This window comes from Komagataeibacter oboediens, assembly GCF_003207815.1.
In the GTDB taxonomy this organism is placed as follows: domain Bacteria; phylum Pseudomonadota; class Alphaproteobacteria; order Acetobacterales; family Acetobacteraceae; genus Komagataeibacter; species Komagataeibacter oboediens.
This window is the reverse complement of record NZ_NKTX01000016.1, coordinates 1-57,671: the sequence shown is the minus strand read 5'-3', so window position 1 is coordinate 57,671 and position 57,671 is coordinate 1. Positions and strand designations below refer to the sequence as shown.

46 protein-coding genes (1 of these 46 running past the window's edge) are annotated in these 57,671 nt (G+C 62.1%); 16 read left to right on the top strand and 30 right to left on the bottom strand.

Annotation, left to right across the window (positions count from 1 at the left end; translation table 11 throughout):
• Positions 1-585 carry the 5' portion of a ribonucleotide-diphosphate reductase subunit beta gene (locus CFR80_RS08960; RefSeq protein WP_110507254.1) on the bottom strand. The gene continues 384 nt to the left of window position 1, outside the view, so 585 of the gene's 969 nt are visible here — the first part of the coding sequence; the start codon lies at positions 583-585; its stop codon lies beyond the left edge, outside the window.
• Between the two features lie 1,343 nt (positions 586-1,928).
• Between CFR80_RS08960 and CFR80_RS08955 the strand changes: the two genes are divergently transcribed.
• Positions 1,929-2,342, top strand: a complete 414-nt coding sequence (locus CFR80_RS08955; protein WP_050017594.1) for a hypothetical protein — start codon at positions 1,929-1,931, stop codon at positions 2,340-2,342.
• A 20-nt stretch (positions 2,343-2,362) separates the two neighbouring features.
• Here CFR80_RS08955 and CFR80_RS08950 read toward each other — a convergent pair whose 3' ends face one another.
• From CFR80_RS08950 to CFR80_RS08930, 5 genes are all read right to left on the bottom strand, one after another.
• Positions 2,363-2,629, bottom strand: coding sequence for a hypothetical protein (locus CFR80_RS08950; protein ID WP_010514866.1), 267 nt, complete (start codon positions 2,627-2,629; stop codon positions 2,363-2,365).
• 6 nt (positions 2,630-2,635) lie between these two features.
• The gene (locus CFR80_RS08945; RefSeq protein ID WP_110507253.1) at positions 2,636-4,096 is read right to left on the bottom strand and encodes a PepSY-associated TM helix domain-containing protein; all 1,461 of its coding nucleotides are present in this window, start codon (positions 4,094-4,096) and stop codon (positions 2,636-2,638) included.
• Positions 4,096-4,350, bottom strand: a complete 255-nt coding sequence (locus CFR80_RS08940) for a hypothetical protein (RefSeq protein ID WP_010514870.1) — start codon at positions 4,348-4,350, stop codon at positions 4,096-4,098. The genes CFR80_RS08945 and CFR80_RS08940 overlap by 1 nt, the downstream gene beginning before the upstream one ends.
• Positions 4,351-4,660: 310 nt before the next feature.
• Positions 4,661-5,341: an RBBP9/YdeN family alpha/beta hydrolase gene (locus CFR80_RS08935; RefSeq protein ID WP_258367755.1), complete on the bottom strand. Its 681-nt coding sequence runs from the start codon at positions 5,339-5,341 to the stop codon at positions 4,661-4,663.
• A gap of 102 nt (positions 5,342-5,443) precedes the next feature.
• Entirely contained in the window at positions 5,444-5,959 is a 516-nt protein-coding gene (locus CFR80_RS08930; RefSeq protein WP_010514873.1) for a peroxidase, read from the bottom strand.
• A 575-nt stretch (positions 5,960-6,534) separates the two neighbouring features.
• On the opposite strand from CFR80_RS08930, the gene CFR80_RS08925 reads away from it, so the two are divergent.
• On the top strand, positions 6,535-6,750 hold the full coding sequence (locus CFR80_RS08925; RefSeq protein WP_010514876.1) for a hypothetical protein: 216 nt from the start codon (positions 6,535-6,537) through the stop codon (positions 6,748-6,750).
• Positions 6,751-6,887: 137 nt separating this feature from the next.
• Here the strand turns inward: CFR80_RS08925 and CFR80_RS08920 are convergent, their stop codons facing one another.
• From CFR80_RS08920 to CFR80_RS08895, 7 genes are all read right to left on the bottom strand, one after another.
• A complete protein-coding gene (locus tag CFR80_RS08920) occupies positions 6,888-7,652 on the bottom strand; it encodes a hypothetical protein (protein WP_010514877.1) in 765 nt (254 codons plus the stop codon).
• Positions 7,653-7,667: 15 nt separating this feature from the next.
• Positions 7,668-8,348 carry a type 1 glutamine amidotransferase domain-containing protein gene (locus CFR80_RS08915; protein ID WP_110507251.1) on the bottom strand — a complete coding sequence of 227 codons (681 nt, stop codon included), beginning with the start codon at positions 8,346-8,348 and terminating at the stop codon, positions 7,668-7,670.
• Between the two features lie 108 nt (positions 8,349-8,456).
• Positions 8,457-8,603, bottom strand: a complete 147-nt coding sequence (locus CFR80_RS19265) for a hypothetical protein (RefSeq protein WP_010514879.1) — start codon at positions 8,601-8,603, stop codon at positions 8,457-8,459.
• A gap of 2 nt (positions 8,604-8,605) precedes the next feature.
• Positions 8,606-8,950 (bottom strand): hypothetical protein, encoded by a 345-nt coding sequence (locus CFR80_RS08910; protein ID WP_010514880.1) that lies wholly within the window; start codon positions 8,948-8,950, stop codon positions 8,606-8,608.
• An 84-nt stretch (positions 8,951-9,034) separates the two neighbouring features.
• Positions 9,035-9,388, bottom strand: coding sequence for a hypothetical protein (locus tag CFR80_RS08905; RefSeq protein WP_010514881.1), 354 nt, complete (start codon positions 9,386-9,388; stop codon positions 9,035-9,037).
• 238 nt (positions 9,389-9,626) lie between these two features.
• Positions 9,627-9,896, bottom strand: a complete 270-nt coding sequence (locus CFR80_RS08900) for a hypothetical protein (RefSeq protein ID WP_010514882.1) — start codon at positions 9,894-9,896, stop codon at positions 9,627-9,629.
• Between the two features lie 186 nt (positions 9,897-10,082).
• Positions 10,083-18,668 (bottom strand): GH36-type glycosyl hydrolase domain-containing protein, encoded by an 8,586-nt coding sequence (locus tag CFR80_RS08895; RefSeq protein WP_110507250.1) that lies wholly within the window; start codon positions 18,666-18,668, stop codon positions 10,083-10,085.
• A 753-nt stretch (positions 18,669-19,421) separates the two neighbouring features.
• Here CFR80_RS08895 and CFR80_RS08890 point away from each other — a divergent pair.
• Positions 19,422-21,011, top strand: coding sequence for a cation:proton antiporter (locus tag CFR80_RS08890; protein WP_010514886.1), 1,590 nt, complete (start codon positions 19,422-19,424; stop codon positions 21,009-21,011).
• Between the two features lie 7 nt (positions 21,012-21,018).
• Here the strand turns inward: CFR80_RS08890 and CFR80_RS08885 are convergent, their stop codons facing one another.
• Positions 21,019-21,918, bottom strand: a complete 900-nt coding sequence (locus tag CFR80_RS08885; RefSeq protein ID WP_110507249.1) for a LysR family transcriptional regulator — start codon at positions 21,916-21,918, stop codon at positions 21,019-21,021.
• A gap of 143 nt (positions 21,919-22,061) precedes the next feature.
• Between CFR80_RS08885 and CFR80_RS08880 the strand changes: the two genes are divergently transcribed.
• On the top strand, positions 22,062-22,835 hold the full coding sequence (locus CFR80_RS08880; protein ID WP_010514888.1) for an SDR family oxidoreductase: 774 nt from the start codon (positions 22,062-22,064) through the stop codon (positions 22,833-22,835).
• A gap of 213 nt (positions 22,836-23,048) precedes the next feature.
• Here the strand turns inward: CFR80_RS08880 and CFR80_RS08875 are convergent, their stop codons facing one another.
• The 3 genes from CFR80_RS08875 to trhO all read right to left on the bottom strand — a co-directional run bounded on the left by CFR80_RS08875 (position 23,049) and on the right by trhO (position 26,796).
• Positions 23,049-24,929 (bottom strand): ABC transporter ATP-binding protein, encoded by a 1,881-nt coding sequence (locus tag CFR80_RS08875; RefSeq protein WP_110507248.1) that lies wholly within the window; start codon positions 24,927-24,929, stop codon positions 23,049-23,051.
• Between the two features lie 73 nt (positions 24,930-25,002).
• Entirely contained in the window at positions 25,003-25,614 is a 612-nt protein-coding gene (locus tag CFR80_RS08870) for a PadR family transcriptional regulator (protein ID WP_258367754.1), read from the bottom strand.
• A gap of 156 nt (positions 25,615-25,770) precedes the next feature.
• Positions 25,771-26,796, bottom strand: coding sequence for an oxygen-dependent tRNA uridine(34) hydroxylase TrhO (gene trhO / locus CFR80_RS08865; RefSeq protein ID WP_010514893.1), 1,026 nt, complete (start codon positions 26,794-26,796; stop codon positions 25,771-25,773).
• A 202-nt stretch (positions 26,797-26,998) separates the two neighbouring features.
• Between trhO and arsC the strand changes: the two genes are divergently transcribed.
• Entirely contained in the window at positions 26,999-27,364 is a 366-nt protein-coding gene (gene arsC, locus CFR80_RS08860) for an arsenate reductase (glutaredoxin) (protein WP_042658889.1), read from the top strand.
• A gap of 106 nt (positions 27,365-27,470) precedes the next feature.
• On the opposite strand, the gene CFR80_RS08855 is transcribed toward arsC, so the two are convergent.
• Complete coding sequence (locus tag CFR80_RS08855) at positions 27,471-28,841, bottom strand: amino acid permease (protein ID WP_010514895.1); 1,371 nt, start codon at positions 28,839-28,841, stop codon at positions 27,471-27,473.
• 356 nt (positions 28,842-29,197) lie between these two features.
• Here CFR80_RS08855 and CFR80_RS08845 point away from each other — a divergent pair, with 356 nt between their 5' ends.
• Positions 29,198-30,088: a diacylglycerol/lipid kinase family protein gene (locus CFR80_RS08845; RefSeq protein WP_010514897.1), complete on the top strand. Its 891-nt coding sequence runs from the start codon at positions 29,198-29,200 to the stop codon at positions 30,086-30,088.
• A gap of 175 nt (positions 30,089-30,263) precedes the next feature.
• Here CFR80_RS08845 and CFR80_RS08840 read toward each other — a convergent pair whose 3' ends face one another.
• Together CFR80_RS08840 and CFR80_RS08835 are read right to left on the bottom strand one after the other, a co-directional pair.
• Entirely contained in the window at positions 30,264-31,640 is a 1,377-nt protein-coding gene (locus CFR80_RS08840; protein ID WP_010514898.1) for a sodium:solute symporter family protein, read from the bottom strand.
• A 3-nt stretch (positions 31,641-31,643) separates the two neighbouring features.
• Positions 31,644-31,901: a hypothetical protein gene (locus tag CFR80_RS08835; protein WP_010514899.1), complete on the bottom strand. Its 258-nt coding sequence runs from the start codon at positions 31,899-31,901 to the stop codon at positions 31,644-31,646.
• Positions 31,902-32,185: 284 nt separating this feature from the next.
• On the opposite strand from CFR80_RS08835, the gene CFR80_RS08830 reads away from it, so the two are divergent.
• From CFR80_RS08830 to CFR80_RS08810, 5 genes are all read left to right on the top strand, one after another.
• Positions 32,186-33,076 carry an NUDIX hydrolase gene (locus CFR80_RS08830; protein ID WP_048856516.1) on the top strand — a complete coding sequence of 297 codons (891 nt, stop codon included), beginning with the start codon at positions 32,186-32,188 and terminating at the stop codon, positions 33,074-33,076.
• Positions 33,077-33,217: 141 nt separating this feature from the next.
• Positions 33,218-34,198, top strand: a complete 981-nt coding sequence (nadA, locus tag CFR80_RS08825; protein WP_010514902.1) for a quinolinate synthase NadA — start codon at positions 33,218-33,220, stop codon at positions 34,196-34,198.
• Positions 34,195-35,763, top strand: coding sequence for an L-aspartate oxidase (locus CFR80_RS08820; RefSeq protein WP_110507246.1), 1,569 nt, complete (start codon positions 34,195-34,197; stop codon positions 35,761-35,763). The genes nadA and CFR80_RS08820 overlap by 4 nt, the downstream gene beginning before the upstream one ends.
• On the top strand, positions 35,760-36,614 hold the full coding sequence (nadC, locus tag CFR80_RS08815; protein WP_010514904.1) for a carboxylating nicotinate-nucleotide diphosphorylase: 855 nt from the start codon (positions 35,760-35,762) through the stop codon (positions 36,612-36,614). The genes CFR80_RS08820 and nadC overlap by 4 nt, the downstream gene beginning before the upstream one ends.
• Positions 36,615-36,654: 40 nt before the next feature.
• Positions 36,655-37,167: a hypothetical protein gene (locus CFR80_RS08810; RefSeq protein WP_083819098.1), complete on the top strand. Its 513-nt coding sequence runs from the start codon at positions 36,655-36,657 to the stop codon at positions 37,165-37,167.
• 162 nt (positions 37,168-37,329) lie between these two features.
• Here the strand turns inward: CFR80_RS08810 and CFR80_RS08805 are convergent, their stop codons facing one another.
• From CFR80_RS08805 to CFR80_RS08795, 3 genes are all read right to left on the bottom strand, one after another.
• On the bottom strand, positions 37,330-40,848 hold the full coding sequence (locus CFR80_RS08805) for a YhaN family protein (protein ID WP_258367753.1): 3,519 nt from the start codon (positions 40,846-40,848) through the stop codon (positions 37,330-37,332).
• Positions 40,829-42,088, bottom strand: coding sequence for a metallophosphoesterase family protein (locus CFR80_RS08800; protein WP_042658890.1), 1,260 nt, complete (start codon positions 42,086-42,088; stop codon positions 40,829-40,831). The genes CFR80_RS08805 and CFR80_RS08800 overlap by 20 nt, the downstream gene beginning before the upstream one ends.
• A gap of 68 nt (positions 42,089-42,156) precedes the next feature.
• On the bottom strand, positions 42,157-43,626 hold the full coding sequence (locus tag CFR80_RS08795; RefSeq protein WP_010514908.1) for an NAD-dependent succinate-semialdehyde dehydrogenase: 1,470 nt from the start codon (positions 43,624-43,626) through the stop codon (positions 42,157-42,159).
• 398 nt (positions 43,627-44,024) lie between these two features.
• On the opposite strand from CFR80_RS08795, the gene CFR80_RS08785 reads away from it, so the two are divergent.
• Complete coding sequence (locus CFR80_RS08785; RefSeq protein ID WP_010514910.1) at positions 44,025-44,927, top strand: LysR family transcriptional regulator; 903 nt, start codon at positions 44,025-44,027, stop codon at positions 44,925-44,927.
• Positions 44,928-44,993: 66 nt separating this feature from the next.
• On the opposite strand, the gene CFR80_RS08780 is transcribed toward CFR80_RS08785, so the two are convergent.
• The 5 genes from CFR80_RS08780 to CFR80_RS08760 all read right to left on the bottom strand — a co-directional run bounded on the left by CFR80_RS08780 (position 44,994) and on the right by CFR80_RS08760 (position 50,914).
• Positions 44,994-45,353, bottom strand: coding sequence for a hypothetical protein (locus CFR80_RS08780; RefSeq protein WP_010514911.1), 360 nt, complete (start codon positions 45,351-45,353; stop codon positions 44,994-44,996).
• A gap of 64 nt (positions 45,354-45,417) precedes the next feature.
• Complete coding sequence (locus CFR80_RS08775) at positions 45,418-45,624, bottom strand: cold-shock protein (protein WP_007398099.1); 207 nt, start codon at positions 45,622-45,624, stop codon at positions 45,418-45,420.
• Between the two features lie 226 nt (positions 45,625-45,850).
• Positions 45,851-46,540 (bottom strand): Fe2+-dependent dioxygenase, encoded by a 690-nt coding sequence (locus CFR80_RS08770; protein WP_010514912.1) that lies wholly within the window; start codon positions 46,538-46,540, stop codon positions 45,851-45,853.
• Between the two features lie 31 nt (positions 46,541-46,571).
• Positions 46,572-48,992 (bottom strand): TonB-dependent receptor, encoded by a 2,421-nt coding sequence (locus CFR80_RS08765; protein WP_010514913.1) that lies wholly within the window; start codon positions 48,990-48,992, stop codon positions 46,572-46,574.
• A gap of 194 nt (positions 48,993-49,186) precedes the next feature.
• Positions 49,187-50,914: a carbohydrate porin gene (locus CFR80_RS08760; RefSeq protein ID WP_010514914.1), complete on the bottom strand. Its 1,728-nt coding sequence runs from the start codon at positions 50,912-50,914 to the stop codon at positions 49,187-49,189.
• 317 nt (positions 50,915-51,231) lie between these two features.
• Here CFR80_RS08760 and CFR80_RS08755 point away from each other — a divergent pair, with 317 nt between their 5' ends.
• Both CFR80_RS08755 and CFR80_RS08750 read left to right on the top strand, forming a co-directional pair.
• Entirely contained in the window at positions 51,232-52,452 is a 1,221-nt protein-coding gene (locus CFR80_RS08755) for a sensor histidine kinase (RefSeq protein WP_110507243.1), read from the top strand.
• A gap of 235 nt (positions 52,453-52,687) precedes the next feature.
• Positions 52,688-53,701 carry an isopenicillin N synthase family dioxygenase gene (locus CFR80_RS08750; protein WP_010514917.1) on the top strand — a complete coding sequence of 338 codons (1,014 nt, stop codon included), beginning with the start codon at positions 52,688-52,690 and terminating at the stop codon, positions 53,699-53,701.
• Between the two features lie 154 nt (positions 53,702-53,855).
• Here the strand turns inward: CFR80_RS08750 and CFR80_RS08745 are convergent, their stop codons facing one another.
• Positions 53,856-54,761 (bottom strand): LysR family transcriptional regulator, encoded by a 906-nt coding sequence (locus tag CFR80_RS08745; protein WP_010514918.1) that lies wholly within the window; start codon positions 54,759-54,761, stop codon positions 53,856-53,858.
• Between the two features lie 117 nt (positions 54,762-54,878).
• Here CFR80_RS08745 and CFR80_RS08740 point away from each other — a divergent pair, with 117 nt between their 5' ends.
• Positions 54,879-56,600 (top strand): NAD-dependent malic enzyme, encoded by a 1,722-nt coding sequence (locus tag CFR80_RS08740; RefSeq protein ID WP_042658891.1) that lies wholly within the window; start codon positions 54,879-54,881, stop codon positions 56,598-56,600.
• Between the two features lie 84 nt (positions 56,601-56,684).
• Complete coding sequence (locus tag CFR80_RS08735) at positions 56,685-57,410, top strand: FUSC family protein (RefSeq protein ID WP_373636471.1); 726 nt, start codon at positions 56,685-56,687, stop codon at positions 57,408-57,410.
• Here CFR80_RS08735 and CFR80_RS08730 read toward each other — a convergent pair.
• Positions 57,370-57,671 (bottom strand): recombinase family protein (locus CFR80_RS08730; protein ID WP_146221622.1); only part of this gene is annotated, 302 nt, incomplete at its 5' end. The two genes, CFR80_RS08735 and CFR80_RS08730, sit on opposite strands and share 41 nt — an antisense overlap.

Below are 57,671 nucleotides of genomic sequence, written 5' to 3'. Positions count from 1 at the left end.
GCTCTCGTCCCGCACGGACCACGTCACGACCTGCCCCATGCCCTTCATCCGGTTATGCCGGGGGAAGTTGAGCAGCATGGCGAAGGATGCGAATAGCTGTAGCCCTTCGGTAAACCCGGCAAAAACGGCCATGGACAGGGCGGTATTGTGGTGATCGTCCATGTTGAACCGCTGCAAGAACTCGTGCTTAGCTGCCATTTCCTCATATTCAAGGAAGGCAGCATATTCGGTTTCCGGCATGCCGATGGTGTCCAGCAGGTGGCTGTAGGCAGCCTGATGGATGGATTCCATATTGGTGAACGCTGACAGCATCATTCGCACTTCGGTCGGCTTGAACCGGGGCATATACAGGTCGATATAGGCGTTCTCGACTTCCGTATCCTGCTGGGTGAATAGGCGGAAGATCTGGGTGACCAGATATTTTTCCGTATCGGACAGGTTATTGTTCCAGTCCTTCACGTCATCGCCCAAGGGGATTTCCTCGGGCAGCCAGTGCAAGGACTGCTGGGTTTTCCATGCCTCGAACGCCCACGGATAGCGGAAGGGCTTGTATACCGGGCTGGGTGTGAGAAGGGTCTGTGTCATCTTCGTTCCTTACAGACGAAAACGGCAGGAACCCGAAGGCCCTGCCGCTCTGTGCCAGATTACTGCGGGCCGGGCTTGATACCGGCTGTTATCGTTTGGGCTTAGCCTACATGCTCAGCAAAATGCCGCCTCGGCTTCACGTTCGTCTTCCCGCGTGTCCATCCACGCCGCCATAGAATCTGGAACCTAAAACTGGTGCGGGGCTTCCACCCGCCGCGACCCGAAAGCCTCTAGAAATGCGGTGCTGCGACGGCCATTGCGCCCGGATCACCAATTGAAGATGGGACCGCCGCAGCACGGGCATTATAGGCACGGATTGATGAATGGTACAAGTGCGGTTTCTTTCGCGATAGGCGAATTTTGCTGATACCAACAGAAAATACGGAAACTTATTCAATTAAAACAATGATGTAATTTCCTGACAGGCGAACTGCCGCTGCCGGGCGCGCCAGCCTGAATGCGTATGGCCGGGCTTTTATGGGAAAGCCCGGCTGTATCCTGCACCGCGTCGTGTCACCAGGCCACTCGGCTCTGTCTTTCATGAAGCGACATGTTTAATTGACCGGTTGATGAAACACGGGACGAATCAGCAGGCGGCCTTTTTCCAAGGTTTTCTGTAAAAGCTTCACCTGGAAATTTTTGGCGCCAGCGTGAGGAAGTGCCTTGCCCGGCATGCTCTGGCGATTGGTTTACCCCACCGAATAAAAATTCCGGATTGGTCTGCCTCCAGAAATACCCGATGCCGTTCGGGATGGTTTCGTGGCAATGATGGCATATTGATTACGTCGGATCGTGAAACCTGCCTGAACTTTATCCATGACAGTCAGTCCGGGCGATCATCACGACATGAACGCAATTCCGGCGCTTGAAAAGACTGCAGGGTACGATCTTGTCCATAACGTTCGGACCATCCCTCCCCTGTAATCAAATGGCCTATCGTATCGCGGTCGATGCGCATGGAAAGCTGTTTGAAAATGAATCATTAATAAAAATAAATAAAAGTTTTTGAATGTCGCCTTTTTTAAGACGAGGTTTTCCTCAGCTTTTTGAAAAAAGTTTTACCAAAAAATTTCAGTAGATTTACAGGACGCTTCGTAAGCCGTTTTTTGGGTGCTGTCGGGCATATGGATGCGGCAGCATGGTATTCATGTCACAGGTAAATCTGCCCTCTACCGGTCCTTCTCGGTATTGGCGAGGTCTATATTTTTCTGTCGACTGCGACAGGTCATGCAGGGGAATCAGGCCTGTATCCCGAAATGGATGTGGTATTGATACACTAATGTGACAATTCGCCATTGTTTTGTCGTGGGCTGATATCAGTTTAGGCGGAGAGGAGTACGGTAATGAAGTATATGAAATCCCTGATGACGGCTTTTACCGTCATGGCGCTGGCCGCCGCACCGGTTTTTCCGCTGTCGTGCGCCCATGCGCAGCATGGTCCCGGTGGTGGTCCGGGTGGCGGGGGACATGGCGGTCCGGGTGGACCCGGCGGTGGTGGTCGTGGTGGTCCGGGCTTTGGTGGACCCGGCGGCGGTCGGGGTGGCCCGGGGTATGGTGGTCCCGGTGGCGGCCCTCGCGGCGGTGGCTGGGACAGGGGGCCGCGTGGTGGCGGCTGGGGTGGCCCGGGATGGTATGGTCCGCCGGGTTATTACGATGGTTATGGATACGGTTACGGTTATCCTGCTTACGGGTATCCCGGCTATTATGGCTATCCTTATGGTGGCTATGTGGGCGGTTGGGGCTGGGGTGGATGGTAACGCCCGTCCGCTGGTTGGGATTACGCGGCCGTTCGGCGGCGTAATGCCAGCCACAGGGCCACAAGCAGGCCCGTAATCGACAGGCTGGCGAACCATGTCAGTATGCCTGTCATCCCATCAGGCCGGATTGCCAGCATCAATGCACAGGCAGGTGCGGCAACCCGGCCCATGATTGCCATGCACCGCCCGGGTGGCGTCAGCCGTGCAAACCGGTAACGGGCTGGCTGCAGCCGCACATGGCACGTAAATGCCAGCAGCCATAGCCCGCAGATGATGACAAAGATCATGTTCCGTCATCCCCGCAGTTGACGCCGGGCATACAGCGCCATGATGGCGGCAAGCACGCCCATCCCGTCCATTCCGGCATGGATTGCCCACAGGCTGCGGACCGCATGGGGGCAGGTCACGATATCAAGCACCGGCAGGCCGCCCCCCAGCAATGCGATCATGACCAGTTGTGGCCGCCAGGCCGTATTCATGGATGTGCTGGTGGAATGAAGGGCGGCATGTCCGGCACATAAAATCCATGCACCAAAAAGAAGGCCGGTTTCCAGCCTGTCGCGTCCCGTCATGGTGGCGGGCAGCAGGTGGTTGCTCCACAGGAACACCAGTATGCTGATGGGCAGTCCGGTAACGGTCGTAATTGTCAGACCTTCACCAATGCGAAAACCGATCCGGAGCCCTGATGCGCGGCGGCGTTTCATAATGAACAGCACCAGTCCACTGGCAATGATGCCCGTGGCGCACAGTCCCGACAGGAAATACAGCCACCGCAACCCCAACGGGGCAAAGCGGGCATAATGCAGTCCATGCATGGCCTGTATGGTATGGGCAATCGGGCCGGGTGTTGTGGTCGTGCCCAGCAGGTGCCCGTCCGGCAGGCTGAAATCGGCGTGGTCGCGGGTCAGGAATGGTCCGGATGCATCGCTGGCGTACAGGCTCAGCCGGTCAGGAGAAAAAAGGATAAATCCGATCTCGCGACCGTGCAGGCTGCGGCGCGCCGTCGCCAGAAGGGGGGCGAGCGCGGGCAGCGGCGGCGGAGCGGCGTTGGTGACAGCCGGACCGGTCGCGGGCGTTTCCGGCTTTTCCGGGGCGAACAGGTGTGTCAGCGGTGTTGCGGGCAGGATGAGGTTCGCGTTGACCACGGTGCCGGTGTAGATGATCATGAGCGTAAATGGCAGGAACAACACACCGACCAGCAGGTGGGCATCCAGCCATCCCCGCAGCCGCGCAGCGGACAGGCGCAGCATGACAATGTCCGGCACCAGCGCGCGCAGGTGTATGACAACGCCCGACACGATCGTGACAAGCAGGATGATGCCAAGAATATCGACAAGACGGGTGCCCGTCGTTCCGGCCAGCAGCGTGTAATGGAAAGTGAAGAAGAACGTGCCCCCCATGGTGGCACGTACCGTAATCGGTACACCACTGCGCGGGTCGAACAGTGTGCCGACAAACTTCTGCCCGTCGTAATGCAGCACATCAAGGGTGGGCGACCGCGGGGATGGCAGGGTCAGGAAAACCGATGATCCGCGCAGCTGCTGTTCATGGATCAGGGCTGCCGCGGCATCCAGCGCGGTGTCCGTCAGGGGGGCGTTGGCCGGTACCTGGTTTTCAGGCTGCATCCACCGTGTCATTTCCTCATCAAATACCGACAGGGTGCCCGTCATGAAAATACACGTCGCGATCAGTCCGACCAGAAAACCGGCCCAGGCATGTAGCCACCCCAGACGGGTACGCAGGGTTTCACGCATTACGAAACCAGTTCGACAAGGACTGCAAGGCCGCCACCCATGCAGACTGACAGCAGCCCCGCAGACGAACTGAAACATAGCACGATCAACACGGGCAGGCAGGCAAGGGCGATGATCTGGCCAAGCTGCATGGTGGCGGCGCTGGCTGATATGCTGGCAATGACCATGGAATGGGCAAGCGCGTAAGAAACCAGGCAGGCAGACAGAATGCCGCCCACCCGGTTGCGTGTCAGGCGCATCCTGTCCTGTGTCATATCGATCGCTACGGCTCCCTTCCGTTACGGCATCATAAATAAATGCGACGCATTTGCATTTGTGTCTATGCCATGGAAAGCCCTGTCATGCGAAGGGATACGGGATATTTTTTATTATGAACCGTAACGCCATCCACACGTCGCCGCTGGTCGCACTGAATTCATGCCGGCGGTCAGCGTGACGACCATGCAGCAGGCCATCATGCCCCCCGGCGGACGCCATTGCGCACCGGTGCCCGTGCGGGTGGTCTCGGGTCAGGCTGTCGTGGGGCGCGCAAGCCGATCGCCAGCGTATCGGTCGGGTGTGTAATTACGACAGGCGCGGCGTGCCTGTCCCGGAGTGGAGCGCACGCTGGCGGATGAGACGGACCAGATTTTCCAGCGCTGTCATACCGTCAGGCCATAGCCCGACACGGGCGTGATTGCCAATGTGGCCAACCGCGCCAGCATCGATCAGTGTCGCCCCCCACCGGGCCGCAAGGTCACGGGCACGGGGCATGCGCAGCCATTCGTCATCCTGACTGGCCATAAGCACGGCGGGAAAAGGCAGCGGTGTTGCGGGCAGTGGCGCAAAACCGGCCACCCGTGTCGCTTCGGGACCGTGATGATGGTCGATATCCGCCGGTGCGACCAGAAATGCCCCCACGATACCCGCAGCCCCCTGTTCGATCGCCATGCGTACGCCCAGTATGGCGCCAAGGCTGTGGGCAACAAGGATAACGGGCCGGTGGCAGGTCTGCACGGCATGTTGCAGGCCCTGCACCCAGTCCGGATAATGGGGATGTGTCCAGTTGTCCTGCTGCACCCGCCGCACCGTTACCCCATGCATGCGGAAAAACAGTTCCCATTGTGACTGCCAGTGCTGCGGCCCCGACCCGTCCAGCCCTGGCACGATGACGACGTCAAAACCGGACAGGGCCTGTATCACTGTCGTTCCGGCGGGTATCCTGCCATCCGGGACAGGCGGCATGTCGGGCGGAACAACAGGCATTATGGCCGAAGGCATCTGCTCAGGATGCATATGCAGGGACATTGTCTTACTCCCGATATAAGGGAAAACCAGTGTGGCCATGGGCCACCCGTTCATTGTTTTCTATGCAGCACGCGGGGTCTGCTTCAGGGGTGGACAACCTGCACCAAGCCCATGCGCCACGCGGATGATGTCATTGAAATCGCGTTCCGTCGCGACCGGGTGGATCAGTGTACTGCGCACTGTATTACCGGGGTCCACAATGAAGGCGGCATGTTCTTCCATGTCCCCGCCGCCCGGTCCGACATCCACCGTGACACCCCGCCACAGCGCGGCAATATGGCCTGTTTCATCATGAACGATCGGGAAATCCGGCACCTCTGCCGCCGCTCTTGTGGAGGGGAGGGGAATCACGCCCGCCAGAAGGGCAGGGGTCATGGGTGCAAGGCCCAGCAGGCGCACTGGCTGCGCACGCGTACGCGCCCATCGCAGCCCGGCCCGCAGGCTGTGTATGCTGTAATCCCCCGGGTGCGTCAGGACAATACGCCAGCATCCATGACCCCATGTATGGAAACGGATTGGCCCAATGCCTGTCTCGGTCATGAAATCCGGGGCTTTCCAGCCGGGGAAAATTGCCATTGCCTGTCTCCTGATGACGGGGGCGCCACGGGTGCGGGTCGGTGGTTCCATCATTCCTTATGTGGATTATATAATCACATCCAGAAAAATGTGCATATAAAAAATGTCATATAAAAATTTAACAAAAAGTTATGACACTTTTGATCGTGAAAACCTCCCGCCATGCGCACTGTGCAGCGGATGCGCATGGGGAGGAGGGTATTGTCCCCCAATCGTTAAAAGGCATTCCTGCGGAAAGAATTCCTGTTTAAGAGACTGTAAAAATTAAAAAATGTCTTCAAAATGTCATAAACAACGAAAATTAAATGATATATGTATAATACCACTGTCATAATGTTATTATGTGTTGACGCAGGGCGCCTGACGTGTATTGTTCCCGCTGAAATACATACCGCTCCCATCATGCAGGATGATTCCCCATGATCCAGCCAGCCATGCGAATGCGTTGCTCCGGTCGATGTCGCACCATCCCTGCCGCTCCCGTCATGCGGGCGGCCGTTCCATAAAACAGCCGGCGGAAATCCTGCCGGAAACCGTCCGTGCGTCGCCACGGACATGCAAGGGCAGTTTTTTCAATGCTTGAATCCCGTATCATCGAAATCGACGGCACGTTCCTCGGCACCGTCATTCTGGAGGCGGACCGCCAGACGCGCCGCTTCTATGCCACGCATGACAGCGTGCGGGCATTCCATAACCGCACCCTGCACGGATCGGATGACGTGACCAGACAGGTCGCGCGCCTTTACCGCCGTTCCCATGTGGACAGGCACGATGCCACAGGCGGAAAATGACAATGCGCCGGATCACATGCAGTCATGGTGCCGCATGAAGGGCAGGACGAATGCCTGACAGCCCGGACGGATACGTTCCGTCCGGGCTGTTCTGTTGTGATCCTGTCATGGGGCAGGGGTCGACCCGGCCATCTGCGTCAGGCTGGCTGGCCTGCGGGCGGGGTCAGCCGGCCGGGGTTGGCTTTCCAGTCACGTAGCGCTTCCTCGCAATACGGCAGGACTTCAAACACCGCCATCATGCCCAGCGCCCCAAGGGCATAGGGCAGGCCAAGCGGTTCCCGCTTCAGCCGCGGCGGCGTGGAACGGATGACCCTGCGCCCCAGCAGGGCCTGTACCTGCGGCCAGTGCAGGACTGCGATCAGGGAAACGGCCATGAGCGGCACCATTTCCAGAAAGCTGTGGACATGCTGCTCCACCGGTTGCACCTCGCGCCGTGTCACGGCGTAGCTGACATCCCACATGGCTGTCGCTTCATGCACGAAAAATGATGCGATCATGAACGACAGGACCGGGACATCGATTTCCATGAACAGTCCGGCCAGAACCGGAAAGGCCGCTTCCCCCAGCATAAGCAGGTGCAGGCCACTTTCCTTCAGGCCCGTGGTATGTTCGATATCCGTCCGCCGGTGGCACCACCAGTCGGTCAGGCCGGAGACCAGCCAGATGGGTATGACAAAATACTGTATGACCCGGCGCGCGACATGGCGCGTGGCGTCGGTTTCGGCCTGTGCATTCTCGACGGGCCTGCTTTCCCGTGCGGCCGGTTCCTGCGGGGGCGGTGCGGGCGCCGTGTTCACCCTGCGGCCACGCCACCATGCAATAAACCCCGCCCCCAGCGTCGCTGCTGCGGCGCAGAGCATGGAAGATGCATAACATTTGAGAAAAGTGCGGTTTTCCATCATGTCCTGTCTCCCGTCCTATTGGGGGGCGTGATGGAGGGCTGCTGCAAAAAGCGCCACAATGGCCGGACAGAACGCTTTTAGGTCGTGCGGATTGCGTGATGTGACCAGCGTGCCATCGCTCACCACCTCTTCATCTACCCAGTGCGCACCCGCATTGGTCAGGTCCGCGCGCAGGGATGGCCACGATGTCATCCGGTGCCCACGCACCCCGTTGGCATTGATCAGGGTCCATGGTCCGTGACAGATCGCGGCAATCGGCTTGTTGGCCTGGACGAATTCCCTGACAAAGCGCACGGCGTCCTCGTCCATGCGCAGGTGATCGGGACTGGTCGTACCGCCGGGCAGGACCAGTCCGTCAAAGTTGCGTGCATGGGCCTGTGCCACCAGCATGTCGACCTGATAACGGTGGGTCGGGATCACATCCGCCTTCATGGCCTGGATATAACCATGGGTGGGGGAGACAAGGACCGTCTGCGCCCCGGCCTGCTGCAACGCGGCGACGGGTTCGGTCAGTTCCACTTCCTCCACCCCGTTGGTGGCAAGGATTGCAATGGTCCGGCCATCCAGGGGGGCACGGCGCGTGCCACCATGCCGTTCGGCATCGGGATGTGTCCGTGCATCATGCGCGGGCATGGCGCCGGATGTCGGTGGCATATTGTCCTGGGCGGGGACCGTATTGAACACATGGTTGGCCATGATCGTTCTCCATCGGCTGTAAAAGACTGGGGCGGAGGCACATTTTCTGCCAGCTTTCCGCACACAATCTGCTGGTGTCATAACGACTGGTTGTGGGGGATGTTCCAATCATTCTGTGCCAGCAGGCGGGTAGGTGGTGTTCATCGGGAATGGGCCGGTCTGGTTGACAGCAATAAAAAACAGGAACGGCATGTATTCATTTCTGAAATACATGCCGTCCTGTCTGTCCTGGTCAGTTGCCGCACCATGCGGCATGGTTATTTTTTGGGTCCGGTCGAACGCCCCTGGGCGGGAGGGTCGCTGGCGGGAAAGCTTTCATCAAGCGCTTCATCGCGCCCTTCGTCTTCCTGCTTTTCTTCAGGGGTCTGGGGCTTTTCCCTGTCAGGGTCGGGTCTGTCCTGCATGGCCGTGGTTCCTGTCCAGTATGAATGTCCACCAGCCTGATGGTAGCAGGCCCGGTTGCGAAGTGGGGGTGGCTGCGGATCAGGGGTATCGAACGGGAACGGGTCCTGCGGGCCAAGGGGCGGATAATCGCGCGGCAGGGGCGGCCCCGGTGGCGGCAGGGGGGCCTGTCCGAAGGCGTGGATGGAAGATGTAAACATGGCTGTTCTCATCTGGCTTACGTATGGGAAACATGGGGTTGCACCCTGTCTCCCTGCCGGTTGGACCGGGTATGTCAGTATTGTTTACTGTTCACCGCTATCGGCGGGGGACGGGGTCTTGTTACCGCCGCGGCTGCTACGACCATAACTGTCGTGCATGTGTTTGTGGTGGGTGGACCGGGTGGAGGTGTCGCTACTCGTCGGTGGCTGTGTGCCAGGCTGTTCATCGACAGTGCGCGGGTTGTTCCACAACTTGTCGGAAGGTTCCACCCGCTGCCCGTTTGGTGCGGTCGCGGAAGGCGGGTTCCTGCCCACTTCGGATGCCGCGGAATCAGCCGTTGGCGCCGGGACTGTTTCCGTGCCGGTCTGTGCCACGGCCATGACCGGCACACTGGCGATAAATGCCGCCAGCAGGGCGGAATGCATTGTCTTTGTCATGGTATCGTCTGCTTTCATTCAGGTGAATGGACTGACCACAAAAGCATTCATGGGTCGAAAGGTTGCATCATGTTTGTCAGGCCGGTGCGCGTTCGTGCATCCCTACCCATATGGCCAAACACATCATTTATGCCGGAATGGATGAATACATGGTCAGGCCAGTGATTGTTCTTGGTTTTCGTATTGACCCGACATGTCCGTGCAGGTCAGCGCGCCCCGTCAGGCAGCATGCCCGGCGTCACCGTTTTGATGACTGATCGGATCCGGGCGTTGCCGGTGCATCTTTCTCGGCGGCGTGTTCGTCGCATCCCGCCTGATCCTGGTGTCTGCCCTTGTGGCTTGTAGCCTCGACACGTTCATCATTGTCGCGGGTGGATTCCGGCTCGTCCTCGCCCGCGCGGGGCTGGCCGGTTGCCTTGTCACCGTCGCCCGGCGGCGGTGTGGCATGCCCCTCGGGCGCATGAAGGGCATATGGGGTCTGTACGGAAACATGCGGTTGGTCGGGCATGGTCTTCCTCCGTTATGGGAATGGGGACGGTTCGTACCTGCTGGCCCTGCATATGCATGTGAAGCAGTGCGGGGCCACGTGGTTGCCTGCCATGTTCTGGTTAACGGGGCATGGGCGGAATGGTTCTTGACTTTTTCCTATCCTTTCATGCGCGAATATTTCATGAATACGCATGTCGTCATGCTGTCAGCCCGGCGGGGCGGGTTGCGGTCCCAATGTAATCTCCACGCTATGGGCCTGCCCGTCATCCACCATCTCGACCGTGCCGGTGGGGGGCAGGGGATTACCGTCGCATGTGGCATGGCGTATGCCGTGACACACATGGTCGGGGTTGTGAACGACAACGTGATAGGTTGCCGTGCGCCAGCGCACCGTGGCCGTGAACCCCGGCCATGCATCGGGGATGCAGGGGGTTATCAGCAGCTGCCTGCCCTGTACGCGCAGGCCGAGAATCGTCTCTGTCCCCACGCGTTGCATCCATCCCGCCGACCCGGTGTACCATGACCATCCCCCCCGGCCCACATGGGGCGGGCATGAATAGATGTCGGCCGCGACCACATAAGGTTCCAGCCTGTAACGCGCCACGTCCTCGCGGCTGGATGCGTGATTGATCGGGTTGAGGGTATGGAACAGGGCATGGGCGCGGTTTCCATCCCCCAGTGTCGCCATGGCCATGGTGGTCCACAGGGCGGCATGGGTGTACTGGCCGCCGTTTTCGCGTATGCCGGGCGGGTAGCTGCGGATGTAGCCCGGGTCCGGGCCAACGGCGTCAAATGGCGGGGTCAGGACAAGGACCAGCCCTTCGTCCGGGCGGACAAGCCGCGTCATGGCCGATCGCATGGCGTGCTGCGCCCGTTCGGGCACGGCGACACCCGACAGCACGGACCATGACTGTGAAATGGCATCGATCTGGCATTCCGCGCTGGTGTGTGAGCCAAGCGGTGTGCCGTCATCAAAATAGGCGCGCAGGTACCAGTCGCCATCCCATGTCGCCTCCAGTGCCGTGGCAAGCGCGGCAGCATGGTCCTGCCACGCCTGCACGCGTGCATCATCCCCACGGGCACGTGCCAGAGGGATAAAGGTGGTCAGCGCGTCATGCAGGAACCACCCCAGCCACACGCTTTCGCCCCGTCCCTGTTCTCCCACGCGGTTCATGCCGTCATTCCAGTCCCCCGTGCCCATAAGCGGCAGGCCATGGCTGCCTGTCGCAAGGCTGTGGTCCAGCGCGCGGGCACAGTGTTCGAACAATGTGCCGCTGTGTCCGGAAATTGCGGGGATCATGAAGCGGTCATGTTCGGTAATGGGCAGCGGCGGGGCCTCCAGAAAGGGAATGCACTCATCCAGTACGCCCGTATCGCCCGTGGTGGTGACATAATGCGCCACGGTATGGGCCAGCCAGGCGCAGTCATCGGAAATATGGGTCCGCACGCCCGCCCCGGTATTGGGCAGCCACCAGTGCTGCACGTCTCCTTCGACAAACTGCCGTGACGCGGCCCGTAGCAGGTGCGCGCGTACCCGGTCCGGGCATGAAAGCGCCAGCGCCATGCCATCCTGCAACTGGTCACGGAACCCATATGCCCCGCTGGCCTGGTAAAATCCGGCCCGTGCCTGTACCCGGCTGGCCAGCGACTGGTACAGCAGCCAGCCATTGAGCATGATGTCCATCGTGCGGTCGGGGGTCTGGACCTGTATTGCGCCGGTTACCGTATCCCAGTGGCGGTGAACCGCCTCCAGCACATGGTCGGGGTTCGTGGTACGGTACTGACCGATCAGGGCTCGGGCATGGTCCGTGTCCGTGCCTTCACCCAGCAGGAACACGATTTCCGCCCGTCCCCCCGGTGGCAGGGTCACCATTGTCTGTACCACGCCACACGGGTCCAGCCCGGCGCCGGTCGCCCCCTGCACGCCATTGGCATGGGCGAAGGCAAGGGGATCCGCCATCGTGCCATAGGGGCCGATGAAGGTGGCACGATCACCCGAACAGGCCGTCATGTATCCGCCGATATCGGCAAAGGCCGTGCGGTCCGCATATTCCGCATTCCAGCGGTTGCGCGCGAACAGCGCGCCGGTTTCCCCATCGCGTTCGGTCATGATGAAGGGGGCCGCAGTGCTGCGCGCGGGCCCCAGCACCCATTCCACATACGCGGTGACGGACAGGGTACGCGGCCGGTCCGACTGGTTATGCAGCTGTATGCGCGTGATCTTGACCGGGTCCGATACCGGCACGTATTGCAGCAGGGAACTGGCCACCCCGTGCGCCACGCGGTCCAGACGGGTATAACCGCGTCCATGACGGGTGACATAGGTCGCTCCGGCATCGCGCCGGGTGGTGGCGGTGGGGCACCACAGGGTGCCGGTGTCCTCGTCGCGGAAATAGAAGACCTCCCCCGTATGGTCAGTGACCGGATCGTTCGACCACGGCGTGATCTGGTGTTCGCGGCTGTTGCCCGACCATGTATAGCCGCTGCCTTCGCCCGAGACCTGGAAGCCGAATGCGTCATTGGCGATCACGTTGATCCATGGCGCGGGCGTGGTCTGTCCGGGGCCAAGCACGATCACGTATTCCCGCCCGTTTTCGGCAAAGCCGCCATGGCCGTTGAAGAATTCCAGCGCGGGCACCGGCGGCACGGCAAATGCCGAAGGTTGCGGCGGGACGGGGGGCTGCGCGGGTGGGAAGGGGCGTGCACGCGGCCTTTCCCCCTGGTCAAGCTGTTCGGACAGGGTGTGATCCGCATCCAGCACGACACGCGCCACGGATATGATCAGATGGCGCACGGCGGGCGTAATCAGGTCGGCGCGCAACACGCGCACGGACCCTGTGGCCCCTGCCGCGCGGGGGCTGGCGCGGACAAGCTGGTCAAGCGATACCTGCAGGTCCTGCAGATAGGACGACGGGTGTTCGTTCAGGATGACAAGATCCACCGCCAGTTGCTTGAGCCGGAAATATTCCTGCGCCAGCAGCAGGATGCGGACGATATCCGTGGCGGAATTTTCGCGTACGCGCAGCACGACAATCGGCAGGTCGCCCGAAATGCCCTGTTCCCACAGCAGGGGCTGCGCACCCGCCCCATGCGCGATGTCCACCGGGCTGGCGCGCAGGGCGCGGGTGGCGAACACGATATGCCCCGCCAGCCGCTGGAACAGGTCCGCCTGCGATGGGGACATGTCCAGATGGCGCAACTGCACCTGCGCCTGTGTCCATGCCAGCGTGCGCGCGCGTTCGAACGCGGCATGGTCCTGATGGGTATCGATCAGGTCCAGCAGGGCCGCGCGGCTGGGGGCAACCATGGTCCAGAAGGCGACGCGCGCCACCGCGCCAGGACGGACGGACACCCGTGCCCGGATGGAAAAGACAGCGTCCAGCACCGTCCCCGTCGTGCCCGACAGGGGGGCGCGGGTGGCCATGGCGGCGGGCTGGCGTGCGTCATGCCTGCGACCGATGAAGCGGGCACGATCCGTTTCAATCTCGATCGGGGCATCGCACAGCGCCAGATGGGCCACCCATATCTCCGGCTCGTCACCGGTGCGCCGGCGCCGTGTTGCGATCAGGGCGCGTGACTGGGGGATATGCTCCGTCTGTACGAACAGCTTCGTAAAGGCCGGGTGCGCCAGGTCGGCGTTCTGCGCCAGCAGCGCCAGTTCGGTATATGACGTGATGTCCAGGTCCAGCGTCTCGCTGCCTGCGTTAAAGACCGAGACCTGACGTACTTCCGCATCATTTTCCGCCGAAACCAGCACATCCAGCGTAGTGGTGACGGTTCCGTCGCGACGCGCGAATTCGGCACGGTCTTCATGAAAGACCACGGCGTATTCATCGGGCGGGCTGTCGGTCGGCTGTATCCCGGCGGACCACAGGCGGCCTGTCCTGCGGTTACGGATATAAAGGTACTGACCATATTCATCGCGCGTCGTATCCTCGCGCCAGCGCGTGATCGCCTGTCCCTGCCACCGGCTGTAGCCCGATCCCGCCGCCGTCAGCATGACCGTGTACCGCCCGTTGGACAGCAGGTGCGTGACCGGTCCCCCCATGTCGGCACGGTCCACGTAACGCCCTGCGGGTGTTGCTATGGCATGAACGGGGGTATGGGTATCGTCCTCGGACGGCAGGGGACGGGCGACGGCGCCGGTGCGGGGGGCACGTTCCTGCAGCAGCAGCTCGGCCGAGGCAATGACCGGGTCATCATGAAACCGTGCGCGCATGACGCCATTCATGATCGCATCGGCCACCGCAAGGATGGACATGCCCTGATGATGGGCCATGTAGGCGCGGATGATCGCGACGCGTTGGCTGTCGGGCACGCGGTCGGGCGTGTAATCCAGTGCTTCATACAGGCCATACCGGCCCAGCGCCCCGGTTCTTTCCAGCGTATGCAGGTTGGCCACCGCTTTCTGCGGGTCGATCATGGCGGCCAGCATGGTGGCGTAGGGGGCGACCACCGTGTCCATTCCCAGCCCGCGCTTCAGCCCCAGTCCGGGAATGCCGAAATTGGAGTACTGATAGGTGTAGTCAAGATCGCGCGCGTTATAGGCGGATTCCGATATGCCCCATGGGATGTCACGATCCTGCCCATAGGCGATCTGGCGCTGCACGATCAGCTTGTTGGTCTGTTCCAGCAGGCTGCCCATGGGCGCGCGCATGACCAGTGACGGCATGAGGTACTCGAACATGGACCCCGACCACGATACCAGTGCCGCCCCGCTGCCCACGGGCGTGATGGACCGGCCAAGGCGGAACCAGTCATGGGCGGGCATGTCGCCCTTGGCGATGGCGAAGAACACCGCCAGCCGCGCTTCGGACGCCAGCAGGTCGTAGCAGTTGGCGTCCTGCGTATCCTCGCCCACCAGATAGCCGATGGACAGCAGCTTGCGTGACGGGTTGCACAGAAAGGCAAAATCCATGTCCTGCGCCATGCGCCGCGCCGTCTGCGCCACGGTTTCCAGCCGCGAGCCGAGCGTGGCGTACAGGTCCGTATCCAGATCGCGCGGGTGGCTTTCCAGCGTGCGCAGGGGGGCTGATATCCAGAACGTACGCTCGTCCACCGTATCTTCATCATGGCCCGGTGGCAGGGGCGTCAGGGCCGCCACGTGGTCCATGACCGCTTCCGCCTGTTGACGCAGGGCCGACAGCTGTGTTGCCGAACGGTTGGCGTCTGCGGACAGGACGGCGTTCTTCAGTCCTGTCAGCAGGCGCAGCAGCTGGCGTTCCGCAGGCGTGTGGCTGATGCGCGTGCCATTACGGAATGTCAGGTCGGTAATCGCGATGTTCAGCGCATCCGTCACCCCCTCGCGCCATGTGGCGAATTCAGGACCGTTTTCCCGCCATCGCTGGCACGCGCTGGACAGCGTGACGAGGTGACCGGCAAGGTTGCCGCTGTCGACACTGGAAATATACACCGGGTCAAGCGGGCGGAGGTCATCGGTGGCATACCAGTTGTAGAAATGCCCACGGTAGCGCGGCATGGTCTCCAGCGTGGCGAAGGTTGCCTCCAGCCGGGCCACGGCATCGGCCAGACCGATCCAGCCGAAATCCCGCGCACTGGCGCAGCACAGCAGGTACAGCCCGATATTGGTGGGCGATGTGCGCCGGGCCAGAACGGGGGCGGGATCTTCCTGAAAATTGTCCGGCGGCAGCATGTGGTCCGCAGGCGTGGTAAAGGTTTCGAAAAAGCGCCACGTGCGGCGCGCGACCATGCGCAGGATACGCGTATCGGTGCGCGAGGGCCGTGAACGCGCGGAAATGACCGGCGTGCGGCTGGCCCACATCGCCACGGCGGGCGACAGGCACCACAGCGTGGCAACCGGTACGGACGCGAACAGGTTCCACGGTGCCCATATGGCCGTGGCCATGACACATCCCCACCCCAGCAGCGGAGCCGTGAACATCCGACCGTAATATCCCCCAAGGCCCGAACGCATGAGTCCCGCGATCTGGGCTGCAGGCACCCATTGCAGCAGATGGCGGCGCGTGACCAGGACGCGGACCAGCGTGCGCGTTATCGCATCCGTCATGAGTACGGACTGATGGGCGAGGAAGGTGATGGTCAGAAAGGTCATGACCGCCGCCTCGGCGCTCTGCGTGCCGATGACGTTGAGGTAACTGCGCAGCGTGATCCATTCCCGCCGGGGCACGATATCGGGCAGGACCGGTAGGAAAGCAGGCAGCGCCAGCGCCGCCAGTATGAAGGTCGTCCAGATCAGGGCGGCATGGAACGGCAGGAACCACCCCGCCACAAGGCTTGCCAGCGCCAGTGGCATGCACATCGTGCGGCGCAGGTTATCGAGCATTTTCCACCGCGCGATGCCAGACAGCCGCGCCCGTGCCGGCACGCTGAGCGGCGGCAGGCTGGACACGATCCATGGCAGCAGCTGCCAGTCGCCACGTGTCCAGCGGTGCAGCCGCTGGGCCGCGACAAGGTAGTCGGTGGGGAATTCCTCGACCACCTCGATATCCGTCACCAGTCCGGCCCGGGCGAAAATCCCTTCGAACAGGTCATGGCTGAGCATGGTGGATTCAGGCACCCGCCGGGCGAGGGCGGCCTCGAACGCGTCGATGTCGTATATGCCCTTGCCTGCATAGGATCCTTCGCCAAACATGTCCTGATACAGGTCGGACACGGCGGCGGAATAGGCGTCGATGCCGCTGGCGCTGGCGAAAATGCGCTGAAACAGCGTGCTCTGGTGGCCCACGGGCAGCGATGGCGTCACCCGTGGCTGCAGGATGGCGTAGCCTTCATGCACCCGTCCGGATACGGGATCGAAACGTGGCGCATTGAGGGGATGGGCCATCTTGCCAATCAGGCGGCACACGGTTTCCAGCGGCAGGCGCGTATCGGCATCGAGGGTGATGACATAGCGTATGCCCGCAGGCAGGGCATGTCCGGGGGGCAGGAAGGTGGTATCGGTCGCCCCGCGCAGCAGGCGGTTAAGTTCATGCAGCTTGCCGCGCTTGCGTTCCCACCCCATCCAGACCCGTTCGCTTTCGCACCAGACCCGCCTGCGGTGCAGCAGGTAAAAACGCATGTCCTGCGCGCCTGCGCCATATTTCCGGTTCAGCCTGTCAATCCCCGCGCGTGCCAGTGCCAGCAGGTGCTGGTCATCGGGGGCGTCGGCGCTGTCATGGTCGGTCCAGTCGGTCAGGAGCGCGAAGTGAACCGTGTCGTCACGGACGCTCAGGTAATGGACCTCCAGCCGTGCGACCAGTTCGTCCACGGTCTTTTCCGTTGTCAGCAACGCGGGCACGACCAGCATGGTGCGCAGATGGGCAGGAATGCCGTGCAGGAATTCCAGGCCCGGCAGGGTGGTGGCGTGTACCGCCTCCAGCGCCAGGCGGTTGACGCAGGCGACCGCCGCCTCTGAAACCGGAATAAAGGCAAGTATTGGCAGGGCCCATGCGACCTCCATGCCGGCCCGATGGACCAGCCACACCGGGATGGCGATGAACAGCAGCGTAAGCAGCGTGACCACGATGCTGTAGGCCGTGATCCCGTAGGCGCAGAAGGACCGGACCAGACGGCGCGACAGTGTGGGCCGGAACCCGATGGCCGCCTCCAGCGTCGATCGTCCCGCCATGAGCAGATAATAGCCCGGATCGCAACGCCGGGGATCATCCGTGCCCCTGTCGCGTGCTGCATGCGCCATGGCCACGGCCTGCCTGGCTATATCCATTTCGCTGTGGCGGCAGCCACGGGCCAGATCCTCTATGGCCTTGCGGTACAGGTCGCGGCTGGCAAAATCCGCCTGTGTAAAACTGTCATGGTCGGCAAAAAGCCGGTCAATCAGGCTGACCCGTTCAAACGCTTCGGTCCAGTCGAAACCGGCGATCAGCCGCAGGCTGGTGATGATGTTGCGTATGGTGGCGTTGAACGTCCCCTGTTCATGCAGATCGTCGTGCACCGCGTCGTCAATGGTGGTGTGCCGGTCCGCCATACGCTGTTCCAGCCAGACAAGGGCAGGGTCCTTTTCCGGATCCAGCCCGCGCGAACGGTGGACAAGCTGCGCGGTGAACGCGTTATTGAGGATACGGGGGTCAACCGCCGCCAGGAAACCCGCCATGGCCGCCTGTGTGCCCTTGCGGTAGGCGGCCAGCTGGTCGGCCAGCTGGTCAGCGGCGCGCCTGCTGGCGTTATTGTCCATGATCGCGCCGACGACACGGCGCAGGTTTTCAATCAGCACGATCCGCAACGTGATCGGGACCGCCCACAGTTCCCCGATCGTAAGCGGCGTGACACTCTGATAAGCCTGCAGGTAGTTGTACAGGATTTCAGGCTGCAGGTTGCTGTCGGTATGGGCGACAAGCGCCCATGTCACGCCAAATACCCGCGGCAGCCCGGCAAACGGGCCATTGGCCAGCTTGGGCAGGCGGGCGTAATAACTGGCGGGCAGGTCGAGATCCGTTTCACGTATCTGCATGTCCACCAGCGCGTAATTGTCCGCCAGCCACTGGGCCGCAGGCGTAAGCTGTTTTCCGTTCTGGATATCCTGCGCGATCCGCACGTCGGCTGCGCGCAGGAACGCCCCGTTTTCCGCCAGCCGCCGCGACAGGGGGCGACCGTGTGTGCGGGCATGTCCGTCGGGGGCGACGGTCTGGGCCGCGGCAAGGCTGCGCGCGTGGGCTTCCAGCCGTTCCATGCCGAAAATCTCGCTTTTCAGCGGGGCGAAGTCATCTTCCCACGTGGGCGGCGGCACGCGACCGAACAGGCGCGCAAGCCATGGGTGTCGTGTTGACCGGACTGCAGGCTCGGGCTGTGGGAGGGTGGTGGTGGTCCCGTCCATTTTCTAGCTCCAGTTGCAGGCACGTGCCGGCCTGTGGACAGGCTGCTGCCCGTGCAGGCGTTTATTTCCGGAAAAGGCTTTTCCTTGGCTGCGGGGCGTGGGGTACGGACCCGCGCAGTATCGTCGGTGGCGTCCCGTCAGGTGGATGGGGGGCTGTGTCCCCACCTGTTTTCGGGGTATGGTCCGGTGTTGCGGGCATGGCTGTCGGTTGTGTCCTGTCGGACGGTGTGGTCTGTCCCGGCGGCGCGGGTTTGTGGGATGCACCCATCCTCTGTTCTCCTCTGTGTCCGGGGATAAAGGGGTGGTGGTGGATCAGGCCTGCGGAATATTGCGGTCAGTGCGTGTGACCTGATTGCCGCAGGCTTGGCCAGAACGTGCCCATCGGGCCTGCGTTGCATATATTTTACTGGCGTTTTATTTGAACTGAAAAATATCCGTCTGGATATATGACATAAAAAGTCAGAAAAACTGTTTTCCTGAACAGGAACGTCATGGGAACTGTTTCAGGCAATACTGAATACCAAGACATGAAACCCGCCGTTTTGTTGTGGCGTATGGGGCGGGCGCATATCATGCGGGGCTGCAGCGCACGCGCATGGCCGTCCGTCGCGCGGCGCGAAAACCGTTCGGGCTGTATTTTATTATGTGAATACGTCCCGTCAGCCTGTCCGCGCGTGGCACTGTCCCTGCCGTGGCGCGTTATTGCCTGGGGTCATGATGGACAGGCCCGGCAATCTGACAGGTAGGGCGCGCATGTCCAACGTAGGGCGGTTTGAATTCATCCTGCTGCTGATTGTCCTGATCGTGGGATTGGAACTGGTGGCGCGCAAGCTGCGCCTGCCGCCGGCAGCGGCGCTGGTGCTGGGGGGCATCGCCATTGCGCTGGTGCCCGGCGTGCCGGTGATCGGGATTGATCCCGACCTGGTGCTGATCGTGTTCCTGCCGCCGCTTCTGCTGGCGGGGGCATATTTTTCCGTCTGGCATGCATTCCGGACGCACCTGCTGGGGATATTGCAGCTGGCGGTGGGCGGGGTCGCGTTCACCACGCTGGCGGTGGCGGCCGCGACACGGTGGCTGATCCCGTCCATGCCGTGGGCGGCCTGCGCCGCGCTGGGGGCGATCGTGGCCCCGCCCGATGCCGTGGCGGCGAAGGCGGTGCTCAAGCATGTGCCCCTGCCGGAACGGATGACGACCCTGCTGGAAGGAGAAAGCCTGCTGGATGACGCCGCCAGCCTTGTCATCTACCGCTTTGCCACCCTTGCGGTGCTGACCGGCAGTTTCCGGCCCGTCCATGCCATGGTCACGTTTTTTTTCCTGGCGCTGGGCGGTCTGGTGCTGGGGGGCGTGCTGGCATGGGTGTGGATACGGCTGCTGACGCGGGTACGGGACCGGATCCTCAGCATCACCATGACGCTGCTGCTGCCGTGGGTGGCCTATATCGGGGGGGAACAGGTTGGCGTTTCAGGGGTCATTACCACCGTTGTGGCGGGGCTGGTGCTGGGTTGGCGGCAGCATGACGTTTTCAGCGCCGATGAACGCCTGCGCTGGGCTGCGGTGTGGGAAGTGCTGGTGTTCGTGCTGGAATCCCTTGTGTTCGTGCTGATCGGCATTTCGCTGCATGCCATCGTACTGCGGCATATGGGCACGGCATGGGTGGCGCAGGACGTGGTCCTGCCGGTGGCTGGCATCGTGATGGTGGTGTTGGTGTCGCGTTTTGTCTGGATGCTGCTGACCGAAGGGGGGCGTGTCGCATTCCTGCCGCGTGGCAGACGGCCGGGCTGGCGGGGGTTTTCCAGCTTTGTCGCCATTATGGGATGGTGCGGCATGCGCGGTGTTGTCAGTCTGGCGATCGTGCTGGCCCTGCCACCGGAAATGCCCAACCGCGACATCATGCAGATCGCGACTTTCGTGGTCATTCTGGTCACCGTTCTGGGGCAGGGCACGACCATTGGCTGGGTCATCCGCATGACGGGGGGCGAACCCGCGCACCCACGCGGTCAGCGCCATCACCTGTCCGTATCGCAGGCCCGCGCGCTGATCGCCCGCTCGCAGGAACACGCCATGCGGCAGCTGGCCTATGCCCCGGATGGGCAGATCGTCCATTCCCGCCTGCTGGAACAGTACGCCTATCGCGCGGAACTGGCGGAACGTTTCAGCCACGAGCAGCAGGCGCTGCAGGGGCGCAAGGACGCGCATTACAAGGCGCTTCTGGCAACCATAGACGCGGGTCGCGCGGAACTGCTGCGCCTGCACCGCAGCGGGGAAATCCATGACGCCGTCCTGCACCAGCTGGAGCATGAACTGGACCTGCAGCAGATGACGGCGGAAGGCGGGCTGATCTGACCCTGGCCTACCCGATGGCCTGTGTCATCACGTTATCCAGCCAGTCGGCAAAGACCTGCAGGCGACGCGACAGGTGCTTGCGGTGGGGATAGAGCAGCGTCATGGGCATGGGTTCCGGACGGTACCGAGGCATGACCTCCACCAGTTCACCGGCCGCTATATGGTGACGCACGTCATAGGCCGGAACCTGAATCAGCCCCAGCCCCGCAAGGCAGCAGGCCACCAGGGCCTCTGCGCTGTTGACGCTGACCCGGCCGGGCAGGTCCATGCTCCGGGTCCGCTCAGCCTCCATCCATTCCCATTCCTCCACCCGCCCGGTGGAGGGAGAGGTATAATGCACCGCTTCGTGCGTCCGCAGGTCAGCAGGGCTGTGGGGCGTGCCGTGACGGGCAAGGTACGCGGGACTGGCCACGCTGATGATGTCCAGTTCCCCCATCCGGCGCGCGATCAGGCCGGAATCGGTCAGGGGACCGACACGCAGCACGCAGTCGATCCCGTCCTCGATCAGGTTGATGGCGCGGTCGGTCACGCCCAGTTCGATCCGGATTTCGGGGTAACGGTCCATAAACGCGGGCAGTGCCGGGGCAACCAGCAGCCGCCCGATCCGTCCGGGCATGTCCACACGCAGCAGACCGCGCGGATTGCTGCGATCATGACGGAACAGGGCCTCGGCTTCCGCCACATCCACCACCAGGCGCACGCAGTGTTCATAAAACGCCACGCCATCAGGCATCGGCGCGACGGAGCGTGTGGTTCGTGCCAGAAGCCGCGTGCCCAGCCGGGATTCAAGTTCCTGTATGGCGGTGGATACCGTGGAGCGTGGCATGTTGAGCGTCGCCGCCGCGCGCGTGAAGCTGCCGGTTTCCACCACGCGGGCAAAAATGCGGAAAAGATCGATACGGTCCACGGCTGTCACCGTCAGGTTGCTGTTTGTTCGTCTTTTCTGACATGTGTTGTCAGAAAAGGGAACTTTATGCCTCAATCCCAACTGATAACCTGTCACCATGAACAGCGCGGCACCCGTCCGCGCACCATGAATGGAGGTTGGATATGGCTGATCATAGCATCAAGGGTAAAACCGTCCTGATCGCGGGCGGTGCAAAGAACCTCGGCGGTCTGATCGCCCGTGACCTTGCGGCACATGGCGCGAAGGCCATTGCCATCCATTACAACAGCGAGGCCACACGGCCCGAGGCAGAAAAAACCCTTGCCGACCTGAAGGCCGCAGGCGTGAATGCCGTCGCGTTCCAGGCCGACCTGACGCGCGATGGCGCCGTGGCCGGGCTGTTTGCCGACACGGTAAAGGCCATCGGCCGTCCCGATATCGCGATCAACACGGTGGGCAAGGTACTGAAAAAGCCGATTGCCGATACCAGCGAAGCCGAATTCGATTCCATGTTCGCGATCAATACGCGTGTTGCGTATTTCTTTATCAAGGAAGCGGGCATCCACCTCAATGACCATGGCAAGCTGCTGACGATCGTCACATCGCTGCTTGGGGCCTATACGCCGTTCTATTCAACCTATGCCGGGTCCAAGGCGGCGGTGGAACACTTCACACGTGCCGCGTCCAAGGAATATGGCGCGCGTGGCATATCGGTCAACGCCATCGGGCCGGGACCGATGGACACGCCTTTCTTCTATGGGCAGGAAGCGCCTGAAGCCGTGGCCTATCACAAATCGGCTGCAGCCCTGTCGCCATTCAGCCGGACCGGCCTGACTGAAATCGAGGACATCGCCCCCCATGTCCGCTTTATCGTTTCCGAAGGGTGGTGGATGACCGGCCAGACCATTCTGGTCAATGGCGGTTACACCACGAAATAAGGTCAGCAGTTTCCACAGGTGCCCCCGCCGTGATCCCCACGCGTGTCTGTCCTGACCTGATCCAACGGTCCTGCATTGCCATGGGTAAGGGGACGGGTCAATGCGCGTGGGGTGCGGGTGTATTTAAAGGGCGAGCCGTGACAGGAGGGCTTTTTCAAAAAGCTTCAGAAGCTGCCGCCTGTTTTAAGGGCAGCAGCCAGAAACTTCTGTTTTCTATTGGTAGCCTGCGGCCTGCAGTTCAAAAAGTTCCGCATACCGACCGCCCTGCGCCAGAAGGTCTTCATGCGTGCCGGCCTGCAGGATCCTGCCATGTTCCAGAACGACAATCCGGTCTGCCGTGCGCACGGTGGAAAAGCGGTGTGAAATCACCAGCGCCGCCTTGCCGCGCCGCAATGCGCGCAGGCGTTCGAACACGTCTGATTCCGCCCGCGCGTCGAGTGCCGCGGTCGGTTCATCAAGGATCAGCAGGTCCGCATCACGCATATAGGCACGTGAAATGGCGATTTTCTGCCATTCACCCCCGGATAGTTCGCGGCCTTTCGCCACGCGCTTGCCCAATGGCTGGTCATACCCCATGGGCAGTTTGCCCACCACATCATCTGCCAGCCCTTCATGCGCGGCCGCTTCAATGCGTTGCGTGTCCGACAGGGCGTCGATCCGGCCTACGGCAATATTTTCCGATGCGGTCAGGCTGTAGCGGACAAAATCCTGGAATATGACGCCGATATGCGCGCGCAGGTCCGTCAGGTCCATATCGCCCAGGGGCACGCCATCCACCGTGATCTGCCCTTCATCAGGGTCATACAGCCGGGTCAGCAGCTTGACGATGGTTGTCTTGCCCGCCCCGTTTTCCCCCACCAGCGCCACCGTTTCTCCCGCGCCGATGAACAGATCCAGGTGCCGTATGGCCCACTGGTCCGTGCCGGGATAACGGAAACCGACATTTTCAAACCGGATGCCCTGCCGGATGGGGGACGGAAAGGGCAGCGCGCGTGGCGGTGAGATGATGGCCGGGCGCAGGTCAAGGAAGGCAAAGAAATCATTGAGGTACTGCGCCTGGCTGGCAGTCTGGGTAATGCCCAGCAGCAGGCTGGACAGGACCGAATGCAGCCGCAGGAACGACCCCGACAGGAATGTCAGGTCCCCAACCGAAAACCGGCCACGAACCGTATCCCATACAATGACCAGATAGACCCCGTAATAGGCAACCGACCCGATGGTGGCGAAGGCGCCGCTCCATACAAAGCGGCGCAGGGCCAGCCTGCGGTTCTGTTCCAGCACGGTGCTGGCCGCGGTCCGGAAACGCCCCACCAGAAAATCCCCCAGCCCGAACAGCTTGAGCTCCTTGGCATGTTCCGCGCTGGCGCCGACATAGCGCAGGTATTCCATTTCACGGCGTTCTGCCGTCTTGGCGCGGATAAGCCGGTAGCCTTCGGCATTGAACCGCGCTTCCCCTGCCGCCGAGGGCAGGAGGGCGACCGCCAGAACCACCACCATCCACGGTGCGAACGCCACGACGCCAATCGCAAGCGTCAGCGCGGTCACAGCAGTCTGGGCAATGTTGAACAGTTGCACCAGCAGGTTATTGCGCCCCGATGCCTGACGCCGCGCGCGTTCCAGCAGGTCCTGTAACGTGCTGGATTCAAACTGCTGCAGATCCAGCGTGGCCGAATGGGCCATCAGCGCGAGACTGACGGAGTTGATGTAGCGTTCGTTCAGCAGCCCATCGACCAGCACGATCGCGCGTGATGTCAGGTCCGACAGGATGATGAGGGCGAATTCCAGCCCGATCCATTCTTCCAGCCGGGTGGCCGGACCATGCAGCACCCAGTCCAGCATGGTCTCCGACGCCGGGGCATGGGCGCTGGTGCGAATGACCTCATCGACAATCAGCTTGCCGACATACAGCGCCAGTGGCGGCTGGATGGCCTGCACCAGCCGCAGCGTGATGCTGGCCAATGTCAGGGCGGGGCTGCAGTTCCATATCTGGCGGAACATGCGGGGCACATGCCCGTACACCCCGAAACGGGCGCCCAGGCGGGTCCGCCATGAGGGGAGGGGATCACGGTCCGATGTTTCAGGGGCTGCGTTCAATCAGAAAATCTCCAGCAGGGAAGGGCGGCGGGGCGGGGCAGGTGACAAAAGCAGGGCGACAGCCCGTTTCTCATCACGACTGGCCCAGTATTTCCGCTGTGGCTCGGTCGAGGATGGCGGCAATGCGGCGGGATTCTTCCGCCGTGCATCCACGCTTGTGGCGCAGGGCGTGCCTGATCGCATGGCGTGCTTCATGCAGTTCGTCGGTTTCGGAACCACAGTTGTCGTCAACCCCGGCGAACGCATCGCGCACGTCCGCCATGCGGCCACCGATACGCGCCAGTGTGCGCAGGATACTGTCAGCCTGTTCGCGCCGGGCCGCCAGATGGGCACGGCCCGTTTCCGTCAGGGTATAGCACTTACGGTTGCCATCACGGCTGGCGACGGCGTGGCCGGCTTCATCCAGATAGGTCAGGGCCGGATAGATCATGCCGGGGCCGGGTGCATAAAACCCGCCCGAGCGGTCTCCCAGTTGCCGGATCAGGTCATAGCCATGCGCCGGCTGTTCCGCCAGCAGGGCAAGCAGCACAAGCTGCAGGTCTTCCGAACCGAGCTTTCGCCCCGCCGGGAAATCTCCCCGGCCCAGACCACGTTCAAATCCGCCACGCGACCGCCGGCCCGCCCCATGCCGTCGCCCGCCATGCCTGTGGGCATCGGGGTCGGAATGGGGCGGGTGGGTAGACATATTATCTTCGGTCATATCGTAAGATATAAACTATCTTACGATATATTCAATGGAAGCCATCCATGAACATGCCCGGTCCATAACCGGGTGGCTGTCCCCTGTTTTCCCCTGCCTGGGAAAGAGTGGGCCGGCCGTCCGGGCGCAATGCTCCGGCGCTTATGCGTTCGTGTCATCACCGGGCGGGGCGTCATGCCGCGCGCCGGGTCGTGGCAGGCCCAGATGGTGCGTGCCCTGCCGTGCCGCAAGCTGGATCTGGCGCTCACGTTCCGCATACCGCCTGCGCTGGGCTTCGGTGCGCTGGTCGGCGCAATGGGGGCAGCTTACGCCGTCCACATAATGCGGGCTGGCGCGGTCCGCTTCGCTCAGGGGGGTACGACAGGCGTGGCATATGTCGAATGTACCCGGTTTCAGCCCGTGACCCACGCTGACGCGCTGATCGAATACGAAGCATTCCCCGTCCCACAGGCTTTGATCCTCTGGCACGGTTTCCAGATATTTCAGGATGCCGCCCTGCAGGTGAAACACATCCTCGATCCCTTCCGCACGGACGAAGGCGGTTGCCTTTTCACAGCGTATGCCGCCGGTGCAGAACATCGCGATCCGGGGCGTGCGCCCCTGTGCCAGCAGGTCGCGCCGCCGGTCACGGAACCATTGTGGAAATTCGCGGAACGTGCGGGTGCCCGGATCAATGGCACCCCGGAAGGTGCCGATTGCGACCTCGTAATCATTGCGCGTGTCGATCACGATGGTATCGGGATCGGAAATCAGGGTGTTCCATTCATCGGGTGCTACGTAGTGGCCGACATCGCGGCGGGGATCCAGCCCTTCCACGCCCATGGTCACGATTTCACGCTTTATGCGCACCTTCATGCGGTGGAACGGCAGGGCGGGCGCACGGGAAAACTTGACGTCCAGATCCGCGCAGCCGGGCAGGGCACGGATGATGTCAAGGATGCGGGCAATCGCGTCATCCGTCCCGGCAATGGTGCCGTTTATGCCTTCATGCGCCACCAGCAGGATGCCCCGAATGCCCAGTGCGTGGCAGGCATCCAGCAGCTTCGCGCGTACGGCGGCGCAGTCCGCAAACGGCGTGAAATGATACAGTGCCGCCACGCAGACGGATGGCCGATCCTGCGTGTGCGGAACAACGGAAGGGGTGTGATCTGTCACAATGGCAACCATGCGCTTCAAAAGGGACCGCTGACGAAAGCCGTCAGTGAACGGGCCGTTCCGGCATTTCGGGCAGGCCGCATGTGCGGTCATAGCGGAAATCCCCCGCCAATGCACCCTGTCAGGTCACACGGCGCAGGCCGGGCTGCAATCGGGAAGGAAACGTGATTATAGCGCGTTTCCTCTGTCTGGGCATATGGGAAAAAACCGCTTCATGACCGTCACCCTGTATCATAACCGTGCCTGTGGCACGTCACGCAATGTGCTGGCCATGATCCGTGCTGCCGGGATCGAGCCGGTCGTGGTGGAATACCTGAAGACACCGCCAACCCGTGCCGATCTGGATGTGCTGGCCAGCCGCCTTGTGGTGCCGGTGCGCGACCTGCTGCGCCAGCGCGGTACACCGTATGCGGAACTGGGGCTGGATAACCCGGCGCTGAGCGATGCAGACCTGCTTGATGCCATTGCGGCCCATCCGGAACTGCTCAACCGCCCGGTGGTCATGACCGATCAGGCTGCGCGCCCCTGCCGCCCCAAGGAAACCCTGTTTGACATCCTGCCGCAGGCGCATGGGGCCTGAATAACGGGACGGGCACAAAAGGCCGCCATTAAATTACAGGAAGTGTCCGGCGAAGCTTTTTTCGGAAAGCTTCGGGAAATGTCGGCTTTATTGAAAAATGGCGTCACTATGCTTTCGGGTGCATCCTGTTCCGCACGGCATGGATCACGATAAAGAACAGCGTCGTGCCAAGGCTGGCCATGGCGGTCATGCGTTGTGATGCATTCAGCAGCATGGCCACGAAAATGACCATGACACCCCCCAGTGTCAGGAGGTTGACCGCCGGGAAGAAAGGCAGCCGGAAACAGGCTGCCTGTTCCGTATCGGCCATGCGGCGGCGCAGGACCATGTAGGATGTGACAATCAGCGAATAGACCAGCAGGATCACCCCGCCACTGCAACTGAGCAGGAAGGCGAACACCGTGCCCGGCGCAAGGATGGAGGCAAACGCCACCACGGCCCCGGCCAGTGAATTGGCCATGATGGCGTTGACCGGCGTATGCTGCCGCCCGTAATGGTGCAGCACGGCGGGCGCGTCACCATGCCGGGCCAGTTCGGCCAGGATACGTGATGTGATGTACAGGCTGGAATTCATGCATGACAGTACTGCTGTCAGCACCACGACCTGCATGCACGCGCCGGCCCCCGGAATGCCCATGGCCTGCATGGCCGCGACAAAGGGCGAATGGCCCGGAGCGATGTCCGACCATGGCACGATCATAAGGATCAGCGCGATGGACAGGCTGTAGAACAGCACGATGCGGGTGCCCAGACTGCGGGTGACATGGGCTACGTTGCGTGCCGGTTCCGCGGACTCGCCTGCCGCCACCGTCGCGATTTCCGATCCGATCATGGTGAACAGGACGGTGGGGATAATGGAAATCACGGCCGCCGCCCCATGCGGGAACAGGCCGCCATGGCCCAGCACGTTGCGCGGGATCTGGACGCCGGGTCCGAAGACATGGGCGACATACAGCGTGCCCGCCATGATGAACAGCACGATGCTGATGACCTTCACCAGCGACAGCCAGAACTCACACTCCCCGAATATATGGACCGCTGCCAGGTTGATCAGGTTCAGCGCCACGATCAGCGCCATGGCCAGAAGCCAGACCGGCAGATGGATCCAGTCATGCAGCAGGATGGCTCCGGCAATGGCCTCGCTGCCCAGGGCCACCAGCCAGAAAAACCAGTACAGCCACCCCGTGGTAAAGGCAGCCCCGTCGCCATGGGCCAGGCGGACATAGGCCACGAACGATCCCTTGCCGGGGATGGCGGTCACCATTTCGCCCAGCATGCGCATGACGAGCATGACCACAAGCCCCACCGCGACAAAGGCCAGCAGCACGGCGGGCCCTGCCGCGGCAATGGCCGCACTGCTGCCCACGAACAGTCCGGCCCCGATCGCGCCGCCAAGCGCGATCATGATGATATGCCGCTGCTTCAGCGTTGAAGCAGGTCGGGAAGGCGGCTGGTAGGTGCCAGTCGTGTCAGACATGCCGTACGGGGTTTCCTGAATGGCGGGAAAGAATGATGTCAGCGGTGGTGCGGATCGCATGCCACCCTGACGGCGGCGGACCCGGCGGTCCTGCATTCCGGTGACGGGCAGGCGCGGGCAAACAGGACGGAGGCATCAGGCACGCCGGGAAAAGGTACGGGACGCAGGCTGATATCGTTTCAGTTTCATCGCGAACATAGGACAGGAACGTACCCGTTATGTAAAGGGGCGACATGTCGGGCGTGCAGACATAAAATGTCTGTTTTACAGGGATATGGCCGGGCCATGCGGCGGTCTTTCCGGATCGTATCCATGTTTTTTTGACAGGGCGCAGGATTTCCCCGAAGACACATTTCATGCCCGACCCGAATGCACAGGTAACCGTTATCCTGAACCCGACCGCCGGGCGCCGGCGTATCGGGCGTGTGGTGCGCTTTGTACGGCGGTTGCAGCATGCGGGCATGCAGGCGGACATCGTGCCAACCCTGCATAAGAGACACGCAACGGATCTGGCGCGTCGGGCGGTGGCGGAACGTACCTGCAGCCATATCATTGCTGCAGGCGGGGATGGCACAGTGGCCGAAGTGGCCGAAGGCATGGCCGGTTCCGATATCATATTGGGCATACTGCCCGTCGGTACGGCGAATGTCCTGGCGCGTGAACTGCGTGTGCCGTTTGATGATGACAGGAATGTGCGCATGATCGCTGGTGGCGCCAGCACCATTGTCTGGCCGGGACGGCTGCGGTCCTCCACGGGGGAATGCCTGTTTGTGCAGATGGTCGGCATTGGCTTTGACGCACATGTGGTGCATGTCGTGTCGGCACGGCTGAAAAAACTGGTGGGGCGTGCCGCCTATGTCATGGCGACGCTGGGTGCGTTGTGGAAATACACGTTCGCCCCCATTACCGTATCGGTTGATGGCGTTCCCTATCAGGCTGCATCGGTTATCGTGTCAAAAGGGGCGTTATATGCCGGGAAATATGTCCTGACGCCACGGACACAGCAGACATCCAGAAGGCTGTCGGTTGTCCTGTTCGGCGCGGCGGGGATCGGCAGCAGCATCCGCTACGGCCTTGCCCTGCTGCGTGGGACCCTGTCACGGCAGCACGATGTCAGGATATTGACGGCGGAAACGGTTGAAATCAGGGATCCCTGCCATATGCCCGTCCAAAGTGACGGGGACGCGCGGGGTCATACACCCATACGGATTGATATTCCCGATCGTCCCCTGCGTATCGCGGTATAAGGGACTGTCTGAAAGGACAGCTTACGAAATATCCGATAAGTCCACTGAAAGTTTTTTGGTGGAGCCTGTTTCGGAAAGCTTCAGGAAACGTCGTGTTTTTGAAAAAGGCGACACCCAAGAATCTGCATCAATACCGTTTCTGTCAAGGAATGAATGATATGGTTGCGGGACGGTATCAGGCAGCCGTCGCGGATGTCCGGACCATGCCACCCCATACGATCAGCGCATTGACTGCCAGCCCGATCATGCCGGGATTCAGCCCCGCAGGCATCACATGCAGGAAAAACAGGCTGATTCCGATCAGGTCGCCACATAACAGTCCCGCAATAATGGGTACGGCCGATACCCTGCGGTTGAAGATGGCAACGATAATGCCCGGTGCAAGCTGGGTGACACCGATATAATACAGGTTGTTCAGCATGACCATCAGCCCCGACAGTGACGCGCCCCCCAGAACCGAAACCAGCAGGTAAATGGCAATGGTGACCTGTGCCCCCGTTTTCTGGGTGCGGTCCGAATGTCCGGGCATCAGGTTGCGTGAAACCAGTGGCCCCAGCGCCAGGCAGATCCCCGCCAGGATCACCAGCGCCGAAAGCGCGCATCCCCCCGCCACCAGCCCACGTGCCCAGTGGGGCAGGGTGGCGCAGACCGCGACCATGAAGACATCATTGGGTGACGCAGGTGTCATGCCCGCTGTCCGTACATACAGAGCCATCATGAACAGGAACGGGAACATAAGCATGTAAAGCGGCATGAAAATCTGGTTTTTCTGCACGGTCCGGGGCGACCGGGCGCTGAACAGGAAGGCAACCGTCTGTGGCGCGATACATAACCCGATCGATTGCAGGATAATGGTCGAGACAATGAAGGCGTTGCCGCCCGGCACCCCATGAACACCCCCGTCCGGACGGGACAGGCGTGCCAGTGCGGCAGGCCAGTGCATGGCATGCATGGCTGCATATCCGCCCAGCACGATCGCCACCACCATCAGCATATCCTTCAGTATGGAAACATAGGCCGGTGCGCGTATGCCCGACAGCAGGATCCACGCCAGTGTCAGTAACGCCGATGCCCCCGTCATCATCATGCCTGAAACATGCCAGCCCAGATTGCGGACCACTACCATAAGGCCCGCAAACTGCATTTCACCGAAGGGAAGAAGAAATAACGTGGTATTCAGCACGATCAGGATTTCCAGAACGCGGCTGGCGTAATGGTTGCGGAAAATATCGGCAATCGTCACGCAGGCATATTTCTGCCCCAGTGCCCATACGCGCGGGTTCAGGAAATACCCCACCGGATAGGACAGCAGGATATACCCCAGGAACCACAGCCCGAACCCGCTGCCCTGCGTATATATCCCGGCGGGAAAGCCCAGGACGCTGCCGATGCTGTATGTCTCCCCGATGGTCAGGAAAAAAACGAGTACGGCCCCGAACTGACCCGATGCCACAAAGAAGTCCCGTGTATTGCGCGCGGCGTGGCGATAGCGTGAATAGATGGCGATCAGCACGGAAGCCGTAATGACAGCCAGGAATACGGAAACTTCCATGCCTTATTTTACCTGCTTTCCGTCTGGCCCGGGTGGTGACAGGTTCCAGCACACGGTCAGGCACGCCGGCACCAGAATGAAACAGGCGAACATCCAGATCATTTCAAGCGGAATGCCGAATAATGCCATCCGGAACGCCTGAAGCGCCAGACACCCCCCGATCACCAGACAGAACGGCAGGACAATGCCAACCAGCAGCACGGGAAGGGAGATGGCGGGCATGATCCCGGTGTCGTTGTCCTGCCTGTCGTGATCATGCATGCCTGTCTGACCCGGTCCTGTGGTAATGGCAGGATGCCGTCATGCCATCCTGTCCGGCTGATACGGGCACGCGGGGCGCATCATGCCCCCCGGCGCCAAAGGCGGAAACTGTAATGAAATTACGCATTGTGGCATAGGGACACGGCAGCGCATTCCATAATCATGCAGTGGTTTTTTTCCAGTTCCCCATCGCTGCCATGCCTGCGGCCTGCGGGACGGGGAGGGGAATTCACTCCCCACACCAGCGGGCGGCATGATATGCATGTCCCGACATGACAACCCAGATGATGATCGAACTGATTGCTGTCCTGACGGCCGTGCGGGATGACGTGCCGCAGGTCATGACGATCGACCACGGCAGGCTGCTGCCGTCCGGCCCGCTGGAAAGTACCCATCGGTCCCTGCAGGCAGGTGTCCGGGCATGGGTGGAACGTCAGACCGGTCACCCCATCGGGCATGTGGAACAGCTGTACACCTTTGCCGATCATGACCGCCTGCTGGGCGCGGAACAGGGCAGGATGATCGCCATTTCCTATCTGGCTCTGACCCGCAGCCACGCGGGGGAGACAGGCTGGCGGGACTGGTATGACTATTTCCCGTGGGAAAACTGCAAGACGGATGCGGGGCGGGACTGCCTGACCATTATCGAACGCCTGTTATGCAAATGGGTGGCGGGCATGGACAACGCGGCCGTGCGCGTGCGGCAGTGGCAGCGCTGTGTCACCCTGTTCGCCATTGGTGACATGGTGGCGTGGAATGACGAACTGGTGCTGCAACGCTATGAACTGCTGTATGAAGCCGGGCTGGTGGCGGAAGCGGGCTGCACACCCGAAAGCACCGTGCCAGGGCGGGCCATGCATCACGACCACCGGCGCATACTGGCCACCGGCATGGCGCGGTTACGTGCAAAGATACGTTACCGGCCGGTCGTGTTTGAACTGATGCCGGAGGAATTCACGCTGCTGCAGTTACAGCGCGTGATGGAAAGCCTGTCGGGGGTCCATATCCATAAACAGAATTTCCGCCGCCTGATCATGCAGCAGCAACTCGTTGAAGAAACAGGCGGAATTGAGGAACATACCGGCGGCAGACCCGCCCGGCTGTACCGTTTCTGTGGGGAAGTCAGACAGGCGCGGTACCTGGCAGGCACCAAGATTCCATTGGCCCAGCCCTGATGGGAAAAACGGGATCTCACGAAAAACCTGATTGACAAGAGGCTTGTTTCCCATTGGAACTGTCCAACCGGCCCCTGCCGCCCGGCTTATACTCAATATGAGCATAAATAGCGCGACAGGATGGGCGAAGGGAGAACAGGCATGAACCGGATTACGCCGCGTGGCGAAACAGACGGGCTGTATGACCGCGTGCGGCATCTGGTCCCCGAAATGGAATGGGAGACGTTTGTCGAGGATATCCGCGCGATCGAAGCGCTCAAGCGCGAACGCAACGCCGTCATCCTCGCGCATAACTACCAGACGCCCGAGATATTTCACTGCGTGGCCGATATCCGTGGCGACAGCCTTGCCCTGGCGCGGGAGGCACAGGAAACGGATGCGGACGTGATCGTCATGGCGGGCGTCCATTTCATGGCGGAAACGGCCAAGATGCTGAACCCGCATAGCACCGTGCTGATCCCCGACCTGCATGCGGGCTGTTCGCTGGCTGATTCCATTACCGGGCGGGACGTGCGCCTGCTGCGTGAACGCTATCCCGGCGTGCCGGTTGTCACCTACGTCAACACCTCAGCCGAGGTGAAAGCCGAAAGCGATATCTGCTGCACGTCAGGCAATGCGAAGCGGGTGGTGGAAAGCCTTGGCAGCGACCGTGTCATCATGATCCCTGATGAATTCCTGGCCCGCAACATCGAAGCCGAGACCGGCATCAGGATGATCACATGGGCTGGTCACTGCGAGGTGCATGAACGCTTCACCCCGCAGGAAATCGAGCGCATGCGCGCCGACCACCCTGGGCTTGTGGTCCTTGCCCACCCTGAATGCCCGCCCGAAGTGGTGGCGGCATCCGATTTCAGCGGGTCTACCGCCATGATGGGTGATTTCGTGCGCGAGCATACCGGCAGCCGCATCCTGCTGGTGACCGAATGTTCCATGAGCGACAACCTTGCGGTGCAGTATCCGCAGACCGAATTCGTGCGTCCATGCAACATGTGCCCGCACATGAAACGCATTACTCTGTCCAATATCCGCCAGTCGTTGGAAAACATGACGCATGAGGTCACGCTGGACCCCGAACTGGCCAGCCGTGGCCGCCGCGCCGTTGAACGCATGCTGGCGATATGACCACCCTGCCGCCGCCGGGCCAGCTTGCCGGACAGCCGCTGATCATCGGCGGGGGACTGGCGGGCGTCATGGTCGCACTGTCCACTACGCGGCCATGCGTGCTGGCATGCGCCGGACGGCTGGATGACATGCGCCCGCCCGCTGCCGCCAGCATGCTGGCGCAGGGGGGAATGGCCGCGGCCGTGGGGGCGGATGATACGCCCACGCTGCATGCGGCGGATACACTGGCGGCGGGGGCGGGATTATGTACTGCCGCAGTGGTCGACCGTGTGACAGCCTGCGCGCCGGCGGCGGTGGAACAGCTGGCCGGGCTTGGCGTGCGGTGGGACAGGCATGCGGATGGCAGCCTGCAACTGGGCCTGGAAGCCGCCCATGGGCGGCGGCGCATCGTTCATGCGGGGGAAGATGCAACGGGGGCCACCATCATGCGCGCGCTGGTTGCCCGCGTGCGGCAGACCCCGCGCATCACGGTGGTGGAACAGGCCCATGCGCATGACCTGTTGGTGCATGATGGCGCGGTGGCGGGGGGCGTGCTGGATATTGGCGGGCGCACTGTCACGCTGTCCACCCCGGCGGTCGTGCTGGCCACCGGCGGGGCAGGCGGCCTGTTTGCCGATACCACCAATCCCGCCGGGGCTACCGGCAGTGGCCTTGCCATGGCCGCGCGCGCGGGCGCAGTGCTGGGCAATATGGAATTCGTGCAGTTTCACCCGACTGCCCTGTCCGCCGGGCCGGAAGGGCAGCGCCTGTGCCTGGTCAGCGAGGCCGTGCGGGGCGAAGGGGCTGCCCTGATTGATGAAACGGGCGAACGCTTTACCAGTGAACTCGCCACGCGCGACAGCGTATCGCGTGCGGTCTGGCGTCACATGATGGCAGGTCACAGTGTGTATCTTGATGCCCGTGCGGCTGTGGGCGCGGCCTTTCCCCGGCATTTCCCTGCCATATATGCGCTGTGCATGGCCCATGGCATCAATCCCGTAACGCAGCCGATTCCCGTCCGTCCCGCCGCCCATTACCATATGGGGGGCATCATGGTGGATCATCGGGGGCGGACCGGTGTCGCGGGCCTGTGGGCAGCAGGAGAGGTAGCATGCACCGGCCTGCATGGCGCCAACCGGCTGGCCAGCAATTCCCTGCTGGAAGCCGTGGCGTTCGGCACATGGATCGGCCACGAACTTGATGGCTGCACGACGTCCTGCGTTCCTGTGCCCGATATCGCCCGCCTGCCGCATGACCTGGCCGCATGTCCCCCACCGGCCGCCCTGCGCCGGATCATGAGCCATCATGCCGGGGTGATCCGCACGGGTGACAGCCTGCGTTCGGGCCTGAAACAGGTCATGCCCTTCATGGGCACGGATGTCGGGCTGGTCTGTGCCTCGATCCTTCTGGCCGCCAGCCTGCGCCGTGAAAGCCGGGGCGGCCATTTCCGCAGTGATTATCCCTACGCCATGGCGACTGCTGCGCCCTCGCGCTTTCGGCTGGCGGACCTGCAGGCCCGGCTTGCGGATATGCATGATGTGCCCGTACCCGCCATCCCGTCCATGAATGAAAGACACGCCCCATGATCCATTCCCTGCCCGATATCATGCTGGAACCGCTCGTGCGTGCGGGCCTGCTGGAGGATCTGGGCCGCGCGGGCGACCTGACGACCGATGCCGTGATCGTAGACGGGGATGCTGGTGTCTCTGCCGTGCTGGCCGCGCGGCAGGACGGGGTGATTGCCGGTCTGGACATGGCGCGGCTGTCCTTTGCGCTCATGGACCCGCGCATCGTGTTCGAACCCCATGTGCGCGATGGTGACGTGGTAACACGTGGCGCCCGTCTTGCGACGGTGCGCGGGCCTGCGCGTGGCATCCTGTCGGGGGAGCGCGTGGGTCTCAATTTCCTGTCGCATCTCAGCGGGATCGCAACGGCTACGGCGCAACTGGTTGAACTGGTCCGTCCCTATCGCGCCAGCATCACCTGCACGCGCAAGACCATGCCCGGCCTGCGGGCAATCCAGAAATATGCGGTCCGGGCTGGTGGCGGCAGCAACCACCGTTTTGGCCTGGATGACGCCATCCTGATCAAGGACAACCATATCGCCTTTGCCGGCGGGATTACGGCTGCGGTGGACCGGGCGCGCCGGGCCGCAGGGCATCTGGTGCGCATCGAGCTGGAGGTCGATACGCTGGCGCAACTGCGCGAGGGGCTGGAGACAGGCGGCGTTGATGTCTTCCTGCTGGATAACATGCCCCCCGACATGCTGCGTGAGGCCGTGCGGACTGTCGATGGCCGTGCCCTGACCGAAGCCTCGGGTGGTATCACGCCCCATACGGTCACGGCCGTGGCGCAGGCGGGGGTGGATCTGATTTCCCTTGGCTGGCTGACCCATACCGTGCGTGTCATGGATATCGGACTGGATTACCTGCCCTGATCCTGTAGGAAGGACGGTATCCATACACGGGAGAACCATCATGGCATCCACGATCCGGACCGGCGCGGGGTATCTGTGCGCAGCGCTGCTGGGCGTCACCATCATGACGGTGGGCGCGCAGGCCCAGCCTGACATGCAGCAGTTTCAGCAGCAGCAGATGCAGCAGCGTCAGCAGGAACAGCAGATGAACATGCAGCGTGCCCAGCAGGCGCAGCAGATGCAGCAGCAGTTTCGGCAACAGGACATGCAGCAGCGCCAGCAGGAACAGCAGATGAACATGCAGCGCGACCAGCAGATGCAGCAGATGCGGCAGCAGTTCCGCCAGCAGCAGATGCAGCTGGATCAGCAGGAACGCCAGATGGGCAACCAGCCCGGTGGCCGTGAACAGATCGCCCGCCAGCGTGAGCAGTTCCGCATGCAGCAACAGCAGCAGATGCAGCAGATGCAACAGCAGTTCCGTCAGCAGGATGAACAGTTGCGCCAGCAGCATATGCAGATGCAGCAGCAGGACCAGCAGCGCAGGCAGATGATGCAGGGACCGCAGAACTGGTAAAACGCCTGCCTGCCGAAATGGCCAGCGCAGCACAAGGACATTTTTGGGAAAACTTTTCCCGAAAAACTTCCGGGGAATGCCGCTTTTTTAAAGGAAGACGGCATCCGGAAACTTTCTTATTTTTTCATTGATGGCCAGTTATCGGCCAGCCCGTTCACTGCGTCAGTTTCCTGATACGGCAACGGGAGCGCGGGGCAGTTCCAGCAGGTTGATTGTAACGTCCCTGTCACGCATGTCCGCCCGCAGGGCGCGCGTCATGTCGCGTATGCTGTCGTGGTGGGTGAACAGCAGCACCTGCGTGGTGCGGGCAAAATCCGCCAGTACCCGCAGGGTGCTCAGGCTGCGGGCGTCATCGAACTGGACCAGCAGGTCATCGGCGATGAAGGGCAGGGATTCGGCGGATCTGCAGTAGGTTTCCACGCTGGCCAGCCGGAAGGCGAGGAAAAGCTGGTCGCGCGTGCCCGCGCTCATCGCCGCGACCGGCACCGTGCTGCCATCATGGCGCACGCCCTGCACCACGGGTTCGCCATGGGGGTCGAGTTCCGTTCTTATGCCGCTGAACGCGCCCAGGGTCGCAAGGGACAGGAACTGCCCCGCACGCGTTACCAGCGGGTCCTGTTCCGCCGCCCGCACGCGGGCAATGGCATCGGCGATCAGTTTGCGGGCCAGGCTCAGTTCGGCATATTCCTCCACAATCCGGTGCAGGCTGGTAATGGCCGCCTCGCGCCGTGCCGCGGCCTGTGTCGCATCCGTATTATGTTCAAATGCACGCAGCGCCATGTCCTCATGCTGTTCGGCGCGGACCGCGTTATCGCGCAGGCGCTGCAGTTCGGCCAGCCGGTCATGGATACGTGCCGCTTCCGCCTTCAGTTCCGGCATGTCGCGCCCGTCAAGGGCATGTTCGACCTCGGCGGGGGACTGCCCGTCGGTCATGCGGGACAGGGTATCGCGTGCCTGTGCATGGTCGGCGGCCAGCCGGTCACGCTGGTCCAGCCGCGCGGCCAGCGTACGCAGGGCGTCCACGCTGTCGGCATGCGTGCGGGTCAGCAGCGCCTCGATGGCCGTGCGGGCATGCGACAGGCTGGATTCGCTATCGGTTACGCTCTGGCTGGCCGTGGCCAGTGCGGGCAGCAGGGCCTCGCGCTGATGCCGCGCTTTTTCTGCCGCCTGCCAGTGCTGCTCCAGCTCTCCTGCCGCCGCCACGCTGTCCGGCGGCAGGGCAAGGGGCAGGCGGGGACGGATGGCGTCGACGGCCTGCGTCAGTTCATGCCCGGCGGCCTGTGCCTGCGCGCGGGCGTCACGCAGTTCGTCCAGACGTTCGATCTGCGCAGGGGCCGCTGCCCATTCGGTGGCAAGGTCGCGCGCAACATCGGGCAGGGCGTCGGGGCCAAGGCCGATTGCCTGCATGGCGGCGGCCCATTGCTGTTTCCATTCCTGCTGTGCCGCGGTCAGGGCTGTCGCCTGCTGGCGCAACTGCTGCTGTAGCGGCAGCAGGTCATCGCGTTCACGCTGTAGCCTGCTGTATTCTTCATGTCCGCTGATATGCATGCGCACGGCGGTGCTGACGACTTCCACGCACGCGGACAGGTCCGGCGTGGGGTCGATCCCCAGCCGCAGGGCCAGCCGGTGCAGCCTGTCGCGCATGGCGTCCGGGCGGATGCGTTCTTCCACCAGCGCCGCCTGTTCGGCTGCGACCTGCCGGGCATCAGCCAGCAGTTGCGTGCGCTGCTGTACGAAGGCCAGCAGGGCCTCAGGCGTTGCGGCATGGGCATGCAGGGCGGGGAAGGGCGCCATGAAATCCTGCCACTGGCAGGCCATCCGGCTTTCCACCTCCGCCCGGCCACGGTCATGGAAAGTGATCTTGTCCATGCAGTGGCTGATATCGTGGTGCAGTCCCTCGATCCGGGCAATACGGTCGGCCTGCGCCATCAACTGCGTGGACAGGGTGTCCACCTGTTCCATGGCGGCGTCCAGCGCCACGACCTGGCTCAGGCGCGTGGAGGCGGGCGCGTCCGGGTCAGGGTGCAGGTATGTGGCGCGGATGTCCTGCCACAGTGCATCGCGCCGCGCGCGCGCGGTGGCCAGCATGTCGGTTGTAAGCGTGCTGCCTGCCTGTTCCAGCCGCGCCAGTTCGCATTGCAGGCCGGTCAGGCGTTCGCGTTCGGCTGCCAGCGTGCCGGCCAGCCGGTCGTGCTCGATGCGTAGTTTATGCAGGCGGTCCATGGCGGCGCGCACGCTGTCCGGGTCGGGGCAGGGCAGGTGGCGCAGGTGGTCCACCGTTTCGCTGCCCAGCGCCAGCGCCTGTGCCGCAAGGCTGGCCTGGCGCTGTTCCAGTGCCGCCATGCGCATGTCCAGCCGTTTCATGTCCATGGGCAGGGCGGCGAAGGGCGCGGTCTCTTCATGCAGTGCCACGTGCCGGCCCGCTGCCTGCAGGCTGGCCATGCGGTGCTGCTTCTGCGCAATGGCCAGTTCTGTCTGGCGCATCTGCTGTTCCAGATTGTCGTGCTGGATGCGCCAGCGGGCCTGCGTGTCCACCAGCACACGAATGCTGTCCAGTACCGCACGGTCCGGCATGAACTGCCGGAGGTCGGCATCCGTGCCCTTGCCCAGCCTGCGACGCAGGCTGGCCAGGCTGTCGTTTATGCTACGCCATTTTTCATCCTGCGCAGGCTTCAGCACACGGTGCTGGCGGACGTCGTGGCCAAGGCGGATGGCCTGCATGATGGGATCGCGCAGGTCCTGAAGGCTGACCTGCGCGGGGGTGGGGGTTGTCTGCTGTCGTAACTGCGCGGCCTGCGCCACCATGGCGTCATGGTGGGCCGTGGCGCGGTCATATGTCTCCAGCGTCGTGGTGATCGTGGTGCCCATGCCGACGGGCAGGGCGGCAAGGTCGGCCAGCGCAGCCAGTTCCGCGTGCAGCCGGTTGATCTCACCCAGCAGGGGCGCCGCCTTTTCCAACTGTTCATGACGGGCCTGCAGGCGGCGAAGTTCGTCCTGTTCGCGGCTTATGTCGGCCTTGCTCTGGCGGGCTTCATCACGCAGGCGGCAATGTTCGGTATAGGCGTCATGCCCGAGCGAGGCGTCCTTCAGGCTGTCCTTCGCCGCGTTGAAGTCATCCAGCGCCCTGTAGAACGCGCGTTCCGCCGATCGGCGGGGCGCGAACAGGGCATTGCGCCGCGTGTCGATTTCCTCCAGCCGTTCCACCAGCGCGCGCAGGCCGCCGCCTGCCTCCACGATCAGGCGACCAATGTCCCCGTTTGCCTTCAGCAGTTCCGTCCCGCCGGAACGCAAGGTTTCGTCATTCAGCCCGAACAGCGCGGCAAAGCGTTCACGCGTCATGGCCCCCAGCGGGTGCGACAGCACGCTGTCGGCCACAGCCTTGCCATCGGGGGCCAGCAGGGTATTCCTGCGGCCCTTGCGGCGGCTCAGGTCCAGGGCCTGCCCGTCATCCAGCCGCAGGCGGGCATCCAGCCGGATCTGGTCATTGCCAAACACCGCCCCCGCAGGCGACAGGTTCGGGACGCCAAACAGGAAATCCGACAGCGCGGACAGGCAGGTGCTCTTGCCTGCTTCGTTGGGGCCATGGATGACATGCAGCCCACGGCCATCGGCGAAATTCAGGTCAAGGTCAGCAATGGCGCCGTATTTGACAATGCGGAATTCACTGATTCGCATTGTCATGCCCTTCCGGATTGTCCACCAGTGACAGGGCAAGGTCGATTGCCCGGCCCGGCACGTCATTCAGGATCGTTTCGCGCATTTCCTCCGTGCGGGCATGGGCGGGCATGCGGTCCATGATCGCGGTCAGGATATCGGACAGTTCCGCCCGCAGGGCGTCCGGCGTTGCGGCCCGCTGTATGTCGGCGGCAATCCGGCCGCCGGTGGACGGGTCGAGCACGGCAGGGCGGGGCGGCGGGCAGGTATGGATTTTCAGGCGTTCGAGCCATATCTCATCGGACAGGCTGGCCAGTACGCTCTCGATTTCCAGCTGCGCGTCATGCGTGTCGCGGATCAGGTGGGCATGCAGCGCCGTCGCCCCCACCAGTTCCAGCCGCAGGGCAATGGGCCGCCCCTGTGCCTGTGCCACAAGGGACCGCCCGGCATCGCGAATGCGGTCGGTCATGTCGGCAGACGTGGTGGCGCCTGTCAGGTCCACCGTCTCGCTGGCCCAGCGCACGGCGTCAAGCACCTGATGGTCCACCGACAGGACCCGCTCACCACGCACCGTGACCAGCGACGCCCCCTTTGGCCCGGCTTCGCGCGCATGACGTCCCTGCAGGTTCCCTGCGTACACCACGTACGGGTTTTCATGCAGGATTTCCCGGTTATGGACATGACCCAGCGCCCAGTACTGGTAGCCGTGGTTGACCAGCTGTTCCACCGTGCAGGGGGCATAGGTTTCATGCCCCTCCCGCCCCTGGCAGGCGGTATGCAGGATGCCGATGTTGAACATGCCCGGCACGGGGGCCGGATATTTCCGTGCGATATTATCCGTAACGTCCCGGCGGCCGAAGCTGCGGCCGTGCACGGCAACGCCCAGATCTTCCATGATGCAGGTTTCGGCCCTGCCGGAGGCGAACAGGTGCACATTGTCCGTTATGTGCAGGTGCCGGGCAAAGCGGTTTTCCGCATCATGATTGCCAAGGATCATGAAAACGCGGATGCCTGCCTGCTGCAACCGCGCCATGCCGTTGATGAAGAACAGCCCGCACTGCGTATCGCGCAGGTCACCGTCAAACACGTCGCCCGCCAGCACGACAAAGCGGCATTCGGTCTGGATGGCGAGGTTGACCATGTCGCTGAAGGCGCGGCGCGAGGCATCGGCGATCAGGCGGGCGTAATCCCCCGATTTCTGCGTCAGTCCCAGCAGCGGGCTGTCCAGATGCAGGTCGGCGGCATGAAGGAAGCGGAATTCGTTCATGCCGCCATCGTAGTCCATTGAAGGTGGATGTAAATGCGCCCCGGCGCGTGTGACGGGGCGGCTGCCGGTCATGCCGTATGGTCGGTTATGTCCGTGCAGATATACTTCATTTCCATGTATTCATCCATGCCGTAGCGCGATCCCTCGCGCCCCATGCCGGACTGCTTGATGCCGCCAAAGGGGGCGACCTCATTGGAAATCAGGCCGGTATTATGGCCAACCATGCCGTATTCCAGCGCTTCGGCCACGCGATGGACGCGGGAATGGTCGCGGGTGAAGAAATAGGCGGCAAGGCCGTATTCTGTATCATTGGCCATGGCGATGGCCTCGGCTTCCGTATGGAAGCGGAATAGCGAGGCCACGGGGCCGAACGTTTCCTCGTGCGCGATACGCATGGCGGGCGTTGCGTCACGCAGCACGGTGGGGCGGTAGAACAGCTCGCCCGCGTCGTCGCGTTCGCCACCGCACAGCACGGTCGCGCCATGCGCCAGCGCGTCGCGCACGTGTTCCTCCACCTTGTCGCGCGCCTTTGTGCTGATCAGCGGCCCGATGGCGGAACTGGGGTCGCTGCCCGGCCCGACGGGCAGCTTGTTCACCACACGGGCAAAGCGGGTGGCGAATTCGTCATAGATCCCGTCCTGTATCAGGAAGCGGTTGGCGCAGACGCAGGTCTGCCCGGCATTGCGATATTTGGCGGCGACCGCGCTTTTGATCGCCTGTTCGATATGGGCGTCGTCAAACACGATGAAGGGGGCATTGCCGCCCAGTTCCAGCGACAGGCGCTTGAGCGTGGGGGCCGACTGCGCCATGAGGATGCGCCCCACCTGCGTGGACCCCGTAAAGGACAGCTTGCGGATGGCGGGGCTGGCGCATAGTGCCTTGCCCAGTGTCACGCCATCCCCCGGCAGCACCTGCAGCAGTCCCGCAGGCAAGCCCGCCTGCCGGGCAAGTTCGGCCAGTGCGAGTGCCGTAAGCGGTGTGTCTTCCGATGGTTTGACAATCATGGCGCAGCCCGCGGCCAGCGCGGGTCCGGCCTTGCGGGTGATCATGGCGGCAGGGAAATTCCACGGCGTGATTGCGGCACACACACCCACGGGCTGGCGGATGACGCTCAGCCGCGTGGCCGGATTGGTGGGGGGAATGATGTCCCCGTAGGCGCGCATGGCCTCGGCCGCGAACCATAGCAGGAAGCTTGCGGCATACCGGATTTCGCCCGCGGCTTCGGCACGGGGCTTGCCCTGTTCGGTAATGATCAGGGTGGCGAGGTCGTCAACATTGTCCATGACCAGTTCATGCCAGCGCGTCAGGATCACCTGCCGCTGCGCGCCGGTGCGGTTGCGCCATTCCGCCTGCGCCGCGAGGGCGGCCGTAATGGCGTGGGCAACGTCCTGTGGCCCGCATTCAGCCACCTCCGCCACCAGCAGACCGGTCGCCGGATCATGCACGGCGCGGCGCGTGCCATCTGCCGCAGGGCACCATGTGCCGTTAATGAACGCATCCTTGCGGAACAGGGACGTGTTGGAAAGGTGTACGGGCATGTACGGTCTCCGGTACTGGGGCGGATGGCCGGGACGGGTTCGGGATCTTGCCGGAACCGGCCCGGAGAATATCCTTCCCTTCATCAATGATCACATCGGATGCCGTCAATGGCACAAGGATGCGAATATCTGGCCCCTGTATCCCACATTGGGCGGTCGGGTCGGGCCTGTTCTGGCGGTTCCCCGCGCATAACGCCACGGCAGCATTCACGTGCACGCCCGGCCCACCACATTTTTACCGCTCTTTTCCCGGGGCGATCATGCCCCGGTCCGCGCCAGCCGTCGGGGGCAATCCGGATCGGGTACGGTGTCGCACATACGGGGTGGGGGACGGGGTCTCTGGCGAATGGCGGGGTTGTCCGGTAACATGTGACGTTTCTTGTCAGGACGGATGTGGCGTGTTTCTGCGGCAGTTGACATATCTGATAGCCCTCGACCGCTATCAGCATTTCTCGCGGGCGGCGGAAAGCTGCGGCGTATCCCAGCCCGCGCTTTCGGCGGCGATACGCCAGCTTGAAGCTGAACTGGGGATTACCATCATCCGTCGGACCCGGCGTTTCAATGGCCTGACGGACGAAGGGCGGCGGGTGCTGGCATGGGCGCGCCAGACGCTGGCCGCGCTGGACGGATTGCGGCAGGAAGCGGCCTTTGCGCAGGCCGTGGCGGGGGGCACGCTGTCCCTCGGGGTCATACCGTCGGGGATGCAGGGCATTCCCCTGCTGCTGGAAAGTTTCCGGACCGCCGTCCCGGGGCTGCATCTGCAGGTGCGTATCGGTTCATGTGCTGATACCATTCACCGCCTGCGTCAGCAGCAGCTTGACCTCGGGCTGGTCTATCTGGACCAGATCCCGGCGGATGCGCCTTTTGATATGCTGCCCCTGTTTACCGAACAGCATGTGCTGGCAGCGGCAGAACCCCTGGTCCTGCCAGCGGGACGACGCGATTGGGCGACACTGGCTGACCTGCCCTTATGCCTGTTCAGTCCGGAAATGCGTACGCGCCAGATCGTGGATGCCGCGTTCCGCGGGGCAGGGGTCAGTCCAACCGTGGTGCTGGAAACCAATTCACCCGAAGTGCTGTATGGCGAACTGCTGGCGGGGCGGCTGGCCAGCATATTGCCGGTTGCGGCGCTGCCGACCCATATTGGCCACGGCCGCCTGCAAATTCGTCCGCTTGGTCCGTGTGGTGCGCCGGAAGTGGGGCTGGTGCGCCTGACACAGTCCCTGCCAACGGCGCTGATGGCGCGGGTATGGGAAATTGCCAGCCAGATGGACATGCGCGACATCTTCGCGGTCAACTGAAGGGCCTGCTCGCCAGTGTCCTGATGACCTGCGGAATGGCCTATGGTCAGTGTTTGCAACCGCCTGTCATGGTGCGGCGGAATGGTGCGTGTTCCGCAGTGCCTGGTGCTCAGCGCGCCGGAAGGCGGTCCAGTCCTGTCGTGCGGGGCTGCCGGCCATGGGGGCTGCAGGTTGCGTCGCGTTCAGGTCAGCGGGACCAGGGGCCAGTTCCTGATCGGGTGACGGCGGAACGGATGTGCCGGGAACATGTAGCGGGGCGAAATGCGCCAGCGGAGGGGCTGCAGGCATGGGCAGGCCCGATGGGGCCATGGGTGCATGCGGCAGGGCCACGCTGCCATTCCAGCCGCCGGGGACGGCGCCGGGCATCTGCGCCATGGCATGATGCAGCGGCAGGCAGGCCAGTGACAGTATGAGGAACCGGAACATGCTGTCTGGCTGTAAACGGGGGTAGAAATAAAAACGGCAGGAACCGGAGTTCCTGCCGAAATTATCAGCCAATCTTCAGATTGACTGCAGAAGACTTGCCGTTGCGGCCCCGTTCGAGGTCGTAGGTCACAGCCTGTCCCTCGTTCAGTGTCTGCTGGCCAGCCTGCTCGACTGCAGAGATGTGAACGAAAGCGTCAGCGCTTCCATCATCAGGCTGGATAAATCCAAAGCCCTTCTGGGCGTTGAACCATTTAACTGTTCCTGCGGCCATGTCTTGGCCTCCTTGCGTAACCGGCACCTCCACGCGAACATGCGCGGAATCGAGACTTTTCGTTATATCGGGGATGCCAGAAGGCCGCTTAGCGAGGCTGCATTTGAAATCTTGTCCGTAGCTGAAAAGTCCAGCCGTGGGACATCCTATACAGAGGATGCATGCAGATAGCACGGAAAATATTTTAAAAAGCGGAAATATTTCCTGTCGGGCACCTGCTGAGCGGTTACAGCAGGCACCACTGGCGCATCATGTTGTGGTAAATATTGGTCAGCGACAGCACGGCGGGATCGGCGTCCCCCAACCGTTCACGCAGGGATGTCACCTGCATGTCCAGGTCAAACATGATCTGCCTGCGGCTTTCCTCGGCAATCATCGACTGCGACCAGAAAAAGGCCGCCAGTCGGCTGCCGCGCGTGACCGGCGTGACACTGTGCAGCACGGTAGTGGGATACAGCACCATGTCGCCTGCCGGCAGCTTTATGGCCTGTTCGTTGCCATTGGCATGCATGGTCAGTTCGCCGCCATCATATTCATCGGGATCCGAAAAAAACAGCGTGGAGGATACATCGGTGCGGATGCGCGTATGGATGTCGCCCGCCACGATGCCCCGGATGGCATTGTCCACATGCGCGCCAAAGCTCATGCCGTTTTCGTAGCGGTTGAACAGCGGCGGGCTGACGCGGTAGGGCAGCACCGCGCTGTTGAACAGGGCGTTGCGGCCCAGCGCGCGCAGCACGATCTGCCCCAGTTCACGGCAGGCTTCCGAATCCCGGGGCAGTTGCTGGTTGTTCTTGGCCTTGGCCGACTGCAGGCCCGCCGTCTCGCGCCCGTCGGTCCACTGCGCGTTTTTCAGTGTTTCGCGGCAGTGGGCCAGTTCATCTGCATTCAGCAGGGCGGGAATGTGCAGCAGCATGGTGGAACCTTGGGCGTATGATGGGTGTGGATCAGTACTGGGCCGAGATGTTGAACAGGAACGACCGACCGATGGAAGGCGTCACCCGGTTTGAAAACAGGCTGCCGTAATTCAGCCGGTTATCAAGGTTATAGGCGTTCATCGCCACTTTCCAGTGGTCGGCGAAATGGTGCGACACCATGGCGTCGAATTCCACCGTGGCCGGCACGCGTGCCGTGTTCGCCTGATCCAGCCACACGCCCTGCCGCCATGTAATGCCACCGCCAATGGTCATGTTCCACGGCTTGCGCGGGGCGATTTCATAGCTGGTCCACGCCGTGGCCTGGTTATGGGGCACGTACTGGATCTGTCCGCCCTGCTTGGACGTGGTGGAACCGGCCTTGGTAATGGTGGGATCGTACAGCGCGTATGTGCCATAGAACATCCAGTTGCGCAGCAGCGTGCCCGATGCGCTGAGTTCAAGTCCCTGGTTGCGTTCCTGGTCGCTGGTCGCGCTGATGTCGCCCGTGGAGGGGTCGGTCTGGATCGAATTGTTCTTTTCCAGCCGGAACAGGGCGGCCGTGAAACCGACGCGGTCATGGAAGGCGCTGTATTTCGCGCCGACTTCATACAGCCTGCTGCGTTCGGGGGATGCGGTCGCGCTTTTGGAGTTCAGGGGTTCCGAGCTGTTGGTGACGTACATGCTCAGCGGCGTGGTGGATTCAGACCAGTTGAAATACACCATAAGGTTGCTGCGCGGGGTGTACATGATGCTGACGGACGGGTTGATGGTGGTTTCGTTCTGTCCGTAATGCACGTCTGGCGTGGCGGTGCTGCCGCCGGTGGCGCTGTAGTGGCTGTTCCAGTTGTCCCAGCGGAAGCCTGCCTTGACCGACAGGTAATTCGTCAGCCAGATCTGGTCCGACAGGAAGAAACCGACATCCAGCGCGTCGCTATCCTTGTAGCACTTGCGGCCCACGCCATTGCCGATATTGACCAGCCGGTCGGGATACTGGTTACAGTCCCCCAGTGTCAGGCCGGGCACGGCGGGTGAGGGGTCAAGCAGGCTGGTGCTGGGCCGGTTGGAACCATAGGCGTAGTTCTGACGGTGGTCGGTCACGTATTCAATGTCGAAGCCGCCAATGATCTCATGCCGGATCCGCCCGGTTTTCAGGCGGGCAACACCGGAAAACACGTCCTGTATGGACCAGTCGCTCTGCCGGTAGGGTTCGGGACCGCCCACCCCGCCATTCCGCGCCACCTGGGCTGCAGCGGGGTTGGAGGAAAAGAAATCGGACTGGCAGGTGGAGGAGGGGGCAACCCCATTGATCGTGTTGTTCGTCAGGGTGGCGCCGCTGCTGAAGTTCGAACACGCTTCCTGTGATGCAGAGAAATAGCGGTGGAAGATGCCGCCACGCATGTCATTATACAGTGTCAGGATCGGGTTGACCCTGGCCGTCAGGCGGCCGGTGATCATGTCCGTGCTTGAATTATCCTGATCATAGGTGGTGCCATACCAGTTGGTGCGCTTGACGCCGTATTCGGTTACGGGGCGGCCAATGGCGTTGGCGGATGAATAGACCACCGGCACGCCGTAATCGGGGATGCGGTTATCGTTCTGGTGGAAATATTCCAGAACAAACGACACTTTCCTGCCCAGACCGAAGGCAATGGACGGCGCGATCCCCCAGCGGTGGGAATAGATGTCGTCGCGGCCAACAACATTGTTTTCATTGCCCATGCCTGTCAGGCGGAAGGCGGTGGTGCTGTTCAGCTGATAGTTCACATCCAGCGTGCCACGGTAATAGGACCCGCTGCCGCCCGAAAAACTGGCCTGATAGCTGTTGCCCAGATGCGGTGTCTTGGTCACGATATTGATTGCGCCACCCGTGGTTCCGTTACCGAATACTTCCGATGACGGGCCCTTGATGACCGAAACATGGTCGTAATAGAAGCTGTCGCGCGTATAGACGCCAAAATCACGCAGGCCGTTTTCATAAATGTCGTTCTGGGCCGCAAAGCCACGGATCAGGAACTGGTCGCCCGCCATGCCGCCTTCGCCTTCGCCCACCGATGCGGTGATGCCCGGCACGTTCTTCAGCGCTTCATCAAGGGATTTGACGTTCTGCTGCTGCATCAGCACCTGTGGCACCACGTTGACGTTCTGTGGCGTGTGCATGGCGTCCTGTGGCATCCGGCTCAGCCCGATGGATTCATGCAGCACATTCATCGGTGAGGCGGTGACATGGGTTACGTCATGGGATGTATCGGCCGAATGGTTGTACAGGTCCTGTTCCTGTGAACCGGTGCCCGACGTGGTGGTTGTCCCGGTCTGGTTACTGCTGCTGGCGGACGTGGTGGACGGCGTATCCTGTGCCGCCGCCTGCGCGCCCGTGGCGGCACAGGCCAGCGCCATGGACGCGGTAAACAGGGAAAAAGGCCTGAGTTTCTGGCGAATGGTCTGGTTTGTCATATTGCAACAGCCTCTTAATTGCATGAAGGCTGCATATCTATCTTGATAATTATTCGCAATAAGACGAAAGGCAGTTCACCGTTCAGTGTCACTTAAATGCAACAAATTCGCATTATCATTTGCATCTGACGCATGGAAAAAAGCCCAGCATCCTTCCGGATGCAGGGCTCCCGCGCCGTTGTGCGTGAAACGGGTCACAGGTTGGCGATGACCTTCAGCCCGACCAGGGCGGCATTGGGAATGTGCTTCGTCTCCCCCGGGCGGATCATGTATTCGAATTCCGGCTGGACCAGTATGCCGGGCATGGCGTCAATGGCGTAATAGGCTTCTATGATGTGGGAGTCCGTCTGGGGCGCGCGCACGCTGCTGCCCAGTGAATAACCGGCCTCATACCGCAGGATCTGGCCTTCCTCCTTGCGGTGGCTGACGTGGTACCACGAATACATGATGCCCAGCCGGTCCGTGACGCGCGATGGAAAGACACCGGCAAAGGACAGACCACCATAGGCTTCATCCGAAATCGAGGTCACATGCGGGGTATTATGGATATAGCCCGCCATCAGGTAGCCACCCGCCATCTGGTTACGCCCACCCCGGCGATAGACCATCTGGTCGCCTTCAAACCAGAACATGTCCATCGGTGCCGAACGCTGCCGTCCCGCCGCCGACTGCAGGGCCGCAGGCAGGCCCACGCCAATCTGGTCCGCATAGCGCGTGGTGTCATGCGCATAGCCCAGCACGTAATGCCCGGGCAGGCGGTTGCGGGTCAGGAACGGCTGCCACGTGAATTCGACAGGCAGCATGATGCCGGTCGCCTTTTCGCTGCCCCATGCCCAGCCGCTGGGGTTGTCGCTCAGGGCATTGACCGAATACGCGCCGATCTGGATGGCGGTATCGCGGGTGGGGCGCATGCGGATGCGCGAACCCCACGTCGCCTTCGGATACACGCTGAAACCGGGGTCCAGTTTCAGCGCCACGGGCGCGGAACACGTCACCATGAACGAACACAGCAGGGGCGAGGTGGCAAAGACATGCGTCAGCGCCATGCGCCCGAAGGTGATGTCCAGATGGTTGTCCAGCAGCTTCTTTTCGGCATAGAAATCCACCAGATGGGCCACCACGTTGCCCGACAGGCCATAGACTTCCTGCAGATTGACGTAATATTCCCCCACGCGGTCATGGCTTACGGCGTGGCCTGCGCGCTCCATCACCAGCGTATGGACCGACCAGCCGGTTATCCCCGCCATTTTTTCCAGGTCGAAGTTCACCTGCGCGGTCAGTTCGTGCACGTAGCTCATGCCCCGTTCCACGCCACCATTGATGACGCCCATCGCTTCGCCCTTGTAGGTAAAGGCGAAGCTGACGCCATGGTCCAGCAGCCTTTTGCGCAGGGGATTGAGCTGCGGGACCAGGTGGCCGCTGCCTGCGGTGGGGACGTAGTACGGGTCCTCCAGGTCGCTGTCATGCTGGGCGTCGATCCATTCGGGCAACAGGCTGGACGGGCCTTCATGATGGACCAGAAGGGCGTCCAGTTCGATCTTGTGGAACGCCTTGCTGTCGCCGGGGCTGCTGACGGGGGCGATGCTCATGGTCGCAAGGCCGGCGGACGGATAGACCGGTACGCCGCTGGGCGGAATGGGGGTGTTGGGCGGCCTGCGGATGGCCTCGGGCGTCGGGCCCAGACGTTCGGCATCCATATTGAGGCTGATCTGCTGTTCCTGTGTCACACCCGTCGAAGGCATGACCGAAACCGCGCCATTGGTGACGAGTGAGGGGACGGACGGCATGGCCGCAGGAATGGCCTGCGCCATGGCACGTGTCATGGGCAGGGCCATAGCGCCCACGGCCAGCAGCCATCTGCATGTATGAGGGAACGGGGTGCGGCCATGCCAGTCCGGCATATGGCGGTTGTGTCGTGTCATCTGTCGATTTTCTCGTGGCCGGGCCGGATGGCGGGGCGTGAAAACGCGGCAAGGATGCCTTGGGTGCGTGCCGCCCGGTCAGGGCGCGGGTGGACGCACGACGCAATCGGGAAAGCGGACAGATATGCGAAGGGACGTGAACGGATGGGTCATGATTTTGGCAACCATTGTTTTTATTTTTATGATGATCGATGCATATTTTAAAATTATCCAAATGTCAAATGGAGTGTAACTTTATTAATTTTGCATCGCACAAATTGTAATTTTATTACAAAATTCATTCTACTTTTCGCTTTGCCGCCATCATGGTATCGCCCATGTCATGCCGTGGGGCAGGCCGGGAATGGGAGAATGGGGTGACGGCGCTTGTTCTGATGGTGGCGGGGCTGGTGGCCGGTGCGGTCGTGGGGGGATATGCCGTGTATCTTGTCACGTCTTCTTCCGGTCCGCTGCGCCGGCTGCCTTATTATCCCGTCCGTTCCCGGGCGGACCCCGTGGCCAGCGGGGATGAAGACACGGTTACGGTTGACGAACTGCCGGTCGCCCTGGTGGTGCTGTCGCGTGGGGGGCGGCTGTTGCATGCGGGCGCCCGCGCGCAGGCCGAGTTTGCCGAGGGGCTGGGCACCCTGATCCGCCATCCCGCCCTGCAGCGCGCCGTGGCCGAACTGCAGCCCGGTAGCATCCGCGAGGTTCGGATCGAGGCCGATGTGCCGGTGCGCCGGGTGGTGCAGGGCTTTGCAAGGGCAGGGTCATGGCATGGCCATCCTGCCTGCGTGGTGGTGCTGCTGGATGCCACGGCGCATGACGCCCTGGATCGCGCCCGCAGCGATTTTGTCGCCCATGCCAGCCATGAACTGCGCACGCCGCTTGCTGCCCTGATCGGTTTTATTGAAACGCTGCAGGGACCAGCCGCGAACGATGCCGTGGCCCGACAGAAATTCCTGGCCATCATGGCCCGGCAGGCCGCGCGGATGCAACGCCTGATTGACCGGCTGCTGTATCTGTCGCGTGTGCAGATGCTTGAACACCAGCGCCCGCAGGGACAGGTGGTGCTGTCCGACCTGTTTGCCCGCCTGAATGACGAACTTCAGGGTAAACCGGCGGAAGACCGGGCCGCCGTCATCATCCACCCCGCGCCAGCGGGCACGTTGCGGGGGGATGCGGACCAGATCCTGCAGGTGCTGGTCAATCTATGTGAAAATGCCCTGCGGTATGGCCGTCCGGCTCCGCCTGCGGTGGCGCGTATCGACATCGGGGCACACTGGCAGGAGGGGGGCGGGCTTGCAATTTCAGTGCGTGACAACGGGCCGGGCATCGAAGCGCGGCACCTGCCGCGCCTGACCGAACGGTTCTACCGTGTGTCCCAATCCGCCGGGCGCCGCGGGGCAGATCAGGGGACGGGGCTGGGGCTGGCCATTGTCCGGCATATCCTTGATCGCCATGGCGGGCGTCTGGATATCACCAGCACGCCGGGACAGGGGACATGCTTCACGGTCTGGCTGCCCGGAATGCCGGATAGCGCGTGTTTTCCCGCTTGACGGAAAATGCCCGTCCATGCTGTTGTTACGAAGCGAGTAGAAGCGGTCGGGATTTTTTCCTGGGCATTGCTCCACACCAATCTGTTCCTGATTAGTGGGCCGCTGACGTGCAGTACATTTTACATGACGGGCTGTTTTCCATCGCCATCCGGCCATGCCGGACTGGTCTGGCCGTGCCATGTTCCGTCTGCCTTGCGTGCCCGGCAGGACACACCTTCTGACCGGAGAAGACCGCATGTCCACTTCATCTCCCGCCCTGCATGGCAGTGCGCAATCCGAACTGAATCGTGAAGCCCGTATTGGCGGCCACGGCACCTGTGTCGCCCGTGATATTCCACAGATCGACCTGTCGGATTACGACAGCCGCAAATCCGTGATTACGGATGCACTCTGGGACGCCGCGACGCAGGTCGGCTTTTTTCAGGTCATCAATCACGGCATTGACCCGGCGGACGTGGATGCCGCCTTTGCCGCTGCGGGCCGGTTCTTTGACCTGCCGATGGATGAAAAGGCGCATTACGCCCGTCGTCCGGGGTCCAACGTGGGCTGGGAATACCGCGCGCAGGTCCGCCCATCCACCGGGACACCGGATAACAAGGAATCCTACCAGATCACCCTGTCACAGATGGGCAGTGACATATGGCCCGACGAAAGCGTATTGCCCGGATTTCAGGCCCGCATGCAGCGTTTCGAGCACCAGAACTGGGAACTGGGGATGAAAATCCTGTCGTGTTTTGCCCTCAGGCTGGGGTTCGATGCGGATTTCTTTACCCACAACCATGATCCCGCATCCGCTGAATACCAGAGTACCCTGCGCCTGATCCATTACATGAGCATGGAAAACGCAAAGGACGAGGATTTCGAATTCTGGCGTGCCGGTGCCCATTCCGATTTCGACTGCCTGACCCTGCTGCACCAGCGACCGGGGCAGGGGGGCCTGCAGGTCTGTCCCGGCAAGGATGCGGATACGACACTGGCATGGACGGACGTACCACCGGTGGCAGGCGCGGTGACGTGCAATATTGGTGACATGCTGATGCGCTGGAGCGACGACCGCCTGAAATCCACCCTGCACCGTGTGCGTATGCCCCGGCGCGATGAATATCTGGGGCCACGTCTGTCACTACCGTTTTTCTGTCAGGCCAACCGCGATGCGGTCATTCAGGGGCCGCAGAAGAAATACGCCCCCATTACCGCCCGCGACTATCTGGATGAACGCATCCGCGCCAATTACGGCAGCCGCACGTAAGAAGCTGTCCGATAATAAATCATTGATATAAAAGGAAAAAACTTTTTGGGTGTCGCCTTGTTGAAACCAAGGCGACGCTTTCTGAAAAAGCATCATCACAAACTTCCAGCAGATTTGCAGGTAGTTTGTTCAGGCAGCCTTCAGGGGATGGCGGTCACGTCCCGAAATAGTTCTGGCGCAGTTCACGCCGCACGAAATCGAGGAAAAACCGCGTGCGTGAGGGCAGGTGCGCGCGGGAGGGATAGACGGCATACAGCGTCACGTCCTCCCACGCATAGGTGCTGAGACATTCGATCAGCCGGCCGCATTTCAGGTCATCGGCAATATCCCACAGCACCTTCAGCGCGATGCCGCGCCCGCTGACCGCCCAGTCATGCACGACTTCGCTGCTGGATGTGGCAAGGCGCGGAGTGACGTGAATTTCCTTGCGCACCTTTCCATCCAGATAGGCCCATTCATTGAATATGCGCTGGCGGCGGATCAGGCAGATGCAGTCATGTTTCAGCAGGTCATGCGGTGTCGTGGGCAGTCCCTTGCGCGCGCTGTATTCCGGCGACGCGCAGACCACGCGGCGGCTGTTGATCAGGCTGGTGGTCATGACTTCCTGATCCGACGGCATGCCGGGGCGGATGGCAATGTCCAGCCCGTCATCAATCACATCCAGCCCCGCATCGGACAGGGTCAGGTGCACGGTGACATCGGGGTACTGCCCCACAAAGGCGGCCACGACACCGGCCAGCAGTTTCCGCCCGATTTCCGATGGCACGCCCACCCGCAGCAGCCCATGCGGGATACCGGCGCGCGCGGTCAGTTCGGCCTCGGCTTCCTCCACTTCCTGCATGATCCTGACTGCGTGTTCGTGCAGGCGCTGGCCTTCCGCCGTCAGGGCGAAATGGCGCGATGTGCGCGTGACCAGCCGGGTGCCCAGACGGAATTCCATTGCGCTCAGGCGGCGGCTCATGGCGGCGGATGACATGCCCATGGCGCGTGCGCATCCGGCAATGCTGCCCGCTGCGGTCAGGATGCAGAAAAACTTCAGGTCACTGATCTCATCCGACATGTGGCATTCCATGATTGCGTCTGGCGTACGGTTGGCGTGCAACCGCATGCCCTACACGAAGATGTGCAGATCCGTATTCTGCGCACCCTTCCACTGTTATCGCAATATCGGGTTCTTATGTCGGATACAGTACGATCCATGTCTCATACTTCCCTCAAAACGGCGCTGTCCGGCAGGGAACTTCTGGATTGTCCAGTTCTGAACAAGGGAAATGCATTCGACAGGCGTGAACGTGACCTGTTTGGGCTGCATGGCCTGCTGCCCGCACGTGTCGCCACACTGGAGGAACAGGTCGACCTTGCCCGTGCGCGACTGGCGGCGCTGCCGGACAATTTTTCGCGACATATTGCGCTGCGTGAAATCCAGGATCGTAACGAAACGCTGTTCTACGCCATCATCGATCAGGCGCTGGAGGCGTGGCTGCCCATTATCTACACCCCCGCGATTGGCCGGGCATGCCGGGAATTCAGCCATATCTGGACCCGTCCGCGTGGCCTGTTCCTGACATACGCGGATCGTGGCCGCATTGCCGACATCCTGTCGGACCCGCAATGGGACGGGGTACGCGTGATCGTGGCCAGTGACGGTGGCAGCATTCTGGGCATTGGCGACCAGGGGGCCAATGGCATGGGCATCCCCATTGGCAAGCTGTCGCTCTATACCGCCTGTGGCGGTCTGGACCCGGCCCGCGCGTTGCCCGTCCTGCTGGATGTCGGCACCGATAATGCGACCCTGCTGGAAGACCCGGAATATATCGGCTGGTGGCACGAACGCGTGCGCGGGGCGGATTATGATGCCTTCATTGCGGAATTCGTGGCTGCCGTGAACGCGCGATGGCCCAATATCGCCCTGCATTGGGAAGATCTGTCGGGCGCGGATGCGCTGCGCATCCTGCGCCGTTATCGCGACGGGATGTGCACCTATAACGATGATATCCAGGGCACGGCGGGGGTGACGGCGGGCGCGCTGCTGGCCGCGATCCGCGCCGGCGCGGCCCCGCTGTCTGACCAGCGCATCGTCATTTTCGGCGCGGGTGGTGCCGGGTGCGGCATTGCCGACCTGCTGGCGCAGATGATGGTGGCGGATGGCATGACGCCCGGGGAAGCAAACCGCCGTTTCTTCATGGTCGATCTCGACGGGCTTGTGCGTGAGGGGATGGACGGCGTGACCGAAGGCCAGCGCCCCTTCGCGCAGCCCGCCGATATCGCGGCGGCGTGGAATGTGGCTGATGCTGATCATGTCACGCTGGCCGAGGTCATGCAGAACGTCCGTCCCACCATGCTGATCGGGACATCGGGGCAGGGCGGGGCATTTACCCGTGACATCGTGGCCCCGATGGCGGACCAGTCCGCCCGTCCGGTCATTTTTGCCCTGTCCAATCCCACGGCCAATATCGAGGCAACGCCTGCCGATCTGCTGGACTGGACGGGGGGGCGCGCAATCATCGGGACCGGCGGTCCGTTCGCGCCAGTGGACTATGACGGACACAGCCGCCCGGTGGACCAGATCAACAATTCCTATGTCTTTCCCGGTGTTGGCCTTGCGGTGGTGGCAGGCGGCATTACGCGCATGACGGATGGCATGTTCCTTGCCGCCGCCCACGCGCTGGCAGGGCTTTCTCCCGCCGCCGGGGCGGATGATCAGGCGACGGTACCTCTGCTGCCTCCCGTGTCCGAACTGCGCACCGTGGCCATGGCCGTGGCGCGTGCCGTCATCCGGCAGGGGCAGGCGGAAGGCGTGGCCCCGCAGGCATCGTCCGAAACGCTTGAGGCTGCGCTGAAGGATGCTGTCTGGACCGCGCGGTATCGTCCGTATGACCGGCTGGACCCCACCCGCTAGGCTCTCCACTGCGATTTCGATGGGCAAACGGCTTCGGTAAGGCGAAGTAAAACGTGTCCGCCATGCCATGACGGGCAGGATCAGATGAATATTTCCCGCTTTATGCCCGGTCCGGACGTGCGGTGGCCGATCATGCGCTGGCCTGTGGACGGGCGCATGCTGCACTGGCTGTTCTGCCCCACGCCGCAGGCCGTGGCGTTCGCGTTGCGCAATACCATTGCCTCCATCGTGGCGCTGGCCATTGCGCTGTGGATGGAACTGGACAGCCCGCAATGGGCGGTCGCCACCGTATGGTCGGTGGCCCAGGTGCGCCGGGGCGAAAGCATGTCCAAGGCGCGGTGGCGTATCGTGGGCACGCTGGCTGGCGCGGTTGCCGCGGTGGTGTTCATCGCCGCCTTTCCGCAGCAGTCGTGGCTGTTCTTTCCTGCCGTGGCGACATGGATCGGGTTGTGCAGTTTTCTGGCGACGTTCTGCCTGAACTTCCGTTCCTATGCGTTCGTGCTGTCGGGCTATACCTGCTCGATCATTGCGGTGGCGGCTGCATCCGAACCGGATAATGTCTTTTTCATCGGGATTTCACGCGCCACCTATATTGTCCTTGGTGTGGTGTGCGAGGCGGGAATGGCCATGCTGTTCACCATCGGCCTGCCCACCCGCGCTCGGGCGACCATGGTGGCGCAGGTGGAAAACGTGCTGCACCGCCTGGCGGTGCTGCTGCGTGAAATCGTGCTACATGGGGTCACGACACGAAAGTGTACTTTACGTACGCTTAGAGTGAACCCAACAAGAACGTTGAGGCTGTTCTGCTGAGAGTTCGATAGACAGTTGGCCGAGAAATAGAAAACAGTTCTGAAAGATCGCTGATGGAGTAATCGCCGGTATCATACATCCGGCGAAGCTCTTTTTGCTGACGTTCAGAAAGCTTGGGTTTCTTTCCGCGTAGTTTACCTTTGTCGCGTGCAACGGCCATCCCTTCACGAGTACGCATCCGGATCAGATCGGCTTCAAACTCCGCGAAAGTCGCAAGGATGTTGAAGAACAACTTGCCCATTGGATCAGACGGATCGTGAA

Excerpts from the sequence above, each read along its gene's own strand:
- CFR80_RS19265 (WP_010514879.1), bottom strand. The coding sequence starts at position 8,603 with ATGCCGCATGGTGCGGCAACTGACCAGGACAGACAGGACGGCATGTAT.
- nadC (WP_010514904.1), top strand. The coding sequence starts at position 35,760 with ATGATCCATTCCCTGCCCGATATCATGCTGGAACCGCTCGTGCGTGCG.
- CFR80_RS08955 (WP_050017594.1), top strand. The coding sequence starts at position 1,929 with ATGAAGTATATGAAATCCCTGATGACGGCTTTTACCGTCATGGCGCTG.
- CFR80_RS08910 (WP_010514880.1), bottom strand. The coding sequence starts at position 8,950 with ATGTTTACATCTTCCATCCACGCCTTCGGACAGGCCCCCCTGCCGCCA.
- CFR80_RS08750 (WP_010514917.1), top strand. The coding sequence starts at position 52,688 with ATGTCCACTTCATCTCCCGCCCTGCATGGCAGTGCGCAATCCGAACTG.
- CFR80_RS08830 (WP_048856516.1), top strand. The coding sequence starts at position 32,186 with ATGATGATCGAACTGATTGCTGTCCTGACGGCCGTGCGGGATGACGTG.
- CFR80_RS08760 (WP_010514914.1), bottom strand. The coding sequence starts at position 50,914 with ATGACACGACACAACCGCCATATGCCGGACTGGCATGGCCGCACCCCG.
- CFR80_RS08900 (WP_010514882.1), bottom strand. The coding sequence starts at position 9,896 with ATGCCCGACCAACCGCATGTTTCCGTACAGACCCCATATGCCCTTCAT.
- CFR80_RS08890 (WP_010514886.1), top strand. The coding sequence starts at position 19,422 with ATGTCCAACGTAGGGCGGTTTGAATTCATCCTGCTGCTGATTGTCCTG.
- trhO (WP_010514893.1), bottom strand. The coding sequence starts at position 26,796 with ATGGTTGCCATTGTGACAGATCACACCCCTTCCGTTGTTCCGCACACG.
- CFR80_RS08745 (WP_010514918.1), bottom strand. The coding sequence starts at position 54,761 with ATGTCGGATGAGATCAGTGACCTGAAGTTTTTCTGCATCCTGACCGCA.
- CFR80_RS08905 (WP_010514881.1), bottom strand. The coding sequence starts at position 9,388 with ATGACAAAGACAATGCATTCCGCCCTGCTGGCGGCATTTATCGCCAGT.
- CFR80_RS08930 (WP_010514873.1), bottom strand. The coding sequence starts at position 5,959 with ATGGCAATTTTCCCCGGCTGGAAAGCCCCGGATTTCATGACCGAGACA.
- CFR80_RS08935 (WP_258367755.1), bottom strand. The coding sequence starts at position 5,341 with ATGCCTGTTGTTCCGCCCGACATGCCGCCTGTCCCGGATGGCAGGATA.
- CFR80_RS08770 (WP_010514912.1), bottom strand. The coding sequence starts at position 46,540 with ATGCTGCTGCACATTCCCGCCCTGCTGAATGCAGATGAACTGGCCCAC.
- CFR80_RS08915 (WP_110507251.1), bottom strand. The coding sequence starts at position 8,348 with ATGGCCAACCATGTGTTCAATACGGTCCCCGCCCAGGACAATATGCCA.
- CFR80_RS08855 (WP_010514895.1), bottom strand. The coding sequence starts at position 28,841 with ATGTCTGACACGACTGGCACCTACCAGCCGCCTTCCCGACCTGCTTCA.
- CFR80_RS08735 (WP_373636471.1), top strand. The coding sequence starts at position 56,685 with ATGAATATTTCCCGCTTTATGCCCGGTCCGGACGTGCGGTGGCCGATC.
- CFR80_RS08940 (WP_010514870.1), bottom strand. The coding sequence starts at position 4,350 with ATGACACAGGACAGGATGCGCCTGACACGCAACCGGGTGGGCGGCATT.
- CFR80_RS08945 (WP_110507253.1), bottom strand. The coding sequence starts at position 4,096 with ATGCGTGAAACCCTGCGTACCCGTCTGGGGTGGCTACATGCCTGGGCC.
- CFR80_RS08755 (WP_110507243.1), top strand. The coding sequence starts at position 51,232 with ATGTCATGCCGTGGGGCAGGCCGGGAATGGGAGAATGGGGTGACGGCG.
- CFR80_RS08800 (WP_042658890.1), bottom strand. The coding sequence starts at position 42,088 with ATGAACGAATTCCGCTTCCTTCATGCCGCCGACCTGCATCTGGACAGC.
- CFR80_RS08895 (WP_110507250.1), bottom strand. The coding sequence starts at position 18,668 with ATGGACGGGACCACCACCACCCTCCCACAGCCCGAGCCTGCAGTCCGG.
- nadA (WP_010514902.1), top strand. The coding sequence starts at position 33,218 with ATGAACCGGATTACGCCGCGTGGCGAAACAGACGGGCTGTATGACCGC.
- CFR80_RS08775 (WP_007398099.1), bottom strand. The coding sequence starts at position 45,624 with ATGGCCGCAGGAACAGTTAAATGGTTCAACGCCCAGAAGGGCTTTGGA.
- CFR80_RS08740 (WP_042658891.1), top strand. The coding sequence starts at position 54,879 with ATGTCGGATACAGTACGATCCATGTCTCATACTTCCCTCAAAACGGCG.
- CFR80_RS08820 (WP_110507246.1), top strand. The coding sequence starts at position 34,195 with ATGACCACCCTGCCGCCGCCGGGCCAGCTTGCCGGACAGCCGCTGATC.
- CFR80_RS08880 (WP_010514888.1), top strand. The coding sequence starts at position 22,062 with ATGGCTGATCATAGCATCAAGGGTAAAACCGTCCTGATCGCGGGCGGT.
- CFR80_RS08780 (WP_010514911.1), bottom strand. The coding sequence starts at position 45,353 with ATGTTCCGGTTCCTCATACTGTCACTGGCCTGCCTGCCGCTGCATCAT.
- CFR80_RS08950 (WP_010514866.1), bottom strand. The coding sequence starts at position 2,629 with ATGATCTTTGTCATCATCTGCGGGCTATGGCTGCTGGCATTTACGTGC.
- CFR80_RS08840 (WP_010514898.1), bottom strand. The coding sequence starts at position 31,640 with ATGGAAGTTTCCGTATTCCTGGCTGTCATTACGGCTTCCGTGCTGATC.
- arsC (WP_042658889.1), top strand. The coding sequence starts at position 26,999 with ATGACCGTCACCCTGTATCATAACCGTGCCTGTGGCACGTCACGCAAT.
- CFR80_RS08920 (WP_010514877.1), bottom strand. The coding sequence starts at position 7,652 with ATGATGGAAAACCGCACTTTTCTCAAATGTTATGCATCTTCCATGCTC.
- CFR80_RS08810 (WP_083819098.1), top strand. The coding sequence starts at position 36,655 with ATGGCATCCACGATCCGGACCGGCGCGGGGTATCTGTGCGCAGCGCTG.
- CFR80_RS08805 (WP_258367753.1), bottom strand. The coding sequence starts at position 40,848 with ATGACAATGCGAATCAGTGAATTCCGCATTGTCAAATACGGCGCCATT.
- CFR80_RS08845 (WP_010514897.1), top strand. The coding sequence starts at position 29,198 with ATGCCCGACCCGAATGCACAGGTAACCGTTATCCTGAACCCGACCGCC.
- CFR80_RS08870 (WP_258367754.1), bottom strand. The coding sequence starts at position 25,614 with ATGTCTACCCACCCGCCCCATTCCGACCCCGATGCCCACAGGCATGGC.
- CFR80_RS08925 (WP_010514876.1), top strand. The coding sequence starts at position 6,535 with ATGCTTGAATCCCGTATCATCGAAATCGACGGCACGTTCCTCGGCACC.
- CFR80_RS08765 (WP_010514913.1), bottom strand. The coding sequence starts at position 48,992 with ATGACAAACCAGACCATTCGCCAGAAACTCAGGCCTTTTTCCCTGTTT.
- CFR80_RS08835 (WP_010514899.1), bottom strand. The coding sequence starts at position 31,901 with ATGCATGATCACGACAGGCAGGACAACGACACCGGGATCATGCCCGCC.
- CFR80_RS08795 (WP_010514908.1), bottom strand. The coding sequence starts at position 43,626 with ATGCCCGTACACCTTTCCAACACGTCCCTGTTCCGCAAGGATGCGTTC.